Source organism: Vibrio agarivorans, from assembly GCF_030409635.1.
In the GTDB taxonomy this organism is placed as follows: domain Bacteria; phylum Pseudomonadota; class Gammaproteobacteria; order Enterobacterales; family Vibrionaceae; genus Vibrio; species Vibrio agarivorans.
Window position 1 is genome coordinate 1 of record NZ_JAUFQF010000002.1, and the last position, 57,671, is coordinate 57,671.

The 57,671-nt window shown below is 45.7% G+C and carries 53 protein-coding genes and 1 pseudogene (1 of these 54 running past the window's edge); 38 read left to right on the plus strand and 16 right to left on the minus strand.

The window, feature by feature from the left end:
- Positions 1-453: 453 nt before the first annotated feature.
- The 8 genes from gmtY (at position 454) to QWZ05_RS05565 (ending at position 8,758) form a co-directional block, all read left to right on the plus strand.
- On the plus strand, positions 454-1,560 hold the full coding sequence (gene gmtY / locus QWZ05_RS05530) for a gamma-mobile-trio recombinase GmtY (RefSeq protein ID WP_290297645.1): 1,107 nt from the start codon (positions 454-456) through the stop codon (positions 1,558-1,560).
- Positions 1,560-2,834, plus strand: coding sequence for an integrase family protein (locus QWZ05_RS05535; protein ID WP_290297143.1), 1,275 nt, complete (start codon positions 1,560-1,562; stop codon positions 2,832-2,834). The genes gmtY and QWZ05_RS05535 overlap by 1 nt, the downstream gene beginning before the upstream one ends.
- 41 nt (positions 2,835-2,875) lie before the next feature.
- A complete protein-coding gene (locus QWZ05_RS05540; protein ID WP_290297144.1) occupies positions 2,876-4,216 on the plus strand; it encodes a hypothetical protein in 1,341 nt (446 codons plus the stop codon).
- Positions 4,216-4,893 (plus strand): gamma-mobile-trio protein GmtX, encoded by a 678-nt coding sequence (gene gmtX, locus QWZ05_RS05545; protein WP_290295792.1) that lies wholly within the window; start codon positions 4,216-4,218, stop codon positions 4,891-4,893. Before QWZ05_RS05540 ends, gmtX begins: the two co-directional genes overlap by 1 nt.
- Positions 4,893-5,330 (plus strand): VPA1267 family protein, encoded by a 438-nt coding sequence (locus tag QWZ05_RS05550; RefSeq protein ID WP_290295794.1) that lies wholly within the window; start codon positions 4,893-4,895, stop codon positions 5,328-5,330. Before gmtX ends, QWZ05_RS05550 begins: the two co-directional genes overlap by 1 nt.
- The gene (locus QWZ05_RS05555; protein ID WP_290295796.1) at positions 5,327-7,495 is read left to right on the plus strand and encodes an AAA family ATPase; all 2,169 of its coding nucleotides are present in this window, start codon (positions 5,327-5,329) and stop codon (positions 7,493-7,495) included. Before QWZ05_RS05550 ends, QWZ05_RS05555 begins: the two co-directional genes overlap by 4 nt.
- 82 nt (positions 7,496-7,577) lie before the next feature.
- Positions 7,578-8,231, plus strand: a complete 654-nt coding sequence (locus QWZ05_RS05560; protein ID WP_290295798.1) for an AbiV family abortive infection protein — start codon at positions 7,578-7,580, stop codon at positions 8,229-8,231.
- On the plus strand, positions 8,213-8,758 hold the full coding sequence (locus QWZ05_RS05565) for a hypothetical protein (protein ID WP_290295800.1): 546 nt from the start codon (positions 8,213-8,215) through the stop codon (positions 8,756-8,758). The genes QWZ05_RS05560 and QWZ05_RS05565 overlap by 19 nt, the downstream gene beginning before the upstream one ends.
- 61 nt (positions 8,759-8,819) lie before the next feature.
- Here QWZ05_RS05565 and QWZ05_RS05570 read toward each other — a convergent pair whose 3' ends face one another.
- Genes QWZ05_RS05570 through QWZ05_RS05580 form a run of 3 tightly spaced genes read right to left on the minus strand, consistent with a single transcriptional unit; the run spans position 8,820 to position 10,464 of the window.
- Positions 8,820-9,407 carry a DUF6279 family lipoprotein gene (locus tag QWZ05_RS05570; protein ID WP_290297146.1) on the minus strand — a complete coding sequence of 196 codons (588 nt, stop codon included), beginning with the start codon at positions 9,405-9,407 and terminating at the stop codon, positions 8,820-8,822.
- Positions 9,408-9,453: 46 nt separating this feature from the next.
- On the minus strand, positions 9,454-9,939 hold the full coding sequence (locus QWZ05_RS05575) for a GNAT family N-acetyltransferase (RefSeq protein ID WP_290297149.1): 486 nt from the start codon (positions 9,937-9,939) through the stop codon (positions 9,454-9,456).
- A 6-nt stretch (positions 9,940-9,945) separates the two neighbouring features.
- Positions 9,946-10,464, minus strand: coding sequence for an NUDIX domain-containing protein (locus tag QWZ05_RS05580; protein WP_290297151.1), 519 nt, complete (start codon positions 10,462-10,464; stop codon positions 9,946-9,948).
- Between the two features lie 256 nt (positions 10,465-10,720).
- Between QWZ05_RS05580 and QWZ05_RS05585 the strand changes: the two genes are divergently transcribed.
- Positions 10,721-11,656: a transposase gene (locus QWZ05_RS05585; RefSeq protein WP_290297153.1), complete on the plus strand. Its 936-nt coding sequence runs from the start codon at positions 10,721-10,723 to the stop codon at positions 11,654-11,656.
- 447 nt (positions 11,657-12,103) lie between these two features.
- Here QWZ05_RS05585 and katE2 read toward each other — a convergent pair whose 3' ends face one another.
- The 5 genes from katE2 to QWZ05_RS05610 all read right to left on the minus strand — a co-directional run bounded on the left by katE2 (position 12,104) and on the right by QWZ05_RS05610 (position 17,818).
- The gene (katE2, locus tag QWZ05_RS05590; RefSeq protein WP_264875936.1) at positions 12,104-13,588 is read right to left on the minus strand and encodes a catalase KatE2; all 1,485 of its coding nucleotides are present in this window, start codon (positions 13,586-13,588) and stop codon (positions 12,104-12,106) included.
- Positions 13,589-13,755: 167 nt separating this feature from the next.
- Positions 13,756-14,607 (minus strand): patatin-like phospholipase family protein, encoded by an 852-nt coding sequence (locus tag QWZ05_RS05595; protein WP_290297155.1) that lies wholly within the window; start codon positions 14,605-14,607, stop codon positions 13,756-13,758.
- Between the two features lie 155 nt (positions 14,608-14,762).
- Positions 14,763-15,950: an anaerobic sulfatase maturase gene (locus QWZ05_RS05600; RefSeq protein WP_264875938.1), complete on the minus strand. Its 1,188-nt coding sequence runs from the start codon at positions 15,948-15,950 to the stop codon at positions 14,763-14,765.
- A gap of 105 nt (positions 15,951-16,055) precedes the next feature.
- A complete protein-coding gene (locus tag QWZ05_RS05605; RefSeq protein WP_264875939.1) occupies positions 16,056-16,649 on the minus strand; it encodes a response regulator in 594 nt (197 codons plus the stop codon).
- On the minus strand, positions 16,649-17,818 hold the full coding sequence (locus QWZ05_RS05610; protein ID WP_264875940.1) for a GAF domain-containing sensor histidine kinase: 1,170 nt from the start codon (positions 17,816-17,818) through the stop codon (positions 16,649-16,651). Before QWZ05_RS05610 ends, QWZ05_RS05605 begins: the two co-directional genes overlap by 1 nt.
- Positions 17,819-18,016: 198 nt before the next feature.
- Between QWZ05_RS05610 and QWZ05_RS05615 the strand changes: the two genes are divergently transcribed.
- The 7 genes from QWZ05_RS05615 (at position 18,017) to QWZ05_RS05645 (ending at position 25,976) form a co-directional block, all read left to right on the plus strand.
- Positions 18,017-19,543: an arylsulfatase gene (locus QWZ05_RS05615; protein ID WP_264875941.1), complete on the plus strand. Its 1,527-nt coding sequence runs from the start codon at positions 18,017-18,019 to the stop codon at positions 19,541-19,543.
- Positions 19,544-19,716: 173 nt separating this feature from the next.
- Positions 19,717-20,676: an AAA family ATPase gene (locus tag QWZ05_RS05620; RefSeq protein WP_290297160.1), complete on the plus strand. Its 960-nt coding sequence runs from the start codon at positions 19,717-19,719 to the stop codon at positions 20,674-20,676.
- A 12-nt stretch (positions 20,677-20,688) separates the two neighbouring features.
- Complete coding sequence (locus QWZ05_RS05625) at positions 20,689-21,612, plus strand: DUF58 domain-containing protein (protein ID WP_264875943.1); 924 nt, start codon at positions 20,689-20,691, stop codon at positions 21,610-21,612.
- 54 nt (positions 21,613-21,666) lie between these two features.
- The gene (locus QWZ05_RS05630; RefSeq protein WP_290297162.1) at positions 21,667-22,143 is read left to right on the plus strand and encodes a DUF4381 domain-containing protein; all 477 of its coding nucleotides are present in this window, start codon (positions 21,667-21,669) and stop codon (positions 22,141-22,143) included.
- Positions 22,137-23,120: a VWA domain-containing protein gene (locus QWZ05_RS05635; protein WP_264875945.1), complete on the plus strand. Its 984-nt coding sequence runs from the start codon at positions 22,137-22,139 to the stop codon at positions 23,118-23,120. Before QWZ05_RS05630 ends, QWZ05_RS05635 begins: the two co-directional genes overlap by 7 nt.
- On the plus strand, positions 23,113-24,696 hold the full coding sequence (locus QWZ05_RS05640; protein WP_264875946.1) for a VWA domain-containing protein: 1,584 nt from the start codon (positions 23,113-23,115) through the stop codon (positions 24,694-24,696). Before QWZ05_RS05635 ends, QWZ05_RS05640 begins: the two co-directional genes overlap by 8 nt.
- Positions 24,696-25,976, plus strand: a complete 1,281-nt coding sequence (locus QWZ05_RS05645) for a hypothetical protein (RefSeq protein WP_290297165.1) — start codon at positions 24,696-24,698, stop codon at positions 25,974-25,976. Before QWZ05_RS05640 ends, QWZ05_RS05645 begins: the two co-directional genes overlap by 1 nt.
- A 74-nt stretch (positions 25,977-26,050) precedes the next feature.
- On the opposite strand, the gene QWZ05_RS05650 is transcribed toward QWZ05_RS05645, so the two are convergent.
- Positions 26,051-27,607, minus strand: a complete 1,557-nt coding sequence (locus QWZ05_RS05650; RefSeq protein ID WP_264875948.1) for an arylsulfatase — start codon at positions 27,605-27,607, stop codon at positions 26,051-26,053.
- A gap of 348 nt (positions 27,608-27,955) precedes the next feature.
- Between QWZ05_RS05650 and QWZ05_RS05655 the strand changes: the two genes are divergently transcribed.
- The 7 genes from QWZ05_RS05655 to QWZ05_RS05685 all read left to right on the plus strand — a co-directional run bounded on the left by QWZ05_RS05655 (position 27,956) and on the right by QWZ05_RS05685 (position 35,396).
- A complete protein-coding gene (locus tag QWZ05_RS05655) occupies positions 27,956-28,948 on the plus strand; it encodes an AAA family ATPase (protein WP_290297168.1) in 993 nt (330 codons plus the stop codon).
- A gap of 11 nt (positions 28,949-28,959) precedes the next feature.
- Positions 28,960-29,928 (plus strand): DUF58 domain-containing protein, encoded by a 969-nt coding sequence (locus tag QWZ05_RS05660; protein WP_290297170.1) that lies wholly within the window; start codon positions 28,960-28,962, stop codon positions 29,926-29,928.
- Positions 29,925-30,413, plus strand: a complete 489-nt coding sequence (locus QWZ05_RS05665) for a DUF4381 domain-containing protein (protein WP_290297171.1) — start codon at positions 29,925-29,927, stop codon at positions 30,411-30,413. The genes QWZ05_RS05660 and QWZ05_RS05665 overlap by 4 nt, the downstream gene beginning before the upstream one ends.
- Positions 30,400-31,434, plus strand: coding sequence for a vWA domain-containing protein (locus tag QWZ05_RS05670; RefSeq protein WP_290297172.1), 1,035 nt, complete (start codon positions 30,400-30,402; stop codon positions 31,432-31,434). The genes QWZ05_RS05665 and QWZ05_RS05670 overlap by 14 nt, the downstream gene beginning before the upstream one ends.
- Positions 31,427-33,103, plus strand: a complete 1,677-nt coding sequence (locus tag QWZ05_RS05675; RefSeq protein ID WP_290297173.1) for a vWA domain-containing protein — start codon at positions 31,427-31,429, stop codon at positions 33,101-33,103. The genes QWZ05_RS05670 and QWZ05_RS05675 overlap by 8 nt, the downstream gene beginning before the upstream one ends.
- Entirely contained in the window at positions 33,100-34,389 is a 1,290-nt protein-coding gene (locus tag QWZ05_RS05680) for a hypothetical protein (RefSeq protein WP_290297174.1), read from the plus strand. The genes QWZ05_RS05675 and QWZ05_RS05680 overlap by 4 nt, the downstream gene beginning before the upstream one ends.
- Before the next feature lie 95 nt (positions 34,390-34,484).
- Positions 34,485-35,396 carry a LysR family transcriptional regulator gene (locus QWZ05_RS05685; protein ID WP_264875955.1) on the plus strand — a complete coding sequence of 304 codons (912 nt, stop codon included), beginning with the start codon at positions 34,485-34,487 and terminating at the stop codon, positions 35,394-35,396.
- Here the strand turns inward: QWZ05_RS05685 and QWZ05_RS05690 are convergent.
- Entirely contained in the window at positions 35,389-36,174 is a 786-nt protein-coding gene (locus QWZ05_RS05690; protein ID WP_264875956.1) for a formylglycine-generating enzyme family protein, read from the minus strand. The two genes, QWZ05_RS05685 and QWZ05_RS05690, sit on opposite strands and share 8 nt — an antisense overlap.
- A gap of 143 nt (positions 36,175-36,317) precedes the next feature.
- Here QWZ05_RS05690 and QWZ05_RS05695 point away from each other — a divergent pair, with 143 nt between their 5' ends.
- From QWZ05_RS05695 to QWZ05_RS05710, 4 genes are all read left to right on the plus strand, one after another.
- The gene (locus tag QWZ05_RS05695; protein WP_290297177.1) at positions 36,318-37,646 is read left to right on the plus strand and encodes an anaerobic sulfatase maturase; all 1,329 of its coding nucleotides are present in this window, start codon (positions 36,318-36,320) and stop codon (positions 37,644-37,646) included.
- Between the two features lie 11 nt (positions 37,647-37,657).
- Complete coding sequence (locus QWZ05_RS05700; protein ID WP_290297179.1) at positions 37,658-38,674, plus strand: tetratricopeptide repeat protein; 1,017 nt, start codon at positions 37,658-37,660, stop codon at positions 38,672-38,674.
- Between the two features lie 108 nt (positions 38,675-38,782).
- Positions 38,783-39,166: a hypothetical protein gene (locus QWZ05_RS05705; RefSeq protein WP_264875959.1), complete on the plus strand. Its 384-nt coding sequence runs from the start codon at positions 38,783-38,785 to the stop codon at positions 39,164-39,166.
- Between the two features lie 134 nt (positions 39,167-39,300).
- Complete coding sequence (locus tag QWZ05_RS05710) at positions 39,301-40,992, plus strand: alkaline phosphatase family protein (RefSeq protein WP_290297181.1); 1,692 nt, start codon at positions 39,301-39,303, stop codon at positions 40,990-40,992.
- Between the two features lie 411 nt (positions 40,993-41,403).
- Here QWZ05_RS05710 and QWZ05_RS05715 read toward each other — a convergent pair whose 3' ends face one another.
- On the minus strand, positions 41,404-42,075 hold the full coding sequence (locus QWZ05_RS05715) for a hypothetical protein (RefSeq protein ID WP_264875961.1): 672 nt from the start codon (positions 42,073-42,075) through the stop codon (positions 41,404-41,406).
- Between the two features lie 140 nt (positions 42,076-42,215).
- Complete coding sequence (locus tag QWZ05_RS05720) at positions 42,216-42,791, minus strand: class I SAM-dependent DNA methyltransferase (RefSeq protein WP_264875962.1); 576 nt, start codon at positions 42,789-42,791, stop codon at positions 42,216-42,218.
- A 189-nt stretch (positions 42,792-42,980) separates the two neighbouring features.
- On the opposite strand from QWZ05_RS05720, the gene QWZ05_RS05725 reads away from it, so the two are divergent.
- Both QWZ05_RS05725 and QWZ05_RS05730 read left to right on the plus strand, forming a co-directional pair.
- Positions 42,981-43,859: a LysR family transcriptional regulator gene (locus QWZ05_RS05725; RefSeq protein WP_264875963.1), complete on the plus strand. Its 879-nt coding sequence runs from the start codon at positions 42,981-42,983 to the stop codon at positions 43,857-43,859.
- A 184-nt stretch (positions 43,860-44,043) separates the two neighbouring features.
- On the plus strand, positions 44,044-44,937 hold the full coding sequence (locus QWZ05_RS05730; protein ID WP_290297183.1) for a cation diffusion facilitator family transporter: 894 nt from the start codon (positions 44,044-44,046) through the stop codon (positions 44,935-44,937).
- A gap of 221 nt (positions 44,938-45,158) precedes the next feature.
- On the opposite strand, the gene gcvT is transcribed toward QWZ05_RS05730, so the two are convergent.
- Together gcvT and QWZ05_RS05740 are read right to left on the minus strand one after the other, a co-directional pair.
- On the minus strand, positions 45,159-46,289 hold the full coding sequence (gcvT, locus tag QWZ05_RS05735; RefSeq protein WP_264875965.1) for a glycine cleavage system aminomethyltransferase GcvT: 1,131 nt from the start codon (positions 46,287-46,289) through the stop codon (positions 45,159-45,161).
- Between the two features lie 224 nt (positions 46,290-46,513).
- Positions 46,514-47,137 carry a helix-turn-helix domain-containing protein gene (locus tag QWZ05_RS05740; RefSeq protein WP_264875966.1) on the minus strand — a complete coding sequence of 208 codons (624 nt, stop codon included), beginning with the start codon at positions 47,135-47,137 and terminating at the stop codon, positions 46,514-46,516.
- A 215-nt stretch (positions 47,138-47,352) separates the two neighbouring features.
- Here QWZ05_RS05740 and gcvH point away from each other — a divergent pair, with 215 nt between their 5' ends.
- Together gcvH and gcvP are read left to right on the plus strand one after the other, a co-directional pair.
- Complete coding sequence (gcvH, locus tag QWZ05_RS05745) at positions 47,353-47,733, plus strand: glycine cleavage system protein GcvH (protein ID WP_264875967.1); 381 nt, start codon at positions 47,353-47,355, stop codon at positions 47,731-47,733.
- Positions 47,734-47,886: 153 nt separating this feature from the next.
- Entirely contained in the window at positions 47,887-50,751 is a 2,865-nt protein-coding gene (gene gcvP / locus QWZ05_RS05750; RefSeq protein WP_290297186.1) for an aminomethyl-transferring glycine dehydrogenase, read from the plus strand.
- Positions 50,752-50,974: 223 nt separating this feature from the next.
- Here the strand turns inward: gcvP and QWZ05_RS05755 are convergent, their stop codons facing one another.
- Together QWZ05_RS05755 and QWZ05_RS05760 are read right to left on the minus strand one after the other, a co-directional pair.
- Entirely contained in the window at positions 50,975-51,553 is a 579-nt protein-coding gene (locus tag QWZ05_RS05755) for a hypothetical protein (protein ID WP_290297188.1), read from the minus strand.
- Positions 51,553-52,563, minus strand: coding sequence for a helix-turn-helix transcriptional regulator (locus QWZ05_RS05760; protein WP_290297190.1), 1,011 nt, complete (start codon positions 52,561-52,563; stop codon positions 51,553-51,555). Before QWZ05_RS05760 ends, QWZ05_RS05755 begins: the two co-directional genes overlap by 1 nt.
- A gap of 157 nt (positions 52,564-52,720) precedes the next feature.
- On the opposite strand from QWZ05_RS05760, the gene QWZ05_RS05765 reads away from it, so the two are divergent.
- From QWZ05_RS05765 to QWZ05_RS05795, 7 genes and pseudogenes are all read left to right on the plus strand, one after another.
- Positions 52,721-53,395 carry a DUF4116 domain-containing protein gene (locus QWZ05_RS05765; protein WP_290297192.1) on the plus strand — a complete coding sequence of 225 codons (675 nt, stop codon included), beginning with the start codon at positions 52,721-52,723 and terminating at the stop codon, positions 53,393-53,395.
- Positions 53,396-53,520: 125 nt separating this feature from the next.
- Positions 53,521-54,225 (plus strand): SIR2 family NAD-dependent protein deacylase, encoded by a 705-nt coding sequence (locus tag QWZ05_RS05770; protein ID WP_290297194.1) that lies wholly within the window; start codon positions 53,521-53,523, stop codon positions 54,223-54,225.
- Positions 54,216-54,536, plus strand: a complete 321-nt coding sequence (locus QWZ05_RS05775) for a cyclic-phosphate processing receiver domain-containing protein (protein WP_290297196.1) — start codon at positions 54,216-54,218, stop codon at positions 54,534-54,536. Before QWZ05_RS05770 ends, QWZ05_RS05775 begins: the two co-directional genes overlap by 10 nt.
- A 45-nt stretch (positions 54,537-54,581) precedes the next feature.
- Positions 54,582-54,815, plus strand: coding sequence for a hypothetical protein (locus QWZ05_RS05780; protein WP_290297198.1), 234 nt, complete (start codon positions 54,582-54,584; stop codon positions 54,813-54,815).
- A 216-nt stretch (positions 54,816-55,031) separates the two neighbouring features.
- A pseudogene (locus QWZ05_RS05785) lies at positions 55,032-55,952 on the plus strand (IS5 family transposase).
- 331 nt (positions 55,953-56,283) lie between these two features.
- Entirely contained in the window at positions 56,284-57,009 is a 726-nt protein-coding gene (locus QWZ05_RS05790) for a Fic/DOC family protein (protein WP_290297200.1), read from the plus strand.
- A 470-nt stretch (positions 57,010-57,479) separates the two neighbouring features.
- Positions 57,480-57,671, plus strand: partial view of an SDR family NAD(P)-dependent oxidoreductase gene (locus QWZ05_RS05795; RefSeq protein WP_290297202.1) — the 5' portion only. It continues 741 nt past the right edge of the window; 192 of the gene's 933 nt are visible here — the first part of the coding sequence; its start codon is at positions 57,480-57,482; the stop codon falls past the right edge of the window.

The following is a 57,671-nucleotide window of genomic DNA, read 5'->3' on the forward strand; positions in this document are numbered from 1 at the left end:
TTAAGGCAGAGAAATCTGCCTTTTATTGCACAACTAATTATATGGGTATATAGTAATATTGTGACATGTGAGAAGGAAAGCCTAGCTTGTCATCAGTATAAGGCTCAGAGGCGACGATTGTAGAGGACAATCGGGCATCAAAAGCAACTGCCTATCTTGCTAACGGAGCAAGGCGAGGTTGAGCACGGGACAGATTACCACTCAAAATTAGAAGCTGACGGATGGTCGCGGGTGAGCAATTCAGTGATGAATGGCGTTCTTAAGCGGTATCTTTGTTGTTGGATGTATAGGCAAAGCAAATAGGAGGGTTGTTCGGACGATCCGAAGTTACTCTTCCAGACCTTCTTCTAAACGTTTATAACAGGAAACCAATGGTGAGGATGGGATTGACCCTCTGTATTTATATTGGGTGCCAAGTTTCAACCAGTAACGTGAATAAGGCATATTCATCGACTGACGGCATTTACCGACTGTGTTGGCAGAAAAGCAGGTACTGCGTCCATGAACCCCTTGCGTGATGCTACCCCGCATGAGCAGCGATTGAATTACGCTGCATGGTATCGCAAAAACCAAATGATTTCCTTGGTCATATCGAAGATAAGGACTGTGAACAAAACCATCCGTAAGGCGCGAACCATTAAAGGACGCACGCCGCTCACCAAAACCGAAGATGACGCCATCGCCTTTCCTGAAAAGCATTGGGAAGATTTTTATATAAATGGCATCGGTGGCGCGAGCGACCCACGAGTGGCACTCAGGGACAAGTTAATACTCCTTCTAATGCACGGTGGCGGGTTACGCGAAAGTGAAGCTTTAACGCTTTGGGTGACAGACGTGTTTGAAGATCCCTATGAGCCAGATAGTGCTATCGTTCGAATTTACAACGAAACAGATGGCAAAGCCCCTGATGGTTGGCGAAGTCGTTCTGGTACACCAAACAGAGAAGCATATCTAAAGGAGCAATATGCTCGCATCCCTCGTCAGCGCATGAAAGGCACAGCTCATCTTGGTTGGAAGAACCGTGTGGTTGACCACAAAGACAACTACATACAGGTTCAATGGTTTCCAACTGACTATGGCAAAGTGTTTATGTCACTTTGGAAAAACTACCAAAAGTACCGAGCCAGCATCGACTGTCATCACCCTTATGCGTTTATTTCGTTTCATCATAGCGCTATCGGCAACCCTTACACCATCAACGCCTTCCATGATAACTACGCCAACGGCTTGAAGCGCATTGGTTTAGAGCCGAGCAAGGCAGAAGGCTTAGATCCACATGGGCATCGACATAATTACGGCAGACGATTAGAACGTTCAGGATTGAACCCGTTGGTAATTCGACGCTGTATGCACCATAAGTCCCTAGACTCACAAATCCCCTACACAGGCAAAGGCCAGCAGGAAATCTCTGATGAACTGACCCAAGCGACGTTGCAACTGGCAAACCCTGAATCCAAAGTCAAAGCGCTCGACTGGAAAGCACTCGTTGAGCATGGGTTTGATGACGTCGACCCGCAGGGCTATTTCACAGGCAAGCATCCTAAATTGAGAGGTAAATAATGGCGAGAAAAAATGACGGACGTTCATCGGATTCATCCTTCTCTTGGATGCTCACCACACTTGGTGCTGAGTGGCAACAATGGCAGGAGTTGGCAGCCGAGTGGATGGCCGCACAAACCACATCGATTGACACTAAACAATTTGCTTTGGCTCGCTTCTTCGAATCCTATATTAGAGAGCGCGCAAGCTATGCGATAGGCGACATATCATTATTTTTTAAGGGACACCGAGGACACCAATGTTCTAGTGAAGAGCTGGAGACGTTGTTAAGAGAAACACAAAACTCTCCTAAAGTAATCCAATCAGGAGTAAACATCTCCTGTGACTTTATTGACTTTGTTGTCCAAAAGGTGTTTTCTGAAGAGGATGACAATGGCGAGTTAGTGTCATTGGTTGAAAACCCGCTGAGCAAAATCAAACGACAGGAATCACTAACAGAAACTGTACGTACCCCCCTGCCGTATCGCTACATTCATAATTTGCGCCAAATCCTCTGTCCGCTACCTGATAAAGACGAACTCACCGTCATTGAACAAAACCTCAAGCAAGGTGAAACCCTGCTTCCCACTTATCACTATCGTAATTTCAAACACTGGACATGGGCGCAACAGCAGACAGGTCAACGTCTATCAGGTAATGATGGCGATTGGTTTGAAGTTGAACCAGAACTGATTGATAAAACCGACCCCGACTGTGTATGGCGTACTATAAAAACAACTCGCAAAGGCAATAAAATCATCCTTCACCAAATCTGGTCACCCGTCAAAGCGATGGTGGTTTTCATGAAGCTCCATCTGCCACTGCGTACCTATCAGGTGCGGATGCTAGATAGCGGTGAAGCCGATACGTGGCGCTACGAAAACGCTCAATGGGTACTTAACACTAAAAATGACTTTGCACTTGGCAGTGAAAAGCGCCCATTTAGTAAAGGCATATTCCGCCGAATTCACGACACCATGACAGGGCTGTATTCAACAGGCTTGTATATCAATACCAATAAGACCGCCGACCAAAACAAGGACGAACTAGAGCGTGGTTACATCATTCCGTGGCAAAATAATGAAGTATTGTACTGGATAGAGAAATTACGCAATTGGCAAGAAAAGTACAACCCAATTGATAAACCAACCGACTGCACCACATTACTTACCAAGCACACTGATAAGAAAAAATCGAAAGCACAACTGGAAAGTATGGGGAAATTTCATTTCTATTTAGAGAGGCCTCGGCAAGGGGGGATGATAGAACTAAACCCATTAGGGACGATGCGCTAGACTCTTTCTGGTATCAACTCCTCTTCGCTCTAGAAAATCAATTGGCTGAACATGGTGATAGTCTCGATGGCGGGGGAAGATTGAGGTTAGTTTCCGAGTATCCAGAGGATATACCTAAGTCGCGACGTTACAAAACTAGCTTTCCATTGCACAGCTTGCGAGTCTCACTCATCACTGCCTATACGATGGACACCCAACTGCCATTACCTGTAATCTCTAAACTATTAGCAGGGCATACGCGTCTATTGATGACCATCTACTACAACAAGATTACCCCATCAGTAATGGCTGAAAAAATGGATGAAGCGCATGGAGAGCTAGACGCAAAATCCAAACAATCGGTGCGCAACTTCCTTAAAGATGCCTCATTGGAGCAAATTCAATGCAAGATGGTGTATCACAACGATGACAGCATTCAGGCGGCACTGGTTAATCGTAATCCGGTTGGCTGGGAAGAACGCTCGTGCGGTATGTGTCTGGTAGGCGGTAACACCGTGAAATCGGATGAAGTCAGTACCCTTGGTGGTTGCTGGAACGGTGGTAAGTTGATTAATGATGTAAAAGCTGCTACCCACCGCATTTACGGCAGTGTGCCTCACGGCCCTGAAAACTGTATTCGCTGCCGCTGGTTTATTACCGAAGCTCGATACCTGCCTGCGCTCAATGCCCACTTCAACCAACTGAGCTACAAAGCACATCAGGCTGCGAACCTATCTGTGGAAATTGAAGGTGAGCTGGAAGCCCTAAAAGACGAGCAGTTCTTTTGTGAAGAGCAAGGCAAACCGTTTACCAAGCACTATGAGCTGCAAGCCCTACAGCGCCGCTATGAAAAGCAGCAAGTTGAAGCCGATGAATACGCCAAAGACTGGATTGCGTGCTTTGAACTTATTCAGAAAATCATTCGTGTTGAAGAGACCAGAAATGAAGATGACAGCAAAGATAAACTGATTGCGGTTGGCTATGAGCAAGATGTCAGCCATGCCTTAAAGTTTATCGAAACCGACTCTGAGTTACTGCATCTATCACTGCTTTGTGATGATGCAGAATTCTTTCCTGATTTACAGGACGAACTGCGTAAAACCCCTGCTATTCAAAAGCGCTCGATGCAACTCAGTCGTGTGCTAATGAAAAAAGGCTTCGAGCCGATTTTCATGGAAATGGACGACAAACAACAACTCATAGCCGCCAATGCCATGCTGCGCCAAATGGCGAAAATTGCTGACCCTGACGATAAGCTCGAAGGCTACCGCAAGGTGGCGAACCACATCGAAGCGGAAGAATACCTGACCGATAACAAGCTGCTCTCTCAGGGTATTCATGCACTGACTAATAAAGCCATTAATCTAGATGGCATAGCACTACCGAACTTATTGGAGGACTAATGGAACTCGATATTGATGTTATTTTGGCTGACTTAAAAGAAGGCAAAGTGCCTCGCACGCAGCAAAACCTCGATAAGCTCAATGACACGCTGAAAGCCTATGCAGAATCAGGTCAGCGTGATTTCTCCATCACGCAAATTGGTCGGGTGTCTGCTGAAAATGGCGGATTGGCGTATGAAGCTTTGCGTGCTACCCGTAATAAGCACTACCGAACACTCATCGAAGCGTGGGCGGCAAAGTGCAATACCAGTACCAAAAAGCCGCTATCCAACACCTCACGGTCTAAATCCATCCCTGCGGATAATAAGCTGTTAGAGCGCATCCCAGACCCTGCGGTACGCGCCTTGTTTGGTCAAATCATTGCCGAGCGTAACCGCTACCGCAAAGAGGTCAATTTGCTCAAGCAACACGCCAATATCACTATCGACAAGCGCCCTGTGCGCCAGTTTGATACCACCGCAGAGCCAAGCGTCGAAGTGCTGCCATCCCTATCAGGCGTACTCACCGAATCAGAGAAAAAAGCCTTAGCGTATGTCATTTCTGATGAATGCATGGAAAAGAACGACTGGCAAACTACTCAGGCGGGTCAAGTAAAAGACATGGAATACAACAGCGAAGTATTCCCTAGAGGCTTTGTCACAGGGCTTCGCAAGCTATTGGGTGAGGTAGATGACTAATGGCAAGTGGGCAGCAAAAAGCACAGCAAAACCTTGAGGCATTTGAGGTCTGGAAAGCCACACAGACGGACGATGACTTTAAACAAATCGTGTTCAGAGGTCAGCTTAACCGTATTGAAGTGGCAAAGGGTATTGGTTGTGGCAAATCGGCGTTAAACCAAAATCCTGCCCTCAAGAAAGCACTCAAAGCCTTAGAAGATGAGCTGCGCAGTAAAGGTGTCCTGCCACCGTTGACCGCCGCTGCCAAGAAGAATGAGGGCAAACCTCAAGCCTACGACAACACAGCAAATCGAAAGCTGCTCGATTCAAAGCGGGTGTCATCATTAGAGGCTGAAAACATCGAGTTGAAAGCCAAGGTCAAGGAGCTTGAAAAGCGACTTGAGCGCTTTGGTGAGCTATCTGAAACCTTATCCGAAATGGGGTTGATGCCACGATGAATACCGCTTTGCATGAAGACCAAATGCGTGTCACCAGTATCCCTTATCACTCGACCAAGATGGTGATATTCAGCGGTGTACCGCTGGCGAAAGACTCTTACAAAACCAATAGTGGGAAGTATTACGTCACCATCAAAGCCGACCCCGATAGCATCCCTGTACTTCCAACGCTGGGTCAGCATTGGTCAGTCAGAGGTGCTCGACAGATAGAAAATATGGAGATGGGTGATTATGTAATGCAGCAGCACACGTATGAATCACCCAAGCATATTGAATGCACTTTACCCGAAACAGGTGAGCAACTGATACGATTTATCGCCAGAGAAAGTGACTTCAAGGGTATTGGCGAAAGCAAAGCTAGAGCGCTCTGGCAGCTCTTGGGTAAAGACTTCCATGCCACACTGAGAAATGACACCCCAGAGTCCAGAAAGCGTCTGACATCGATTTTGAGTGAAGATTCAGTGGAAGCGCTCTTTAAGGGGTACGCCAAATATAAAAATCTGGCTCATTGCAACTGGATGAGCGAGTACAACATCCCTGCCAGTGTGCAGCAACGACTACTCAAGCATCACGGTGAAGCCTCCATCGATGTTATCAAGGATAATCCTTATGCTTTAATGGGCTTTGGTCTTTCGTTCAGTGCCATTGAAGACATTATCAAGTTAACGGATTTTAAGAGCGATGTTGCGAAGGATGACCCAAGAAGGCTCAGCGCTGCTCTGGAAATGGCGATTCGCAAGGAGATTGAAAAAGGTCACACCTATACCACTCATGCCAATGTGCGCCCTTACCTCAACAAGCTATTAAGAGACAAAACACTGGTCACTCAGGCGTTCAAATCAGGTCATGATAAAGCTCAGTATGTTTTAAATCCCGACACAGGAGCCTACCATCCAACAGCGCAACTTCTGATGGAAAGTGTTGTTGCCAAGCGCTTAAAAACACTGATTAAGCGAAATAACTTGTTTGATGAAAACGCCAATGCTGCGTATTGCTCTGCGGCTGCGGAGCTTCCCTACGAATTAACCCCTAAACAAATCGAAGCCGTCACAACGTGTCTGGATAATTCGGTAAGCTGCATTACGGGTGGTGCAGGAACAGGCAAAACAACGGTACTCAGGACGGCTCTCAGGACATATCATCAACTTGGATTTGAAATACACGCCGTTGCGCTCAGCGGTCGTGCTGCAATGAGACTTCATGAGTCCATCGGTTTTGTTACCTCAACCATTGCCAAATTGCTGCGTGAAGAACCTATTGAACCCAGTGTCGAGAAAACAAATCATCTATTAGTGATTGATGAAGCGAGCATGATTGACCTGCCAACTATGTATCGCCTAGTAAATCACATTCACCCCTCTGTACGATTGATATTCAGTGGCGACCCTGACCAACTCCCACCAATAGGTTGTGGCAAGGTATTGGAAGACATCGTTGAAGCAAAAACGGTGGCGAATACGATGCTGGATATCGTCAAACGGCAAGAAGGTTCAACGGGTATCCCCGAATACTCAAAACTCATCAATCAAGGAGTGATGCCTGAACAATTAAGCTCAGGTGCAATACACTTTCACGAAACCAGTAAAACAGACATTGCCAAAGTCTGTTGCGAGCTTTATCAAGAGTTCCCTGATAGCAGTCGTGTCATGGCTCCAACCAAGGCACTCGTATCAGAAATCAATAAGCTCACCCAGCAAGCCGTTAACCCAGATAGCGCCAGCCTTGAGTTCGAAATCAATGGTAACAAGTTCTTTCTGCCACTTAGCCTCAATGATGCGGTGTTATTCACGCAGAATCATTACGATAAAGGCATTCAGAACGGCTCACTTGGCACACTAACCAGTACCAAACCTTCTGGTGACAGTTATGGTGAAGTGACGCTAGATACAGGTGAAAAGGTCGAGATAACACAATCCGTTCTCGACTGCATGGAGTTGGGTTACGCAATCACTCTACATAAAGCTCAAGGATCACAGTTTCCACGCATCATCATCGCTCTGCAAAACGGAAGAATAGTGGATAGAGCATGGTTCTATACGGCAATCACTAGAGCGGAAAGTGAAATCCATATCGTTGGTAGTAGTGATGACATGAAGCAGATCACCAAGGCACCTAGTCACTCTCATAAGCGGAATAGCTACCTGAAAGAACTATTACAATGCTGAAGTTTTATTGTGCAGACTTGCGTTTACTGCAATTCTGGTCTTGTACATAATGGCTTAATATTTAGGGGAACTAAAGTTATCAATGGAAAAATTAGACGGATTGAGCAAGTACAAGTTTGAGAAAATAGCGGTAGAGTCTTTACACAATGCTCTCAGACTCTTAAATGACTCAATATTACTATTCGAACATGGTTCATATCCATCCAGTTTTCAGTTAGCGGTACTTTCACTGGAAGAGTTTTCAAAAGCTAGTTGGGTTGAACACTATTATTACACAGCACTAACGAATGAAGGGTTCATGCCTGAAGACATTGAACAACAGTGGTTAAAGTTACTTTTCAATCACCCCAAAAAGCAAACTCATTTTATAAGTCGTGATTTATTTGAGTTTTCACCGAAGTTTGTAAAGAAGATTGAAGAGAAAGAGATTGAAGTAAAGAAGCAAAAGGCAACTTACGTTGGCTTAAGCAGGATTAAAGGTAAAGTCGATGTTGATAGCAGAGTGTCTATACCTATAAAAGTGACCTCTGAGAATGATGCAAAGCAATTTATTTCACTTATGGTTGGTGAGTTTAGGGATATAAATGAGAAAATTGCTCTAAATGACATGTATTGGGATATTCCTGATATGGATTTGATAACGCAAGGCCCCTTGTTCGATAGAGTTTTGGCATGGCCGTTTGAGAGTGGCTTGAAGGGTAAGCGTTGGTATGAGGAGTGGAAGAAGAAATTGTGATTGAGTCTCGTTACTGGAAGGAAGACTTAGCTGCTTATGCCAGAAGGTTTAAACCCGTTTCTAAACCGCTAAGATATACCGAGAAGCGGCAAGTCAACTTCGAAAAAGATGTAATTATATCGTTATTTATGGTTCGAAAGCTTACTGAAGCAAATAAGCTTTCCTCGCGCACAACGAGTAAACAATTTAATGTCTACGGTTCTAAATGTATCAAACCTGTCAATAGCTTGAACTTCTGGGACATTGATGAACTGTATGACCTATCTAAAGAAGATAAGCTTACAAAGACAGTCCAGTTTATTGCAAACCAATTAGTACATGGCAGTGCTTTGTATGCCTACAGAGATAAAGATCGCAACTGGGGAGGCGTCTATACTTGCTCTGATTTTGAGCGCCATAAATATGTATATAAAATCCCAGTTACTACCATTATCGAAATACTTGAAATTGCATCTGAAGATTACCCTACTGAGATTCATTATGATTACAACGAGGGGAAAGGTGACTATTCAGTCACCACAGATTAATAGAAAGTGTGAAATGTTATCGGCTCTTTAATCCTTGAGGGATTGAAGTGCGTACACACTATTATACATAGTGTGTACGTTTGTCACCTATGGGAAGAGCATTGTCAGTAATGGTCTTCCACTCACTCACTCGCAAATAGACACGATTTTTACTGTATACTCCGGGGGGCTCGAGGTTTTCCGCTATCCGCTCTGCATATCGTTGACGTATTTCCTCCTCATTCAGATCTTGGTATTTGTCTTGGTATTTACCATGGCGAACACGAAGATTCTTCATAAACTGATTGACTTGTTCATCGTTCAATTGAGACGCAAGACTAAGAATTTTCGGCTCAATTTCTGAAAGTAAGCGCTCACCATGTTGCTGAAACTGGCGCTTCTGACTAGCGAGGTCTTGGGAAGAGAAAGTAGCTAAATTTAAGGAGATAAGTTGATCAAGATGTTCAATATAATGAGGGAGCTCATGCCTGCGGTGCCACTCACTGAGAAGAGCCACTTTGTTTGACAGCCACTCCTCTTGACCGCGTTCAAGTTCTACATAGTCGTCCAGATACTCAATAACGAGCCAATCGACATTGTTGTATAAAAAGCGAATGCCGCAGCCACTTAAGAAGACGCATAGTAGAATCAATCCTAACCATTTACGCATGTTGCCCCCTCCTCGGTGGCTCCTTAGTCTTTGCTTGTCACTTGACTCAATTGTTGGTTAAGTCCTTAAGCATCCATATGTCGCACCCACCATGAATGGTTTCAGCATACGGTTCAACTAGATGGTTGAAATCCATTTTTTCATATAGGGCAATGGCCGATGTCATATTGGCTAAGGTGTCTAGATAGCATGACTCATAGCCTACTTCTTTGGCAAACGCTAAGCATTGTGTTACCAACTCATTGCCGATACCACGTCCTCTCGCATCTGCCAGCAAAAATAATTTACGCAGTTCACATACGCCATGATCATTAAACTGCGCAATACCCGCGCCGCCAACAATCTCACCATTCAACACAGCAACCCAGTACCGCGATTTTTCTGCGAATTTGTAATGTTCACTCATCATTGAGACTTCATCATCAGAAGGACCAAACCCTTCACCGATGGCGCCAAACTCTTTGCCTACTTGAGTAATGATCGCTGCGATCTTTGCGTTGTCTTGTGCAGTAATTTCTCTAATTTCTAACATATTGAGTTATAAGAGTTCTTTGGCAACTTGTCTAAGCAAGAAAGTTTCCCTTTCTATGCTCATTCCTTTTTTGGGGCTCTGGACGATGGTCTGTTCATTGTGCGCAATCGCTTCATGAATGTTAATCCAAACCGCTTTCATGCCATTTTTTATCTCGTAATCTTCATAACGAGTTTCCCCCAACTCACGGTCTATCTTGCAAGTATAACAATACGAAATCATGTGTATCACTTCTGCATCGTCTCTATGCCATGGACGAAACTCTTCGTAGATACCATAAGGTTTGATACCGTGAATATTCTGCGCACCCGTCTCCTCTTCAAGCTCACGAACTAAGCCTGCAATCTTATCCTCACCGTCATCAATGCCACCACCAGGTAAGGTGTAATCGTGATAACGCTCCGTATAGAGCAGCAATATGTCTTCACCACTCACCACAATCGCCCGCGCCGCATCGCGCTTTACAATAGAAACCTGATCCAGGTGCTCAATAGTCTCATGAACACTCGTATGCAAATGACGCATTAGTTCATCTCGCTAAATAGTAATTTCTACATAGTATCACGCCCCAAAAAACTGGGACAGGCATGGTTTGTGAGTGGCGAATACTACATGGGCCTTTATAAGGGACAGGCACCATTTCTGCCTATGGCACATAACTTGCAACCAAGCAAACATTCTTGTTTCAACAGCACTAGACTCGTGTCACGAACAGGCTGTCCACTCAATGAAGGTCTCGTTAATTCCCCATAAAATTCATTTGCCAAGGAAAGGAGATATAATGACCACCGCACGTAACCGACAGATTTGTTTAGAAGCAACTCGCTACTACCACATCGTTTCAAGATGTGTTCGACGTTCGTTTCTCTGTGGTATTGATGAACTAACACAGCAAAGCTACGAACATCGTCGTGCTTGGATTGAAAAGCGACTCTTATATTTAGCGCAATATTATTGCATTGATATCTGCGCTTACGCTGTAATGAGCAACCATTACCATATAGTGGTGCATGTCAACACAGATAAAGCTCAAAAACTAACAGATCGAGCGGTAATTACTCGCTGGGGTAAGTTACATCATCTACCACCACTAGCTCACAAATATCTTACAGGTAACCTATCATCCAAAGCTGAACATGAAGCTTTACAACGCTATATCACCTCTTGGCGCGAGCGACTGCAAAGTATTAGTTGGTTTATGCGTGAGCTCAATCTCTATATTGCCAACATGGCAAACCAAGAAGATGATTGCACCGGCCATTTTTGGGAAGGCCGTTATAAATGCCAAGCACTTCTTGATGACAAAGCACTCATCGCGGCAATGGCTTACACTGATTTAAACCCGGTAAGATCTGGAGTAAGCCATGCACCTGATCACTCAAATTACACATCGATTAAAGCACGTGTTCGAGGTTCAAAAAGGCTCTACCCGTTTAAGCAGCAACACCAGAATGCTAATAAAGGGGAACTTCCTATTTCGTTGCTTGAGTATATTGAAGTTATCGATTGGACTTCACGAGTCAGTTTTCAGGGGAAAAATAGCTTACCAACCCATTCTCCTCACATCCTTCAACGACTATCGTTTAGCGATAGTGATTGGTTACATGCCTGTACAAACATTGAAAATTGTCGTGCTGCTATTATTGGTTCTAAACAGAGCTTTGGTGCTGTTATGAAACTGATGCATCGAAAAAGAGAGCATGGACTCAAAATCTAGTTGGCCTGAATTATAATATCCCGTCAACTTGCTAATCTGTACACTATTCATCCTAAATACTGCTTCTGATCAGGTACTCTTGTAAGAGTATCTGCACCTCATTAATCAAATGACCGTATTACCTCGGGGTACTAAGCTATTTCAACAAAATTTGATTGTGTACTGTCCAATTTCGACCAGCTTAATTATGCCTGTCCTACTTTATTCATGTTCCACTTTGATTGTTTAACTTCAACCAATTAGAAAACTGTGCCTGTCCTTTTTAAAGCTAAGAGTTGCTGCAACTTGACCTCATAAAAGTGCCTGTCCTCTTAAAAGCTATCTAGCCTGTCCCAGTTATGGAAAAACCCAGCCTACTGTGTAAACTGGGTTTGTTTTATTTAGTAATAATGAGGTTGCACAACCTCTTGACCGCTAGCGTTCTCTTCGAAGCTAAAGAACAAGTGATCAAGCTGGAACAGCGTTTTCAGCCATTGCATCTTGAGCCTCTACTTCTGCCATATCGATATTTAGTGCTGCAGCAAGCCCTTCAGCGTAAGCGCGGTCAGCTTGCAGCGCGTGACGTAAGTGTCTTAGCTGAATTGGCTTGGACGCACCGCCAACAGAGCGTGCCGTGTTCTCGAACAGACGTTGTTGCTCTTCAGCGGTCATAATACGGAACAAGTTACCTGCTTGTGTGAAATAATCAGTATCTTCACGGTGGTCCCAGTTGTTTGCTGCGCCTTCAAGCTCAAGCGCAGGTTCTGCATGCTCAGACTGCTGTGCCCATTCACCGTACTGGTTTGGCTCGTAGCCTTTCGTCGAACCGAAGTTACCATCAACACGCATCGCACCATCGCGGTGGTAGCTATGTACTGGACAACGTGGCGCATTGACTGGAATCTGGTGGTGGTTAACGCCCAGACGGTAACGCTGTGCATCACCGTACGCAAATAGACGACCTTGCAGCATGCGATCAGGAGAGAAACCAATTCCCGGAACAATTGCTGCTGGGTTAAATGCTGATTGCTCAACTTCTGCAAAGAAGTTTTCTGGGTTGCGGTTAAGCTCGAATTCACCCACTTCAATCAATGGGAAACGAGCATGTGGCCACACTTTCGTTAGGTCAAATGGGTTAAATTCAACCTCATTCGCCTCCGCTTCAGTCATAACCTGAATCTGCATGGTCCATTTCGGCAGGTCGCCATTTTCGATGCTATCGTAAAGATCACGTTGATGGCTTTCACGATCTTTACCCACCAATGCCTCTGCTTCTTGATCGGTTAGGTTTTTGATACCTTGCTGTGTTTTAAAGTGGAATTTTACCCAAACACGCTCGTTATCGGCATTGATCATGCTAAACGTGTGGCTGCCATAGCCATTCATATGACGGTAAGTCGCAGGAAGGCCACGGTCACTCATAACGATTGTGACTTGGTGGAATGCTTCAGGAAGAGATGTCCAAAAATCCCAGTTGTTTTCAGCGCTACGCATGTTAGTGCGAGGGTCACGTTTTACTGCGTGGTTCAGGTCAGGGAATTTTAGTGGGTCGCGCAAGAAGAAAACCGGCGTGTTGTTACCAACCAAGTCCCAGTTACCTTCTTCTGTATAGAATTTAAGTGCAAAACCACGAATATCACGTTCAGCATCCGCTGCACCACGCTCACCAGCTACCGTAGTAAAGCGCGCAAACAACTCTGTTGTCTTACCGACTTCTGAGAACATTGCTGCTTTAGTGTATTTGGTAATGTCATGAGTAACAGTAAACTTACCGTAAGCACCAGAGCCTTTCGCATGCATACGGCGCTCTGGGATCACTTCACGATCAAAGTGAGCCAGCTTCTCTAAAAACCATACGTCCTGCAGCAACATTGGACCTCTCTTGCCAGCTGTCATTACATTTTGGTTGTGTGCGACAGGGCAACCTGCTGCGGTAGTAAGCTTCTTAGTCATAATTGGGGTGTCCTTTAAATAATTTGTTGAATCCACTTTTTTATTGCTGCTAGAACACATAATTCACAAAGTGAATTATCTCTTCAAACCAGCCTTTTTATCTAGTAACGCAAATACAAACGGTTTTCCTTTAGCTTTCGCTAGAGGTATTGTATGACAAGGAAATGTTAATAGGTTTTGATTTTAGTCAAAAACTCATTACCTTTTTTTAACCCTTGCTTGTACCCTTGTTCTAGTTTTCTTTTACTTCTTGTAAACCGCCCTACGTTAAAACTCCCATCTGGTGATATCACATTAATGGTCACACCTTCTGGTGGAGACTGAATAAACTCCAACGTTTTATTGTAGTGCTGATGTCTATTAATCAGTGCGTTAGCCACTTGCTCGTTGTTCGGTAACAACTTTCGCACTAGGTTAGGAAATTTAGTTTGCTCCATCTCGAAACCCAACGGCTTTGATAAGATAACCGTAATTTCCTTCGCACCCATTTCATAAGCTTTGATAACGGGAATGGAGTCCGCAATCCCTCCATCCATAAAGCAACCACTTTCTAAACAAGCACTGTCTCTATAGACCAAAGGCAGCGCTGTCGTTGCTTCAATTAATTTGTCGATATTGGATTCATCCAACTGATAACAATTAGAAAAACCATTACTAATATCCGTTACACTGACATAAAAAGGAATCGTGTTAACCACCTTTGATATATCCAGTGGCAACTTCTCATTACTGCATTCCCATAACCATTTAACATCAACAAGATGTCCGCCCTTAATAAATCGAACGGGATCAATAAAACGCTTATCTGTGGCGAACTCAGTAATTACCTTTTTGTTTCTGCCTAGTTTATTGGCTAAATAACCAGAAAGGTTCGCAGCACCGGCTGATACTCCGATAACGGCGTCAAAAGGTCGATAATTTGAGGAGAGGAAGGCATCCAATACACCGCTAGCGAAAATACCTCGCATAGCACCACCTTCAACAACTAAAACTCTATTCATTTTCTCAAGCACTCTCATTCTGATGCCGATACTATACAAACAGTTTTTGTCAATTAAAAATGGGAAGTATTGATTGTTTCGATAGGGAGAATCTATTGATTAGACTTCCATGTACTGTCATTGAGCACTTCCTGTCGCTCATTTGTGCCTCACCTTGTGAGGCACAATTAGATTTATTTAGTTACGCGTTGAACAAACATAGGATACACCGAGGCTGGATGTCCCTGTTTTATCGCTTCAAGCATGGCTGCAAAATAAGGCATTGAATGCATGAAGAACTTTTTATAACCCGAACACAAGTGATTTAGTCCAGGCTCCAAATCTGCTGTCATGGCCGTGCGCTCTTTTGGGCAACCGCCATTACACATTGGACGGAAATGGCACTCGCGACACTGCTTTGGTAACGACTTCCACTTGTTCATTCCAAAATCAATCTGTTTTTGAGATGAAGCCACCGCGCCCAAATCTACCACATCGATATCACCCACTTTGTAGTCGTCATAGCTGTAGTGATCGCATGAGTATAGGCTACCATCATGTTCAAGCATCATCTGCTGGCCACACGTTTCAGCATGGAAACACATCTGACTTGGCTGCCCAGCTAAAATACCGAGTGTATTTTCGAAAAACTGAACAAAAACTTTGCCCACATCTTCTTTACGCCACTCATCGAACACATCACACAAGAAATGTCCCCATTGATGCGGCGTCAACGACCAATCTTTTTCACCGCGGCGATCAAGCGGATGCTCTACACAAGGTTGGAACTGGATAACGCTTGAGCCTAACTCTTTTAATTTGAGGTAGGTCTGCTTACCCAAGTGTGCATTGTCGTTATGTACCACGGTCAAGGTATTAAACTGAACACCGTGCTTTTTCAACAACTTTAGACCACGTAACACGCGCGGGTAGCTATCATTACCTTTAATATCCGGACGACCATTGTTGTGATTAAGCTCATCACCATCAATACTCAAGCCAATCAAGAAATTGTTCTTTTTAAAGAAAGCAGCCCACTTCTCGTTGATCAAGGTTCCATTGCTTTGGAACGTATTGGTCACCGTCATACCTGGGCGAGCATATTTGTTCTGTAGCTCAACGGCTTTTTCGTAGAACTCGAGACCACGCAGTGCTGGCTCGCCACCCTGCCAACTGAAATCAACAAACTTGATATGTTCTGGTTGAGCGTCAATGTATTGTTTGACGTAAGTCTCAAGAAGCGCCTCAGACATCTGCATCGTTGCACCCGGTTGGTAACGCTCTTCTTTTCTCAAGTAGTAACAGTAGTGGCAATCTAGGTTACATTTTGAACCTACTGGCTTAACCAATAGATGAAAAGGGTGTGGTGATGATGTGCTCATGTCTGCGCTCCCATTGTATTTTTCACTATTATCTTAGGAAGCTCTCCTAGCAACTACTAGGAGATTTCCTAACAAAATTCGACTTAAGAAAAGAGCCAAAGTGGGTTAAACAAGTTTACGGCTGTGTGCCCACGCAATCAGCTCAGACGCACTATTAAGATCAAGCTGCTCAATCATTTTGTATTTATGATACTCAACCGTTTTTGACGAAATATTAAGCTCCAAGGCGACCTTTTTGGCCGAGAGCCCTTGAGCCAAATATTTTAAAATATCAAGTTGTCTCGCGCTCAAATCTGTCTTTTGCTCAATGATGCTCTTAAGTTCATCAGGAATATAACGTTCTCCTGCGAGCACTTTTTCAATGGTTTTCGCTAGCTCAAAACCCGCTTGATGTTTCAATACATAGCCATCAGCACCATATTCATAGGCGGCCTTTACAATCTCTGGCTCATCATGCATCGACAAGCACACTACTCGGCTCTCAGGAGAGCTACGTTTTAGTAGCGCTAAGGTGGTGTTGAGCTGCATGCCTGGCATCGAGATATCACTAATAATCAAGTCTGGTTGGTGCTTTTTCACCAATGCCAAAAGTTCGGTCGCATCTGCGCCAATACCCACCACTTGGTGAGAGAGATCTACTAACCTTGCGATACCCTCACTCACAATTTGATGGTCATCGGCTATTACCACTGTTGCCATTAATTATCTCCCATTTGCTGTATTGACAATTTAACGCTCAGCCCAGATTTTGGTGCATTCGATTTGAAAGAGACTTGCGCACCAATCAGCTCACCGCGTTCTACCATTGATTGTAGCCCTAACGAGGGTGAGTTCATGACCATACCTTGGTTGGCAATACCCACACCATCGTCACGAATAACTAAATCAACCCATTGGTTTTTATGCTTATGTAGCTTAATCCAAACCTGACTTGCATTAGCGTGCTTAACCACATTCGATAATGACTCTTGAATAATACGATAAATATGCAGCGCCGTTTCGTCATCAAACACCACATCGTGATCCAAATCCACTGTCATGATTAGGCCTGCGCGTTCCCCTATCTGTTTAGCGTGCGATTCGATGGCGGCATGCAAACCAACTCTTTCTATCACAACCGGGTGGAGGTGACGTGAGAGATGTTGAATATCGCGAGTAATATCCGCTAATCCATTCGCACATTGCATAATCACGGGTCGAGATGCCTCATCACAAAGGCTTGCAGCGAGGCCCATTTCTATTCCCAGCGAAGCTAATCGCTGACTGAAATCATCGTGTAAATCTCTTGCAATGTTGCGTCGCTCTCGCTCTCTTTCACCGATAATACGGCGATTGCGTGCAATTACCTCTTGTTGACTGCGCTTGAGTTCATCGTAGTGAGTGACTCGAGCAATACTCGACGCAATAATATTGCCTAGGATAGTTGCTGAATGGACAAAATCTTCATCGAACTGCTGAGAAGAAACAAAGTTCGCGCACGCCATCAAACCCCACGGTTTTCCCATAGCACGAATAGGAATGAGGACATGTCTTAATGGCTTTTCTGGCTGTAAGCTAGAGGCGAGTTCCAATAACTCAGGTGAAGTATCACTGCACACCACCTGCCCTTGCTCAATCAAACGGCGATACTCTAACACCACAGAAGCGGGAATCTGCTTTTGCACTGGAGGGATTCCCTCACCAATCGCTTCATAGTGAAACCAATTCTCGACAACGGCATTGTCCAAAGGAAGACAGGAAATTCGATCAACATTCAGGGCGGTTCGACATTCATCTAACACTTCTGTAATCGCTTTTTCCATATCGGCAGTGTGTGAATCTAATAGCTTACTAGAAATAGAGATCAAGACGTCTTTAATTCTTTCCATAAATCGATTTCCTTGCTGCCTAACATTATAAAAAGCAGTCTACTCGCTAATTCAAATAGTGAACAGAAATAGTTCGACAGCCTCCCTTCGTTGTCGATGAATAACACAACGGCATTTCCTAGTGCTTTAGGAAATATCCTAGTTCATTTCGTTAGCCGCAAAATGAATACTACTTGTGTCTTATCTCAGGAGCGACTTATGAATAACTTTTCTAAAAGCCTACTAAGTAAAGCGGTACTTGGTACTGCTGCAGTAGCAACGCTTGGCGCTGCACCAGCAATGGCAAAAAACACGTCAGAAAAACCAAACATTCTTGTGATCATGGCTGATGATGTGGGCTGGTCAAACACTTCAGCATACAACCTAGGTATGATGGGCTACAAAACGCCAAACATCGACCGTATCGCAAACGAAGGTATGCTATTTACTGACCACTATGGTCAACCAAGCTCAACAGCGGGTCGTGCTGCGTTTCTAACTGGTCAGCTACCTATTCGTACTGGTCTACTAAACGTTGGCCTACCTGGTTCTCCAGTTGGCCTTCAACCTGAAGACCCTACTCTAGCAGAAGTCCTCAAAGAACATGGCTACTTCAACGTGCAACTGGGTAAAAACCACCTAGGTGATCAAGAGCACATGATGCCACACCGTCGTGGTTTCGATTTCTTCTACGGTAACCTTTACCACCTAAACGCGGAAGAAGAGCCAGAAAATGAAGATTACCCACAAGACCCTGCGTTCTTCGAGCGTTTTGGTCCACGTGGTATCGTAACAGGTACGCCTGACGGTCCAACAGAATCTGCTGGTCCTCTAACTAAGAAGCGCATGGAAACGATTGACCGTGAGCTGACTGACATGGCGCTAGACTACCTAGACGACTTCGCTAAGACTGATGACCCATTCTTCATGTGGTTCAACCCTTCACGCATGCACGTTTGGACTCACCTAAGCGAAGAGTGGAAAGGCAAGACAGGTTACGGCCTATACGCAGACGGCATGGCAGAGCTTGATCACTACGTGGGTGAAATCCTAGACAAGCTTGAAGCTACTGGCCAACGTGAAAACACGGTCATTATCTTCACTACTGACAACGGTGCTGAGAAAGTTACATGGCCTGACGGCGGTAACACACCGTTTAAAGGTGAAAAAGGTCTGACAACTGAAGGTGGTGTACGTGTACCATTCATGGTTAGCTGGCCTGGTAACATCCCAGCAGGTTCTATCAACAACGGTATCCAGTCTCACGAAGACTTGTTCACAACACTAGCTTCTATCGCTGGTGAGAAAGATGTACAAGAGAACTTCAAGACTAAACACGATGTTTACATTGATGGTTACGATCACCGTGATGCTTGGTTCAAGAACGAAGATACACAACGTAACGAAATCTTCTACTTTGCTGAAACAGGTAACCTAGAAGCGGTTCGTGTTGGTAAGATTAAAGCTCAGTTTATCGAGCCATTGGAAGAAAGCTGGTTTGCTCCTCGTCTAACGACAACTTGGCCAGTACTTTACGATCTACGTACTGACCCATATGAAGAAGCACCAGAGCACTCGGGCATGTACATCAAGTGGATGGCAGAGCGTATGTTCAACTTCGTACCAGTACAGGTTGAAGTAGCTCAACTTCTGGCAACGTTTAACGAGTTCCCTCTACGCCAAGCTCCGACAGCATTTAACCTAGAACGTGTAATGCAAACACTTCCATACCGCGAAGCTAAGTAATTAACTTTACTACTTCGGGAATCATTCAAAAGGTGTGCTTTGGCACACCTTTTTCATTTTCCATTTAGGAAGAATCCTAGTTCAACACGCAAAGCTCCTTCGCTACTCTATTCAGCATAATTCTCCTTCGCCTCATCGTCTTCGATAGGTCTCCTGCAATACAGGTCGTCATTATGAGTGATTTAAAACAAAGCTTCTTCACACTGCAAGACGCGATCAATCAACGCGTTTTAGGCCAAGAAAAATCGGTTGAACAGCTGGTCATTGCGCTACTCGCAAATGGGCACGTTCTGCTGCAAGGTCTGCCTGGTCTTGCGAAAACTCGCAGTGTTAGTGTTATGGCACAACGACTAAGTTGTGAGCTAAACCGTATCCAGTTTACCCCTGACATGCTGCCAGCAGACATCACAGGTAGTGAGGTGTATGAAAGCCACTCGCAAACACTGAGCTTCAAAAAAGGCCCTGTCTTTACTCACCTGTTATTAGCGGATGAGATCAACCGTGCCCCTGCAAAAGTGCAATCTGCCCTGCTAGAAGCAATGGCCGAAAAGCAAGTATCCGTTGCAGGTGAAACTCACTCATTGCCTGAGCTCTTTATGGTTCTCGCGACGCAAAACCCGGTAGAACAAGAAGGCACCTACCCGCTTCCTGAAGCGCAAATGGACCGATTTTTAATGCAAATCCTTATCGATTACCCAGATAAGGATGCTGAAAAATCAATGCTTAAGCTTTTACGTCAAGAGAGCCAAAGCTCATCTAAAGCGGGTCAATTACTGAATATTGAACACGTACTCGAAGCACGCCGTCAAATTGATCAAATCCACGTTGCGGATCACGTCGATCAGTACATCGTCGATCTGATTGATGCCACTCGTCATCCACAAACCTGCGATGAGCAATTAGGGCAGTGGATTGAACTTGGCGCAAGCCCAAGGGCAACCATCGCACTCGACAAGTGTGCTCGAGCACACGCTTGGCTTAACGGGCAAGATCACGTTACTCCAGACAATGTACGAGCGATTGCTCACTCGGTTTTACGTCACCGACTTGTATTGACCTTTGCCTCTCAAAACCAAGGTATCACGAGCGAGACAGTGATCGATCAGCTCCTCGATTGTGTTGCTTTTGCTTAACAGAGGTGACGCATGAAAAAGGATGACCTTCGAGTTTACCCCTCACCACAACAACTGGGTGAAATGAGCTTGCGTGGCAGGAACCTCTCTTGGCAACCACCCTATCAAAAGCTCACTCCGTTAACAGGTAAACATCGTAGCAAACAACGTGGCAGAGGCCTCGATTTCGTCGAGCTTCGTCACTATTACGCTGGCGATGATGTGCGTTGTATTGATTGGAAAGTCACCCAGCGAACAGGTCAGCCTTATCTGCGTGTTTATGCCGAAGAAAACGACAAAAACATCGCCCTACTGATCGATTTGAGAACCACGATGTTTTTCGCTTCCGATGGGCAGATGAAGTCGGTTGTCGCGAGTGAAGCCGCCGCTATTGCAGCTGGAGCGGCAAACCACCATGGCGACCGTGTCGGGGCTGTGATTTTAACTGATGACGGCATCGTAACACTGCCTTTCAGACGTGGAGAAAAAGCGCTTTTCGCCTTACTAAGTGCGGTATCTGAACATGCCAATAAACTGCCAAACTGGGAAGCGCCTCAAAATGGTAAGCCCACGCTCGCGGACGGACTTCAACACCTAGTCGACTTGGGGTTAAAAGAGAGTCAGTGCCTTATCTTTAGTGACTTTAATGATTATGACAAACAAAAAGCCTCCTCGATGATCGATACCCTCGCTCACCGAAATAGCTTGATTGGTGTTTGCATTACAGACCCGTTGGAGGCGCAGTTTCCTCAACAGAATATCGTGCTAGGCAACAACGACTATCAAGTCGAACTGAAAAAAGACGACAAAGAAAGCCGTGCCCGTTTTGAACACTATATCCAGCAACAGAAACTCGATTTGCAGCAGCATTTTTTACGCCACCGATTAGCACTATTGAACCTAACCACCCATCAAAACGCATGGGAACAGCTGTGGAGTATGACTCGCCCGGCTTAATAGCGAGTAACGACTCACTATTTCACTCACCCTCGAATGCTCTATAGGTACTGAATGACAACTGCAAATCAAGGCCAAATTGTTGAGTTTGGCAGCCACTTAGTCAAACGTGCAGAGTGGATAGCTCCCCCATCCGCCGTCTCGTGGTTTCCACAAACCTTTGCTTGGCAAATGATCGCCCTAGCACTGATTGCAGGTGCTTTGGCATACGCAGTGTATCGCTATCATCGATATCTCAAGCGTACGTATCTTCGTGAGGCGCATGCCTACTACGTGAGTTACTCACAGCAGCACCAGTACGCAAAACTTGCACAGTTGATGAAACAGTTGGCTAACCAACACTGGCCACACGCGTCACTCGGTACGCTTGATAGCGCCGCTTTCGCTCACTTCATCGCAAGTCAAGAGGGAGCAAAGATAACCCCTGAACAAATCATTGAATTATTCAGGGCCAGTTACCAATCTACGCCAACTCTCACACCCGAAACGCAGCAGGCCATCCATCAATGGTTTGAGGAGATCACATGCTAAGTTTTAGTTACCCATGGTTAGGGCTACTTATCTTGCTGCCCGCGGTGATGTTTTTCAGCCCTAAGCACCTAACACGACAAATCGCTTTGCGCTTTAGCCACTTTGACAAACTGATTGAAGTAACAGGCACACAACCCAACAGTGGTGCCGTCGTGATCACGCCTTTGTGGTGGCAACGCATACTCATTTGCCTCACGTACCTAAGCCTGGTTATCGCAGCAACCAAACCCGTTTGGTTAGGTGAGCCCGTCGCTATCGAGAAGAGCGGCAGAGAAATGATGGTCGCGGTTGACCTATCAGGCTCAATGGAGGCAAGAGATTTTGTTGATCCCGAGGGGATTGCAGTGCGCCGGGTCGATGGTGTCAAACTGCTGCTCAATGACTTTCTTGCACAACGCGAAGGCGACCGAATTGGTTTAATCGCGTTTGGCGACGAAGCCTATTTACAAGCCCCTTTTACTGACGATTTCACCATTATTTCTCAGTTACTAAGTGAAATGGACGTACGGATGGCAGGTGCCGGAACGGCACTTGGCGATGCTATCGGGGTCGCCGTCAATCACTTTGAGCACTCACAGGCTAATAATAAGGTTCTGATTTTGATGACGGATGGTCGCGATACCACCAGCAAATATCCCCCTATCGATGCCGCACACTTCGCTGGGGAGCACGATATTACGATTTACCCTATCGCCATTGGTGATGCTACCAATGTAGGAGAAGAAGGTATCGATTTTGACATGTTAGAACGCATCGCCAACTACACGGGGGGGCAAGTATTTACGGCGTTAAATGGTGATGATCTGGTAGAGGTGTACACCACGCTTAATCAGTTAGAAGAGACTCTTTTCGATAGCTACACAATACGCCCAAAGTTTGAGCTTTATTATTGGCCACTGACTGTTGCGGTTATTCTCAATCTGATCATGCTGCTTATTGCGGCGCAAAAGCGACGCAAAGGAGGTTTACATGGCTGAGTTTCACTTTATTCGTCCTTGGCTATTGCTGCTATTTATCCCATTGGCCTTATTGTTCATGGTGATTAAGCAGACACAAAAAGAGCAAAAAAAGCTCCCAATAGCTGATCATCTACTCCCCTATCTGCACACGGGAGAGCATCAACAACGATGGTTTGCCCCAAGGCACATACTGCCATTTTGTCTCGCTCTGATGATCGTTACCATCGCAGGCCCAACTTGGCAGCCAGAACCAGACTCACATGCAAAAAATCAGTCGCCACTTATCTTCGTGATGGATCTCTCTCGAAGCATGGGAGAGTCTGACATTGCTCCGAGCCGGTTAGAGAACAGTAAACTCAAAATCGCTGAACTGCTCGAGGTGAAAACTGACGGTCTTATTGGTGCTCACGTTTATGCGGGAAGTGCTCACATGCTGATCCCACCAACCGAAGATCGTGAGGTATTTGAGCTCTATCTTTCTGCACTTTCCACCAACCTGGTACCACGCCAAGGAAAAAATCTCGAAGCTGTATTAACACAACTTGCGCAGCAACACAGTGAAAACACCGTTCCTGCGAGTATCGTTGTCGTCACTGACAGCTTAGACAACAGCGCGATTCAAGCACTGGATCATTTCAATGATCAATACAATCACCAGTTGCTGATTTGGAAATTTGGCTACAACGAGACCATGAGTCCACCTTCTGGGATTCGTATGCTGCAAAACACACCAGACAACAGTGATGTCACGACAATTATGCGTTGGATTAACAGCTTCAGTTACTTTGACCCTTTTGATGAAGATATTGAGTGGCAAGAAGCCGGTTTTTATCTTGTCATTCCGACACTGATACTCAGCTTATTATGGTTTCGCCGTGGTTGGAGCATCCAATGGGTGCCTTCGGTACTGATAGCCGTTGTCACAATGAGCGGCTTTCACTCGCCAGCTGCATACGCTAACACTCAAAGTTCAAATAACACCTGCGATTCGATGCTCATGCGCTGGTTTCTCACGCCTGATCAACAAGGCCAATGGTACTACCGCCAGGGAAATTACGCTTGTGCTGCTCAAAGCTTCACTGACCCTGAATGGAAGATTGAAGCTTTGATGCGTAACGAGCAGTGGGAGTGGGCACTAACCATGCTAAACAACCAACCCGACTCCGTCGACAAGCGCTTCAACGTGGCATTAAGTTACTTGCACATCGACCGCTTCCGCTCCTCTGAGCGGTGGTTTAAGCAAGTGTTAGACCTCGACCCAACACACCCTCAAGCCATCGCAAACCTCGCGCTTTTAGAGGAGATATTCCAACTCATGGCCGAGCGCGCTCAAGGGCAAGGGACCGCTGGTGAAGACATGACGGCAGACGTTATCTCAACGCTCGAAGAAGACATGGGTATTGAAGAGCCAGAAGACAAGATAGAGGTGATCAACAGTGCCGACTTAATGGCCGAGGAGCACCTAACAAAGATTTGGTTAGAACAGGTTAAATCCAGCCCTGAAGTTTTTCTGCGCAATAAATTTGCCATTCAACTGCAGCAGTCAAGTGAACCGAGCCTGCCGCCGGCATCCAGTAAACAGGAGACGCCATAATGCTCTTTAAGTTCACACTCGCCAATACGCTTCGCCACCTGCTCGTGTTACTTGTGTTATGCCTGCTACCCATGGCATCGCTTCAAGCGGCTTCAACACCATTAAATAACGTTGGCCTTAGCGCACGCTGGGCTCTCGGCTCAGAAACGTTGATAGAGAGGCAGCGTCATACGGTATTTCTTGAACTCATCAGCGACACACCAATCACTGATGTACTTAGTGTTGAATCGATCAGTGCCAGTGATCTTTTTTTCGAACAGACCACCACATTTTGGCAATACACTCGCCCAATAGAGAATGGACAGCGAGTAGAAAAAGCCGCACTGAAACTCGAACTGTATCCAGCAAAATCCGGCCAATTTACCCTACCGAGTGTCAATATTCAGTTGGGTCGCGGCGATAAAGCACAACAGATTCCAACCGCCCCGCTCAGTATCGATGTGCAAGCCCTACCTCAAGCTGCCCAAGGAAAAATCGCAGCACCGAGTATGAATGCTCGTCAGATCTTAAGTGACACCAATATCACCGAAGGCGGCGCTGTTACTAGAACGATCACTCTCAGTGTCACCGATTTGCCCGGCCACTATATTGCTGAGTTACCTTTTGTAGAGCAGATTGAAGGGGTTGAAATTCGCACCGGAAGCAGCCGCGCTACCACCGACAGTTTTCGTGCCGAAATGACAGGAACAAGGTCAACGGATGTTCACTATCGCTTCGCGACACAAGGGGAATACTCCTTACCGGCAATGACGTTGGAATGGTGGAATACCCAGACTCAACAAGTCGAAACGGCGACAGTCAATGCGATTAAAGTTCAAGTAAACCCTGCACCGCCTTTGCCATGGGATCAACAGCTAGAGATTTGGATTTCGGAAAGTAAGGAGTGGTTACTTGTGCAGCGCAGAAACCTGGGACTTTCACTGTTACTACTGGCTGCTGTTTGGCGATTTAAACCCATAATATCGAGGGTAGCCGAAAGAGCAAGGCGCAAACAGCGACACATCGCACAGCACCCGCTCAGTCAGCAAGTAACATTGATTGCCAAAGTCACGATGTCGTCACAACACAAGTTGCCAAAAGTCATCTACTCTTGGCTGGCTCAGCAAGCGATTTATGACATTCGACAACACCCTTTGACCCGCTCAACCATCCGCTTTGACAGCAATGGTCAATGGGCTGTTGATAAAACTCGCTTAGTCAGGGGGTTATTGCAGGAACTTAAACAGGGCTACATTCAGCGCTACCGATTACAGCCGTTAAACACCAAGAAGCCAACCTAACTTCTTCTGACAAGCAAACAAAAAAGCCCGTAGACATCGCTGCCTTCGGGCTTTATTTTGACCAATTAGATGAATTACTTAGCGACAGCGGCTTCTAAGCGCTGTAGACGGCCTTGTAGCATCATCACGTTCTGGTTAAACATACCAGGGTTAAGCACTTGGCTTGACTGGAATGGGTAATCAGGAACCGTTGCTAGGAACTCTTGGATTTGACCAGCAGCTGGTACGAATAGCCACATGTTATCTGCCATCCAACGAATGTACATACCAGATTCGTGCGGTGCTTTTTCGAATGGGTCAGCACGTAGGTGAACAATTGACGGCCAGTTAGTTTGGAAACGCACACCATCAGAGATGTTACCTTCCATGTGAGCAAACTGAACTTTGAAATCACCAGTACGGATTGCATCTAGCTCAGCGTTTGCTGAGAAGTAAAGAAGACCATTACGTGGACCTTCTTCTGCTTTACCTTCAAAGTAAGGTAAGAAGTTGTAACCATCTAGGTGTACACGCCACTGCTTACCGTTGTAACGAGCGCCTTTTTCAGACTTCAGTTTCTCAACGACTTTGTCGTCACCCGCTGCTGCAAGAAGCGTAGGGATCCAGTCTTTGTGAGACATCATGTCGTTGATCTTTGTACCTGGTTCGATAACGCCAGGCCAACGAACAAGCTGAGGTACACGGAAGCCACCTTCCCATGTTGTCCCTTTTTCACCGTGGAAGAAGGTTGCACCGCCATCAGGCCATGTTGCTGTTTCTGCACCGTTATCTGTTGAGTAGATAACGATAGTGTTGTCAGCAACACCTAGCTCGTCGAGCTTGTCTAGCAGCACACCAACATGGTCATCGTGCTCTAACATACCGTCAGCGTAAATAGAAACGCCTGAAGCACCTTGGTACTTCTCTTGTAGACGTGTCCAAACGTGCATACGGGTTGTGTTGTGCCAGATAAAGAATGGCTTGTCCGCCTTAACTGCGCGCTCCATGAAATCAAGTGACGACTCTAAGAACTCCTCGTCAGCCGTTTCCATACGCTTACGCGTCATTGGGCCAGTATCTTCGATCTTGCCATCAGCGGTTGACTTAATTACACCACGAGGGCCGAACTGCTTACGGAACTCTGGGTCTTTTGGATAGTAGTATGTTTCTGGCTCTTCTTCAGCATTCAAGTGGTAAAGATTACCGAAGAACTCGTCGAAACCGTGTGCAGTAGGAAGGTGCTTATCTTGGTCACCCATGTGGTTCTTACCAAATTGAGCGGTCATGTAGCCCTGCTCTTTCAGAAGATCCGCAATAGTTGGTGCCCAATCAGGAATACCGTGATCTGAGCCTGGCATACCAATCGTCAAAAGACCCGTACGGAACGGTTCTTGGCCCGTAAGGAACGCAGCACGACCCGCGGTACAAGATTGTTGACCATAATGATCCGTGAAAATTGCACCTTCATTTGCAATGCGATCAATGTTCGGTGTTTCGTATCCCATCATGCCGTGGTTGTATGCACCGATATTGAAGATACCAATATCATCACCCCAGATAGCGAGAATGTTAGGTTTATCAGCGGCAACCGCTGCACCAGCTGTAACTAGTGCACCGACGCTTACTGCGACCTTGCTCAGTACGTTTGCCATAGTGACTCCGAAAAGACGTTGTGAAAAGAGAAACAAAGTAATCCAAGCCGTTATCAACGATGTCCAGCAGGAGAACTCTGTGTTTACCTTTCTATTTAACCGCACTTAAAACAGGGACTCCGCTTATAAGAACTATAACCAAAAGTTATTATCCCACATGAGAGTGACGAACCTCTCACTACGGACGTAGCAACAGCCAGCAATTAACAATGTAAATCACTCCTACTCGTCGGTATTACCTCGAATGTCGACAATTTGGGGGAATATCTGTGATAAACGGTATAACCAATAGTTATTTTTATACTTGATACAATCTCATGCATACACAGGCTAGATTAGGAACCTTCTATGACCCTCTCGACTGATGCACACCCGGCTTTTATCTCCATCACTGAACAAGTCAAAAAACACGTTATTGGTCAGGAACATGTTGTCAAAGCACTCGCTTTAGGCTTATTGACCAAAGGACATATTTTGCTTGAAGGCTTACCCGGTACGGCCAAAACCCGAGCAGTAAAATCCTTAGCGGATGCACTCACTGTAAACTTCGGTCGAATTCAGTTTACACCTGATCTACTCCCGTCAGATATCACTGGGAGCGAAACCTATCAAGAGCACAATGGCAGGCCACAACTAAACTTCCAGCCCGGCCCTATCTTTAATCATTTAGTGTTAGCCGATGAAATCAACCGTGCTCCAGCCAAAGTGCAAGCGGCATTGCTAGAAGCCATGGCGGAATACACCATTACCGTAGGTGGAAAAACCCATCCACTGCCTGAACTGTTCATGGTGCTCGCAACGCAAAACCCTGTAGAGCAAGAAGGGACTTACCCGCTTCCTGAAGCGCAGATGGATCGCTTCATGCTCAAGGTCGATGTCAGCTACCCTAATGCTAAAGCTGAGAAAGCTATTATTCGCTTGGTTCGCGGTGAAGATCGCGCTGAAAACACAAACTCAACCTCATCAAACTCAGCGTCATTGTCTCCAGAAGTCGTTTTTGCGGCTCGTGCCCAAGTCGACCTTGTCGAAATATCCGAACTCTGTGAGGACTACCTCATTGACCTCATAATGGCAACGCGTGAGCCTCACGCTTACCCAGAATCGCGTCTTGCACAATGGATAGAGATTGGGGTGAGCCCTCGAGCTTCCATCGCGATGGATAAGTGTGCACGAGCTCACGCTTGGCTTGCTGGGCGTGATCATGTACTACCTGATGACATCAGAGCGATCGCTACGATGGTACTAGGTCATCGCATCACACTCTCTTACGATGCGCTGGCTGATGGCGTCACAAGCACGGATGTCATCAATGAGCTTCTTGACCATGTTATGATCGGCTAAATGGACGAAATATGATCAAGCCAACTCGCTCTCCAGCCCCCGTCCCACATGATGCTAGACTCTATACGGACTACGCACAGCTGGTACGAATACAAGCCTATGCCCATACGCTCAATCTGCTACCGAATAGCCGTATTGGCTCAAAGCTCGATGGACGTCATTCTTCGAAACTGCGTGGACGCGGGCTTAATTTCGAGGAGTTGCGTCACTATCAGATTGGTGATGATATTCGTAATATCGACTGGAAAGTGACTTTAAGAACCGGTCAGCCGCACGTTCGTGGCTACACAGAAGAAAAAGATCGTCACGTCATCGTCTGCATTGATCAACGCAGCTCGATGTTTTTTGCATCAACGAATGTTATGAAATCGGTAGTCGCGAGTGAGATCACCGCTCTAGTCGGCTGGCGAGCCCTGAAAGAAAGCGATCGCGTGTCGTTCCTATTAATGGATGATGCTCAATGTCGTGTGAACAAAGCTACCCGTAGCCAATCGACTCTTTTAGCTTTCTTCAAGACGCTTGCTCAAACCAATCAAGCGCTCAACGCGCAAGGTATCGCCCGAAGTCAGCAGTCATTTTCACACTTCATTGACCACTTAACTCGCAACAAGACTCATGGTTCAACAGTTTTTATCGTCAGTGATTGGCAAGATGCGTCACCTAAGGATGTTGATCGCCTCCATCAGTTGCAGCGCAGCAATGATGTAATTCCGGTCATCATAACCGACCCTTTGGAGCAACAGCTTCCAAAAAATCTTATTGAAAATACACTGCATGTCGGAGATGGTGAATACCAGTTTAGCCTCGCGCATGAAACGCAGCGACAAACCATCAATCATGCATTAAAACGCAATTTCGATGACACGTCACACCAACTGACTCGCCTAATCGCAACCAAAGGCCTTCCCGTTGTCGCTTTGTCTACACAAGGCGATCACATCAAGCTGTTTGGTCAGTATGTCGGGGGCTACAAAAAATGAACCATCAACCACCAAGCACATACATCCTTCGTTACTTCGTTGATGTGGAAGTTCTGCCTCAAGTGTCATGGATGCCGCAAACACTGGGTTGGAAAATACTCGCTGTGCTACTGCTGTGTCTGACCCTGATTTATGCCTATCAGCGCTTAAGTAGATGGTATCTAAATCGTTACCGTCGCGAAGCGATGCAGGCTATTGACAGCCTCTCTGGCGACAATCAGCACTACGGTCGCGAGCTTTTCTATATTATGAAAGTCGTGTTAAGCCACTTATCATCCAAAAACAACCATGTATTTGGTGACACATTCTTCACTGCTCTCGCACTCTATCACTCTGAGTCATTAGAAGAGCAGCTTCAAAATGCATGGACCCACACTCTCGTCAGCGATCAAGTGTCATTAACTGCTCCGCAAAAACAGCAACTAAAATCCTACTGCTGCTCATGGCTGCAACACCATAAGGCCTTTAGTCATGATGATATTTAATATTGAGTTTATCTACCCTTGGTGGCTGTTGCTATTACCTGCGCCTGTCTTAGTCACTTGGCTCGCCCCGGCTTACAAAACTCAGCAATCTGTGGTGAAAATTCCCTTTTTTCAACTGATCGTAAAGGCGCTTGGTGAGCCACCACAAAAAGGAGCGAGCCTACTCACCCCACAGTGGTGGCAACGCGGTACCTTAGTGTTAAGTTGGGTATTGATTGTCTTTGCCCTCACCCAGCCGACCATACTTGGTGAACCTGAAACACGTCAGCTTGAGGGGCGTGACATTATGGTGGTACTCGACCTTTCTGGCTCTATGGGTGAAACCGACTTTCAACAACAAGACGGAACAACTCTTCATCGTCTAGACGCAGCAAAGCAGGTGTTGCGCGATTTTGCGCAGCAGAGGAAGGGGGATCGCCTCGGTCTGATTCTGTTTGGTGATGCCGCATTTGTACAAACCCCATTTACCTCGGATCAGGACGCATGGTTAGCCTTGCTCGATCAAACGGATGTCGCAATGGCGGGGCCAAGTACTCACCTTGGCGATGCTATGGGATTAGCGATTAAGTCATTTGAAGATAATCAGGCCGAATCCGATAAGGTGACCATTATTCTCACCGATGGCAACGACACGGGTAGTTTTGTTGAGCCTACAGAGGCAGCCAAAGTAGCAGCAGCCAAGGACATTAAGATGTATGTCATCGCAATGGGCGACCCAACCACAGTCGGCGAACAAGCACTCGATATGGAGGTTATTCAGCAGATCGCCAACATCACTGATGGTCAAGCTTATGAGGCGCTCGACCGAGAATCGCTCGTTGACGCTTATGACGAAATTAACCAGCTAGAACCGCTTGTTTATGAAAGCCAAACCTATTGGCCAAAACAGAGTTTACACGCTTATCTTCTGGGTGTTGTTGTCGTGCTATATCTGTGTGCATTTACGCTAGCCACACTGCTGCGCTATGGGAAATCACGCCAAGCAAGCTACCGTGAAGCCCAAGGAGAAAAACATGTTTGATTGGCAAAACTGGTCACTATTTTTCTCACAATTTCACTTTATTCGACCACTATGGCTAATTGCGCTGTTCCCCGCTTTTGTCCTAATTGCGATTCGCTGGAAAAGTGACACCAAAGAGGAGTGGCATACCACACTGCCACCCCATCTGCGCCGAGCGTTGACTATCAAGCAAACAGGTTGGCAGCGTCAACTGCCTTTAAAGGTGCTAAGCGCGACAATCACTATTGCGATCATCACCTGTGCCGGCCCAACTTGGCAACGTGAAGTCTCCCCTTTTGGAGAGGATAAAGCAGAGGTAGTCTTCCTGCTCGATGTAAGCCATTCGATGATGCAGACAGATGTTCCACCGAGCCGTTTAGACCGAGCCAAACACAAAATCATGGATATGATTGAGTATCGATCCGGCGGAAGAAATGCACTCATCGCGTTTGCTGGAAGCGCACATGTCGCCATGCCAATGACCTACGACCAAAGCGTATTCGCTCCCTTCTTAACCGCGATTGAACCTACAATTATGCCGGTCTCAGGGAAGCGCGTTGAACAGAGCCTTTCTGCCTTGAACACCTTGCTGCCCGATGATACTGGTGCAACCATAGTGCTTGTTTCTGACGGGGTAAGCGCTTCTTCTATAGAGATGTTTGCTAAGTTTTTTCAACAGACGTCTCACTCCCTTGTTGTGCTCGCGATCGGCCAACCTAGTTCTACATCAAGCAATCCGACAGGGTATGCTGACCTTTCAAGACTGGTCAGTGAGGCAGGTGGAAACCTTGTTCATCTATCTGTCGACAATAAAGATATCGAACAAGTTACCCGACTCGTTGAGCGTAACATGCAATTAAATGGCGATAATAAAATGCCATGGAAAGATATGGGCTATGCCCTTCTGATACCAATTGCTCTGCTTTCGCTGCTTTGGTTCCGCAAGGGTTGGCTTGTTCAGTGGGCAGTCTTGATCGCCCTAGGACTGCCTAGTTACCTAGTTAGCCCTTCAGCCTATGCACAAACTACGGACGTCCCCAGCATAGAAGCCACAAAAGTCGCAACACCGACTCAGTGGCAGCAATGGTGGTGGGATTTGTGGATGACACGAGATCAGCAAGGTCAACGGTTGATGAACCGTGGTCAATATTTACAAGCGGCTCATCAATTCGAAAGCCTTATTTATCAAGGGGTGGCTTATTACTATGGTCGAGACTACCAACAAGCACATCATGCATTCATGGCCGCTGACTCTGATCTAGGCGACCTTTATGCTTCAATGGCACTGGCGCGCCAACGAGAATACCTTGCGTCTCGCAACTTACTGCAACAACTGAGTGAAAAACCAAACCTCGACTCAAACCTAAGGCTCAAGGTGGAGCAGAACCTATCCGCCGTCAAAGCGATAATCGAAGAGGTTGAACGTTATAGTGAAAGCCAAATGAACACGACCGATGGTGCCGAAGAGTCATTTGAAATTGGTGACAACCCACAAACCAGTGAAGGCGCAGAAGAGACGGTTACTGAAGAGTTATTGATGAAGGAATCACTCAATGCCAACGAGATTCTTGGTAGCGAAGCACTTGCACAGCGTTGGTTAGATCGCATTGAATCTGACCCTTCACTCTTTCTACAAAATAAGTTTTATCTGCAACTAGAGCAACAACCGACTGCAGGCGAATCCCAATGAACATAAATAAGTATCTTCTGGTTTTCATCACCCTTTTTGTTACCACGCTAGGCTGCAAAAATACCGCATCAGCGAACACGATCACGCCTTCTCAGCAACACCCAGAAATAGAGATTCGTGCATGGCTCAAGTCTGATGATGTTAATCAAGGGCCTCTTGTCGTTGCTCAAAAAGAGCAAGTCGTGATGGTCATTGAAGTTGCCACACCACGCTGGTTCACTGCTGGTACGCAAATTTCATTGCCAGAAATCAATCATGCCATCGTCATGCAACGCAATGCGTTTGCGATAAACCTCACGGAGCGTCGCTCAGGGCAAACATGGGCCAAGCAGCAATGGGAAATCACCCTATATCCACTGCAAAGTGGTCAGTTTACGGTTCCTCCAACCCGAGTAGAGGTCGCCTTCTCGTCGCGCACCGGTGGCAACAAGTACGCGACGCTGTATACCGCCCCTCTCTCTTTTGAGGCGCACCTACCGGATGCACAGCTCACGCAGTCGTCACAGTGGTTCACCGCTTCAAGTGTGAGCGGTGAACAGGAGTGGCAACTCGTCTTTCAAGATGAACAGAGCCAACAACTCTCCGTTGGTGACAGCGTCAGCCGAACCGTGACCTTAAAAGCAAGCGATTCACTCTCCATTTTGCTGCCCAGCATACTACCAAGCCACTCGACCCAAGCTTACCAAAGATACTCGTCCCCAAATCAACTGACTGATGACCAGGTGCGCGGACGCTACTTTTCAAGTCGTACCGAGCATCAAACTTATCTTCTGCAACAAGGGGGAGAGTTTGTCCTGCCTGACTATGAAGTGTTGTGGTGGAATCCTGAATCGAAACGCGTTGAGCACTTAAAAATAGAAGGAAAAATCCTGCAAGTGTCCCACACATGGTCTTCCTTCATGACTCAATATTGGCGTCAAATCATAGCTCTGACACTCTTCATTGTTGTGGCTAGCCTATCCGTTAGTTTGACTTATCGCTACTACAGCAGGCATCCACTGCCTGAGGCGCTGCAATTTGCACTCGCGATAAACAAAAAAGAGCTAGGGCAAGCCAGAAAACTCGCCTATCAACGAGCAAAGCGAAACCATCAGAGCGACACGCTTAATGACCTTTCTGATAACTCGCAATGGGTCAAACAAGCGAGTGACTTTCAGACTCAGGAAACAAATAAACACTGCGCACAACAGATATGGCGAAGGGTTTCAATAAATAGAAACCGCAGTGCACTGCGCCAGGGTTTTAGATTACCCAAAATGCTCAAAGGCCTGTCTCGGCATCACTAATTGATGGCGTGTTTTGCTAAGCCGCTATCTAATGGACTGTAATTTCGTTAACATTAACTAGATAGAGTGTGGTCACAATATAACGAGTTAATTTGATGAAAAACAATGAGCTGAACTTAATCCCTATATTTGTTGCCGTTTATGAAGAGCAAAGCCTGTCCAGAGCGGCAACACGTTTAGAGATTAGCCAGCCAGCCGTCAGTAAAGCACTATCGAGATTACGTGACGTCTACCAAGATCCTCTCTTTAACCGCTCAGCATCAGGTGTCGAACCGACGGGTTTCGCAGCGGATATCTACCCAGCTATGGCTGCTGCTCTACAAAACTACAAATCGACTCTTATCTCTTCCCGAGACTTTGCCGCGGAGCAATCGAATCGGGTCTTCTCTATCGCGTGTTTATCATCGATATCCTATCATTTGCTACCCGAAGTATTTGCTAACATCCACCAAGTGGCACCGAATATCTCATTAGATATCCACCCTTTATTTTCAGAAGATTATGAGTCAGATTTACGTCTAGGAAAGTATGATTTGGTGCTAGATTTAGAGCCTCAAGGGCGAACAACGTTAAAAACCGAAGTCGTTTTGGAGGGAACATATAAAGTGTGTTGCCGGGGAGGACACCCGAGAATTAAACCTGGAGAGTTAACCATCGAGCAATTCTACCAAGAAGAGCACATTGCTATGTCTCGTTGGCACAATCGCCGTCACATTCTTTCCGACCTAAAATTGAAACCAATAGAAGAACGAAAAATCAGTTACAGTGCTCCTGGCGTACTAGAGGCCATTCCTGTCGTCAAAATATCGAACTACCTCGCATTATTTCCAACCTCAACAGCCTTTGAATGTCAGAAGATCCACAATTTTCAAGTGCATGATTTACCATTTGATATCCCACCTCAAAAAGTCTGTTCAATCTGGCACCCTAGCCGCAATCATGATGCCGCGCATTTGTGGTTAAGAGATCAAATACGCAACACCGCCAAGCACCTCGACTTTAGTTAGCATCCTTTGCTAAGCGCAGTCCCATGTCTGACATAATGATGGATTGAGAAGCAAAGTCACGACGATAATTTTCAGAGAGTTCCGGCTCGTAAGCAAAGCTACCGCCTCGAACCGATTTGTGTGCAAGGTGGCTCGCCTCATCTCTGATATTCGCGGGATTGTCTACTGGGCCAAAGCGATAAAAAGTATCATCGAAAGAGTCCATCACAAACTCGCCCACATTGCCTGTCATATCATATAGCCCTAGCTCATTTGGCTGCTTTTGACCGACAGGGTGCGCGCGATTGTTTGAATTATCTGCATACCAAGCGACATCGCCGATATCGTTCGATCCCGAATAAGTGAAGCCTTGACTCAAATTGCCACCGTTTGCAGCAAACTCCCACTCTGCCTCTGTCGGCAGACGATAGTTTTCTCCTGTGAGCTCATTCAACTGCTCGACAAAATAGACCGCGTGTTGCCAACTTAAGTTATTGACTGGGACCTGAGGGTCATCTTGGAAAAAGCTCATTGATGAGCCCATAACACTATTAAACAGCTCTTGAGTCACCTCAAACTGCGCGATGTAAAAGCTATCAACACTCACCTCACGTGCTGGGCGCTCTGCATGGGATGCATCTTCAGAGTCGGAGCCTCGTACATAAGTCCCTCCTTCCACCAACACCATTTCACTATTAATCGCCGCAGCGATAGGGTGTTCGGGTTGAACAGCACACCCAGACAACACTAGTAATGCCGCCACTGCAGCAGGGAATAAGATTCTATGTTGGGTCAGCATAAATACGCCTCTTATCGAACAGTTATCAGATAGGCGTAGCTTATCAGTTATGGCTATGACGATTGGTTATATCTCGTATAACGGGTAACGGAGCGTGGTGCAATTTATCATGCAAAGGTCGAATCAAAGATTAAAGGTTTCTTATGCTGCTCTCTCAAGGTCCTCAATACAATGGTAAAGCGTCAAAACGACTGCACGTGATGGCAAAGCCTATTGGTGCGGTGTGCAATATTGACTGCACATATTGTTACTACCTGAGCAAACAAGATTTACTTGAGTATAAAAAAGGCTGCTCTCCTCAAATGGACGATGCGATGTTAGAAGCCTATATTCGCCAGTATATCGAAGCGCAAAATACCCCGGAGATCATTTTCTCTTGGCAGGGTGGAGAGCCTACAATGCTCGGATTGGAGTACTTTGAGCGCATTGTCGAGTTACAAAAGAAATACCAACCAGCAGGCGTTACCATCTCTAATGACTTGCAAACGAATGGCACCTTGCTCAATGACAAATGGTGCCAATTCTTATCGACCAACAATTTCTTAGTGGGCTTAAGTATTGATGGTCCTGAAATGCTGCATAACGCCTATCGAACCAATAAGGCGGGTAAAGGCACCTTCAAACAAGTCATGGCGGCCGTTGAGCTATTGCATAAATATAACGTCAACTTCGCGACTTTGACTTGCGTTAACAACCTTACCAGTCGTAACCCGCTTGAGATTTACCGCTTTTTACGTGATGAGGTACGTTCGCCGCAGGTGCAGTTTATTCCTATCGTAGAGCAAAAGTCATTTCGTACAACAGCACCACAAAACTGGCAAGCGGAAGAGCAACCTAAACAGGGTGACAAACGATTAATTCCGGGCAATTCAAACTCGGTTGTAGAACCATGGTGTGTCTCTGATCATGCTTGGGGTAACTTCCTGATTACCATTTTTGATGAATGGGTTCGCAATGACCTAGGTAAAGTCTTCGTTCAGTATTTTGAAGCGAGCTTAGAAGCTTGGATGGGCCGAAGAAACCCGCTTTGCACCTTAAGTGACCTATGCGGTAAAGGCTTAGCGATGGAGCCAAATGGCGATGTGTTTACCTGTGACCATTATGTTTACCCAGAATACAAAGTGGGCAACATCCACCACCAAAAACTCGATGATATTGCGTTCAGCGGCCAGCAACAAAAATTTGGCTTTGATAAATCACGCACACTCACTAAGCAGTGCCAAAGCTGTGACTATCAATTTGCCTGTCACGGAGAGTGCCCAAAGAACCGTTTCATCACCACCAAAGATGGTGAGCAAGGCCTTAATTACCTGTGCGCTGGCTGGCACAAGTTCTTTGCCCATGTGGATAAATCTATGGCGTATATCCTAAGAAAAACTGGTCACCCAGTGGCACATGGAAAATACAGCGATAGTGAGATGCGTAAATACTACTCATCATCAGCCGCCCCACACTACCAAACAAAGTTTTAAGTGAGATTGAAATGAAAAAGACCCTCGTATTTTGTGTCGCCACTTTGCTCACCTTTGCGAGCGCTGCTCAATCGACTGATTCAATACCGCAAAGTCTTGATAGAGCGCCCGAGCAACAGCAAGAGCCAATGGCGGATATGGCCCAGCTCTCTTATCAAGCACAAGATACAAGGCTGCCTGTTGACGAGCGAGCTCAAGCCCTGAGATCGTTAGGGCAATACCCTAGCCAAAATGGCCTGGTCGCGGTTGCGAGAGCACTCAAAGATGACAATGCACAATTGCGAGAAGCCGCAATCATCGGTGCTGCACCCTATCAGCTCCCTCACCGCTGGAAGATACTTGAGCCGCTACTGAGTGATGAAGTTAAATCTGTGCGCCTGTCGGCCGTGATGAGCCTGTTGCCAGACTATGCGCAACTCGACACGGCTCAACGTAATACCATCTCATCAGCGACTCAGGAACTGCTCTATTTTCTCCCCTCACAGAGAGACTTAGAGTCACAACTTATGCTTGCCGATACGCTGCGCTGGACAGGAGAGCACCAGAAAGCAGAACAGGCGTATGCCAAACTACTCGAAACCGCAGCCGAGCGTCCAGAGGTCTGGTTGAACTACTCTGACAACTATCGCGCCCAAAACAAAGACCAAGAAGCCATCGATATACTCGACCAAGCGATCTTAGCTCTACCTAAAAATGGTGATTTTCACTATGCGAAATCTTTAGCGCTCGTGCGCTTAGAAAAACGAACGGTGGCAGCCGAAGAGATGGAGAAAGCCACCACATTATCACCAGACAACAGTTACTATTGGTTCCTCAACGGTGTGCTTCAAGAGCCTATTGATATTAATCAGTCGATACGTTCATTTGAAACAGCATACATGCTATCAGGTTCGTCTGAGCACCTTTACTCTGTGTGTGATATTTACGTCAGACATGGACATACCAACAGTGAGGTCTGCTTAGAGGCGCTTGAACAGCACGCACCGGCTTATGTAATCGAGAAATTACGAGCACAAATGCCCAACTAACTACGGCTGTTCGCGTGTTTTTAACTAGGGATATTCCTAGTTAAATTACGCGGGAATAATCCGTATCGTAGCGAGAGATTAGTGATTTCTCTAAAAAGGCGATAATGAATGAAATACTCGACTTCTCTACTTGTACTTGCAGCTCTTACATCAAGCTATTCCCTAGCCGCTCCGAAGGCGCAAAGTGACGACAGTCAGAAGGAAGCCGTAAACCAACCTTTCGTGATCTCTGGAGATGACATTCAACCACTCTCAGACACTCACTGGCGCATCAAAGTCTCATACCAAGAAGCTGTGAAAGTGCGCTGTGTCGCCTTTACGGAAGATGAGGAAGCCGTTGCTATTGATTCGGTCGCGGTTATCCCACCATATGAAGTCTCAAATATGTACACGCGAGAAGATGACGGCGATATTGTAGAAGTTAAGTGCTGGATCACCAGCACTCGAGCTGAAGATCTTGGCAATGACTATATTCGCCATACTTTAGACTAAATATCACGTCTAATGCCTGATGAGACCCTATTTGCTCAAGTTTCATTCTATTATGAAATAATCCGACCGTTTAATCAGCAGGTTCAGCCTATGCCTGAACCCTCTAACAACGTTAACAATGGAATAATAACAACATGAAGCCACTTGCCCTAAGTTCACTTGCTCTCGGCATTATGCTTGCTCCACAAGCGGCAGTTGCCGAACAAGCCCAACCTAAACTTGTCCTTCAAATCACCGTCGATGCACTGCGTGGTGATCTGCCTGACCGCTTTAAGCACAATTTTGGAGAAGGCGGCTTTAACCTCCTTCTTGATGATGGCATCCACTACACCAATGCGCATTACCAACACTCGAACACTGAGACCATTGTGGGTCATGCCGCTCTTGCTACGGGCGCGCCACCCGCTGTTAATGGCATGGTAGGCAACCTGTGGTATGACCGTACACAAGAGCGTGTGGTTTACAATATCGAAGATGGAAATTACAACCTGCTTAGCTCAGGCGGTGGTGTTGACCAATCGACTGAGATCGACTCAACTCAGCGCGCAGCGCAAGGCGACGGACGCTCTCCTGCCAACATCCACACCTCGACCATTGGTGATGAAATTGTCAAAGCTTACCACGGCCAATCTCGAGCTTTTTCTGTGTCATTTAAAGACCGAGGCGCAGTCTCACTAGGTGGTGAGTTAGGCAAAGCATTTTGGTTCTCAAAGTCAGCAAACGCATTTGTCACCAGTAACTACTACTATGATGAGAATCCAAGCTGGGTCAACGAATGGAACGCCAAAGGCTTCACTCAGCAATACAGCGGTAAACGCTGGGAGCTGGCTCTACCTCAAGAGCAATACCTCTTCGCCGGAGATGGTGATGTGGAATATAAGGTCGATCTTGCCAACTTCAGCCGTAGCTTCCCTCACCCATATGGCCCAGCAGATTTCAAATACTTCACAACATTGCTTAGCTTGAGCCCAGCCGGTGATGAAATTGTCGCAGACTTTGCAAAATCAGTCATTGATGCCGAAAACCTTGGTCAAGGTGACTACCCTGATTATCTCTCGGTGAGCTTCTCAGCGACTGACTATGTGATTCATATGTACGGCCCATCGAGCATTGAAGCGGAAGACAATCTAATCCGTCTTGATCGCACGCTCGAAGATCTGTTTAAACATGTCGACAAAACGGTCGGCCTAGACAACACCTTGATTGTGCTTTCTGCAGACCATGGTGCTCCTGATGTTCCTGGTTATGTCAATGCATTAGGCGGCAGCAAAGCCGACTACTTCGGCATTGAAAAGATGAAGCAATCGGGCGTGTTTGAAGCAGTACAAAAACGCTTTGGCTTAGGTGAGGATGTCGTGCGTCAATACGCCGACCCATACCTCTACCTAAATCACGAGTTGATCGAGTCAAAAGGCCATAGTGTGGCTGACGTACAAAGTGTTATCGCTCGAGCTCTTGAAAACATTGATGGTATCGACCAAGCCATCACTGCCAATGACATCATGAAAGGCCAACTGGCTGACACTCGCATCAACCAACTCGTCACCAACAACCATCACCCAATTCGTTCAGGTGACATCTATGTGGTTTACGATCCGAACGTCTACATCAATGACTTCGATGGTCTAAAAGTCGCGTCAGTGCATGGTTCACCGTGGCGCTACGACACTTATGTCCCGGTTATTTTCGCCGGCATGGGAATGGAAGGTCAACGCGTTACGCGTGAGGTAACCCCTTATGATATTGCCCCGACAATCTCGCAGTATTTGAAGATTACTTTGCCAACGGGTTCGACTGGGGATGTGTTGGAAGAAGTCGTAGAGTAAATAATCGCAATGTAGCGCTCATCTCAAATAAGCGCTACATACCTTCCTACTAAATAGAGTTGCCTTCCTTGGCTGAGTATGTCGCCAACGACATTGTTATCTTATTTTGTGTTCTGCGCGCTTCGTCTTAAAAAAATGCCCTCGCTATCCTGCGAGGGCAAAACTCTAGACAATAAAAATATGGCATAACTGACTACGGTGATAATCAGTGAACAAACATGGAACTCACTCACACTTGCTCTGCCACTATTTCGAAAAATTGCGCTCATCAACATTTCGTTGTTACCAACGAAGAGGGATGATGTCGAAATACGCACATAATAACGTATTTAGTACGCATAGAAATACCCATTTAGGGCTGTATTCAAACCGAGTGTCACTCAGAACTTGGTGATACTTGTCTAGAGGCAATTAGGGATAGAAAATTTCCCCAGTTAAAACATCAAGATAAACCTTATCGGCAGGGCGAAGGCCGCCACAATAAACGAAGTAAACTTGACGGTCAGGGTAGTTAATCGAACGCATCCACCCATCGCTCTCTTCAAAATCGAGCAGGTCGCAGGTCTTTTGTTCAATCAATTGATCGGAGTATTTGGTGAGATCGTCTTTGTATTGTAGATAATCGTCTGAGCCTTGAATCGATAGAGCGATGGTCTCATAGCGCTCTTTTTTGGAGACTTCTGGTGGTTGTTCTTGAAGCTCATCAAGCTTCACCCACTCCGCGACTTCATCGCCACCTTCATGATAAACGAAGTAAGCGGAGATTCGTCCCCACCCTTCTAGCTCTTCTAGAACCACGACCTTCTCTGCTCGAAACAGCTCTCGCTCGGCAAACGCATCTTCGTTACGCGATTCTCGCACACCGATTCGCGGCTCAGAGACGTAATACTCTTTGATTCGCGGTGCCATCGATTCTAAGTCAAGAATAGGAGCCTCTTCTTCGACTTCTACTGCCGGCGTTTCTTCAACGACCTCAACGGGCTCCTCTATCACCTCATCTTGTTTATAAATAAACAAGTAATAGCCTCCGGCAGCACACGCTAAGCCGAGCAATAGCAATACGAACATCATTAGCTTTTTCATCGCTCTCGCTCCAGAGTTAAAGGTAGACAATTACTTATCGGCACAGCTCGCAGAAGCTGAACCTAATTTTCACCCAATTAAGACACAAAAAAACCACTTGGTGATAACAGCAAGTGGTTTCTCTAACGATGCAATAAGCGCTATTTTTTGGCAATGCCCATGATCACTTTTTGTGGGCCTTGTTCCGTTTGCAAGGTAAAGGCATCTTGCACTGTCACCTCTTTAAAGCCAACGCAAGAAAGCACTTGTTCTACGCGATCTTTGGTTAAGCCTTCTGTGTCGTCAGCCGCCTCCCAATCCCAATGAACAAACAGACCATCCTCTTCAAGAATCGAATAGATGATGTCACACACATCGGAGAAACTCGTGACAAAACCACAAACAGAAGAAGCGACAACTAAATCAAACTGACCACGAAAAGCGGGGTGTTGTGCCACTAAACCACGAGTCAGAATATCAACAACGGGCTCGACGTTAGATAAGTTCTTTTCATCTAATACTTCGATCATCGCCTCAGAGCTATCAAGAGCAACAATGCTCTTTGCCATAGGCGCTAACTGTTGGCTCAGCAATCCGGTGCCGCAACCAAAGTCTAGAATCGTTTTGTTGGAAATATGGGTCAGCTCGCTGAGCGATGCAAATACTTGGTCAGCGAAGGTTTGCACTGCTTCGTTATGTTCCCAAGTCTCCGCTACAGCATCCCAATCTAGTGCCATCTTACTCTCCCTAAGGCCCTAAAATAATTAGGCCATACAACATAATCTATTCGCCGCAACGGGTTAAATAGACCCTAACTTGCCATTATAATCAAGCGGCGCTTGCTAATTTCGTCGGTATTATCAAAGATAAAGCACTCACTTTTCACAGTTTGTATAACATTTGTTCGTTACAGGATGGCGACCCACATGAATTTATCGCAACTCGAAGCATTCTATACCGTCGCTTCAACCGGCTCAGTTTCTGAGGCTGCGAGACAGCTAGAATGTAATCGCACTAAGCTAAGCATGGCGATCAAAGCACTGGAAGCTGATTTAGATACCTTACTATTCGAGCGTGCGGGCAATCATCTTGAACTCTCAGAGGCGGGCAAGGCAATACTCAAAGACAGCGAAAACATGCTGGCTACGGCGGCACGCATCCGCCAAACCTGCGCACAAGCCAACGGAGAGTTCTCAGCTGAACTGTGGGTTGCCCGTGATGATGCGATTCCAGACGATATCTGGCAAGAGTGGGCACACACGCTCAATAATCAGTTCCCTGCCACATCCTTTAATTTTGTCTTAGCCTCAAGTGGAGACTTAGCCAGCCTAGTTGAATCACAACAAGTTGATTTTGCATTTGGAGTGGATTACGAGCGCAGCGATGATCCTAAGTTGGTCTTTCAGCCTTTAGGAAAAATTCGCATGATGTCGGTTTGCAGTAGCGATCACCCTCTGGCACAACTGCGTCGTGTGAGTGATGAGAAGCTGCGCCAATACATGCAAGCCCTCATGGTGTATCTCAATGAAAAGAAGAATCCGGCACTAGAGCCGTTTGCTCTAAAACACCTAGGCTTCACCAGCTTTGAGTTTATGCGCAACACCATTATTCAAGAAAACGCTTGGGGGGTACTGCCTGAGCCACTGATCCGAACCAAGTTGCGTGAACAGGAGCTCTCTGTCATTAAGCACACCTACGGGCTCACCCAAGAAGACTTCTGCATGTTCTTTCCTGCTGGAATGGCCGAAGAGCCGGGCATGTCGTGGCTAGCCGATCAAATCAGTGACTATCTATTTACTTTCTAAGTGTTATAACGCACACTCAGTGAGCGTCAACATTTATGACACCCAACCTCACCACTTAACCCACTGATTTTAATATTATTTTATTACAAACCGGTGGTTCTTGCTTTCTGTTTCTTATGGTTAAACATTGTCGTTACCAGGCTGAAACGCCACAATGACTGCAGATGTTAATCAGGAACCCATTATGTGTACCCAAACCCTACAAAACGAGAATAAACTCCTTAAATTTTCTGCCGTGCTGTCACTTAGCTTTGCAGTCATGGGGATTGTGCTCGGCTGGCTGATTGGGTCACTTGTCATTATTTTTGACGGTACTTACTCTTTAATGAGTTTGTTACTGACGCTAGTCTCATTAGGTGCATCAGCTTATATTGCTAAACCGTCAAAAAAGCACTTCCCGTTTGGTAAAGCAGTCTTAGAACCAATTGTGATTGCGTTCAAAGCGGTTGTCATTTTAGCGCTCGTCTCAACCTCTCTTTATTCTGCCATCACTAGCCTATTTAATGGTGGCAATGACGTCGACACAGGTATCGCGGTTCTATTTGGCTTTATTAACGTAGCAGGCTGTGGTTTTGGTTGGTGGTATATCGGCAAACAGAGTAGCAAGTTTTCGTCTGGTCTTATTGAAGCCGAAGCAACCCAATGGAAAATGGACACCTTGATCAGTGTTGCAGTCGCACTCGGTTTTATAATTGCGATTGTGCTGACACAAACACCGTTCGCGCACCTAGCAGGCTATGCAGACCCTATAATGATGCTACTGATGGGTGCATACTTTATCAAAGTGCCTGGTGAGATGCTGATTGGTGCGATGAAAGAGCTCCTAAAAATGTCGCCAACCCGAGAAGTGACACAAAAGGTAGAAAAAGAAGTGGATGCCCTTAACCAAGCTTTGAACTCTGACCTAGAAGTCGCTGCGGTATCTAAAGTCGGCAATGAGCTGCATGTTCAAGTGGATGTTCGCACCGATGAACATCAACTGGATACGCGTGAACTGTCCCACACTCGTAAACAGTTAACCAACAAGCTCTCATCACTATCTCTCGATGTGAACCTGACATTGAACGTTGCACTTTAGTCCCCTCCCCTTGTCAAGGGTAAGGTACTAGAGACGGTGCTATAGTAATGGATTGTCTTCGCTCCTCCCCCTTTTCAAGGGGGAGGCTGGGAGGGGGTTAAATGAACTACCGGCAATCGCAACGGCTAGCGTGTGTTGAAAAGCAGCTTTAACCCCACCCTAACCCTCCCCTTGAAAAGAGGAGGGGACTAGAGCAGTTAAAAACGTTAGAACCCGAGCCTTTAACCTCGGTAGTAACGCTGCGGTACAAACGGCATTTTCTCTACAGTCATTGGTAGTTTCTTACCTCGAACTTCAGCAAACACCTCTGTGCTAATCACGGCAAACGAGGTTTCAATATACCCCATTGAAACTGGTTTACCTGCATTAGGCCCCGCCGTGCCACTGGTCACAATACCAATCTTGTTACCTTCAGCATCAAACAACTCAGCGCCTTCTCGAACAGGTGCTTTAGTTTGTCCTACTAAACCAATACGCTTACGCGCAACGTCTTTGGTGACAATCTGGTCAAGAACAATATCCGCCCCGGGGAACCCGCCTTCACGTTCTCCCCCTTTGCGACGCACTGGTTGAATCGCCCACAGCAGGCTCGCTTCTACTGGCGTGGTGGTGGTATCAAGGTCGTGACCGTACAAACACAAACCACACTCGAGACGCAGTGAATCGCGCGCGCCCAAACCAATCCACTCTACTTCATCTTCTGCTGTTAACGCAGCCGCAAGCGCAGCGGCACTATCAGCCGGAACTGAGATTTCATAGCCATCTTCACCGGTGTAACCACTACGCGAGACAATGCACTCAACCCCTTCAAGCTCAACCTTTACAACGTCCATAAACACCATGTCAGCCACACTCGGGGCAAACCTAGCTAAGACTTGCGCCGCTTTGGGCCCTTGCAGCGCTAACAGAGCACGATCTTCAATTACTTCAAGCTCAACACCTTGTGGCAAATGACGCTCAATGTGGGCAATGTCTTGAGCTTTACAAGCCGCATTCACCACCACAAACAGTGCCTCACCGAGATTGGCGATCATCAGGTCATCTTCAATGCCCCCCTTCTCATTGGTAAAGAACGCATAACGCTGCTTACCAACCTCAAGGCCGAGCACATCGACTGGCACCAAGCTTTCCATAAAGGCTGCCGCCCCTTCACCACGCAGCAGCAATTGCCCCATATGAGAAACATCAAATAAACCCGCAGCATCGCGCGTGTGCAAGTGCTCTTTCTTTACACCGAGAGGATACTGTACTGGCATGTCATACCCAGCAAAAGGCACCATTTTAGCACCCGCATCAACGTGGGCTTGATATAGCGGGGTTCTCAATAACTCTTCATTGGTTGGCTGAACCATGACTCTCTCCTTGTTGAGTTTTCTTTTGTTGAGGACAGTGTTTCTCATAGTAAACACCTAGACGCTTTAAGTGCGTTAATCCCCTCATTATCTGTTCTTTTTTCGCTATTTATTAACAACTAACTGAGCAAGTTCTCATCAATTGTCACTAAGCTGTTACCTGGCGAAATTAAGCAAACGTTTGCCGACACTATAGGAAACAAACACCGAAAAGATGTGCCGAGCTATTTTGCTGTTACCCATAAAATCAGCGCATCCTCTTCACTGGTGGACGTCAACATATGCCCCATACTAGCGTCATAATAGACACTATCCCCTTCAGAAAGCGGCAGTGGTTCATAAAATTCCGAATAAAAATTAACGTCACCGGACAGGATCAATAAAAACTCTTCACCATCATGACGTACCCAATCTGGGTACTCAGAAATGTCTCGCGCACGCACCTGACTCTTAAACGGCATCATCTTCTTTCTAGACAACTGAGTCGCTAAAAGCTCGTGTTCATAAGTTGGGGTAGGATGGGGCTTTCCTTCACCTTTCAAGGTGATATCTCGGCGACCGGAAGCAAAGTTTTTACTTTGCGGTTCAAAGAGTTGCGGCATATCTATCTGCAAACCGTGGGCGAGTTTCTGCATCGCTTGAAAGGTCGGTGAGATTTGCTCGTTTTCTATTTTACTCAGGGTTGAGCGAGCCAAACCCGTTCGTTGGCTTGCCTCTTCTAGAGTCAGGCTCAATGAGCTGCGAATCGCCTTAATTCGAGCCCCTAAGCGCAACGGCTCAATGGCTTCATCTTCCGTCTGTTTCGCCAATGTCATCGATGGATATTCGTCAAATACATCCTCGGCCATATTTCGCTCCTTTCTGCATCTAGAGTGAAAGACCAGTCACGTTCTTGTCATTCATCTGACGCTAAAATCCGTTTAAATATTCAGCAAAGCTAGCACATGTTTGAGTTGAAGTCTCAATTTTGTTTCCTATAGGAAATTTTGTTTGAATGTTTTATGCTCAGCAAGTATGTTAGTGAGATGTTAGTCACAAATGACTTTATTGGAGACCAAGAAAAATGGATAAAACACTGAAGTTTACAGATAGCCACGAATGGGTACGCGACAACGGAGATGGCACGGTCACAATCGGTATTTCTGACCACGCGCAGCAAATGTTGGGTGATGTGGTATTCGTAGACTTACCTGAAGTTGAAGACGAGATTGAAGCGGGTGAGACATTCTCTCTGGTTGAATCGGTAAAAGCAGCCTCAGACATTTATGCACCAATCAGCGGTGAAATCGTAGAAATCAACGAAGAGCTAGAAGATAGCCCAGAACTGGTTAACGAAGAGCCGTACGACGGTGGTTGGATTGCTCGCGTTAAACTGAGTGACTCAGCAGAGCTCGGCGACCTGAAAGGCGCTGAAGAGTACTTAAACTCGATCGAAGACGAATAATTTTTTCACACTGTTTTAAATCAAGCTGCTACGACACATTCAGAGTCACTATCATATTAATTTGATGCAGACTCGCCGTGCAGGCAGCTTTTTTCACACTTGGCACACAACGACAAACAATAAGCCATGCCAAGCCCTCAGGAGGAGGTTTCAATGACTGACTTACTTAAAAGTCTCAGCACTCAGCATGAATTTGTAGCTCGCCACAACGGCCCAAATCTCGCTGACCAACAAACAATGCTCGCCGCTATCAATGCCAGCAGCCTTGATGCTCTTATTGATGAAACGGTTCCTAGCCAAATTCGCCTAGAACGCCCTCTCGAACTGGCTGTCGCAAAAAGTGAATCGGATATGCTGGTCGCGATGCGCGAGTTTGCTGACAAAAACCAAGTCAAACGCTCTTTCATTGGGCAAGGCTATTACAACACCTTTACGCCAAATGTCATTTTACGTAACGTGTTTGAAAACCCAGGCTGGTACACCGCTTACACGCCCTATCAACCTGAGATCTCCCAAGGCCGCCTAGAAGCACTGCTTAATTTCCAGCAGATGGTGATGGATCTGACAGGCATGGAGATTGCTAACGCCTCACTTCTCGATGAAGCCACGGCTGCAGCAGAAGCAATGACACTGTGTAAACGCGCAGGTAAAAGTAAGAGCAAAACCTTCTTCGTTGCAGATGACGTTCACCCACAAACTCTCGAAGTGGTGAAAACGCGCGCTGCTTACATTGGTTTTGAGGTTGTCGTTGGAACACTTGAGTCTCTACCAGAGCAAGACGTGTTTGGTGCGCTCGTACAGTACCCAGGCACAACCGGTGAAGTGCGCGATCTCACCGAGATCGTTGCGAGTGCTCAAAGCAACAAAACACTCGTCACTGTCGCGACTGATCTTCTTGCTTCAGCATTGCTAAAACCAGCGGGTGAAATGGGCGCCGATGTCGTCATCGGTTCAGCACAGCGCTTTGGTGTTCCTATGGGTTATGGCGGCCCGCATGCGGCCTTTATGGCGACACGCGACAAACACAAACGTACTATGCCAGGTCGTGTGATTGGCGTGTCTATCGACTCAAAAGGCAACCAAGCCCTGCGCATGGCAATGCAAACTCGCGAGCAACACATCCGCCGTGAGAAAGCGACTTCAAACATCTGTACCGCTCAAGCATTACTGGCCAATATGGCCGCATTTTATGCGGTTTATCACGGTGCAGAAGGTCTTCGTACTATCGCTCGTCGCACCCACCACATGACGGCGATTTTAGCCGCTGGCCTAACTAAAGCAGGCTACGAGCTATCACATAACAGCTTCTTTGATACCATTACGATTGAGTCTAAAGAGAACACTCAGGCGTTGTATGAAAAAGCGCTGCAGGCCGATCTCAACCTGCGTCTGCTGCCGAACAGACTCGGTATCAGCTGCGATGAGACCACGACCCTCGATGACATTAGTGCACTCTTTGGCGTTTTCGGCATCAAAGAGGATATCCAAGCGCTTTCAAATGAAATTTCAGGTAATGAATTTGCAGCAATCCCAGAAACGCTTCGCCGCACATCTTCATACCTAACGCACCCTGTGTTTAACACTCACCATAGTGAAACCCAGATGATGCGTTACCTAAAACAGCTTGAGAACAAAGACTTTTCACTGACTCACGGTATGATCCCACTAGGCAGTTGCACCATGAAACTCAACGCCGCTGCCGAGATGATCCCTGTCACTTGGCCAGAGTTTGGCGCAATTCACCCATTCGCACCAATCGAACAAGCCGCGGGCTACACTGCACTCGCTGAAGATCTCAAACAGAAGCTGTGTGAGATTACGGGGTATGACGCCTTCTCATTGCAGCCAAATTCAGGTGCTTCTGGCGAATATGCTGGTCTAATCGCAATCCAGCGTTATCACGAAAGCCGTGGTGAAGGGCATCGTAATGTGTGTCTAATCCCAAGCTCTGCACACGGTACTAACCCAGCGACTGCCTCGATGGTGTCGATGAAAGTTGTAGTAGTAAAATGTGATGACGACGGCAACATCGACACCGACGATCTGGCTGCGAAAATCGAAAAGCACGCAGAGAATCTCTCTAGCATCATGATCACCTACCCTTCAACGCATGGTGTGTATGAAGAACAAGTGAAACAGGTGTGCGAGATGGTGCATGCGGCTGGCGGTCAGGTTTACCTTGATGGCGCGAATATGAACGCGCAGGTGGGCCTAACCTCACCGGGCATTATTGGCTCTGATGTTTCACACCTTAACCTGCACAAAACCTTCTGTATTCCACACGGTGGTGGTGGCCCAGGTATGGGACCTATCGGCGTGAAATCACACCTAGCCCCATTCCTTCCAGGCCATATAGAAAATGGTGTTGAAGGCAAAGAGTGCGCAGTTTCTGCTGCTGATCTTGGCAGTGCGTCTATCCTACCTATCTCTTGGGCATACATTGCAATGATGGGTGAACAAGGCCTTACTGATGCAACAAAGGTGGCGATTCTCAACGCCAACTACGTCATGGAGCGTCTACGCCCACACTACCCTGTCCTTTACCGTGGTTCGAATGGCCGAGTTGCGCATGAGTGCATCATCGATATTCGTCCACTGAAAGAAGAGACAGGCATCAGCGAAGAAGACATTGCAAAGCGCCTTATGGATTACGGCTTCCATGCGCCAACCATGTCGTTCCCAGTGGCAGGCACGCTGATGGTAGAACCAACCGAGTCAGAAGACCTCGAAGAGCTCGACCGCTACTGTGAAGCGATGATTGCGATTCGCGAAGAGATGAACAAGGTAAAAGCAGGTGAATGGCCGCTAGACAACAACCCGCTAGTCAATGCCCCACACACTCAAGTGGATCTCGCCTCAGAAGAGTGGAACCGCCCATATTCAAGAGAAATCGGCTGCTTCCCAACGCCATCAACACACATTTGGAAATACTGGCCAACCGTTAACCGTGTCGACAATGTGTATGGGGATAGAAACTTGATCTGTTCTTGTCCTTCGATTGATAGTTATGAGGATTGATTAGGCTGATTTAGCTTTAAAGCGAACCTTACTAGGTTCGCTTTTGTTTTTTGGGTTAGATGTAGCTCGTTTCTGGACAAAACCTTGTTACGAATTTTTATAAATTAGAAGCTCATAAATTAGCTCAGATAGGGAAAGTCGCATAGTCATGTGTTCAGTATTGCTGGTCTATTAGTTCTCTGGCTCAATAAATCCGATCCGTAGTGAACTAGTAAGGAGAACCTCAACGAACTCGTTTCACGGCGTATAGCAAGTAGTGTTTTTTTCGATCGTCATCCATGACACAGGATGAGTTCTCCATACCTTCACCTTCGAGTATTTGAGAGAGATTCACCCAAGTGTTACTGCTGTTTGTGTAGTTTTTCTGACTGTGCAACCACCAATCTTCCCAGTCTTTTTTTTCTGTCACAGCTAATAACAAAGAGTAATGAGGCAGATGGTCATATTGATGGTCGTATTCAATGTTTGCAGATCTTTCAAAATCCGCAATTATCTGTTCACCTGATATGGCATTAAAAAATTTTTTCGCTTCAACAGTCAAAATAAATTTGTCTGTATCTATCACATGCAAATCAACTCTTTCTCGTGACTTGCTACTATTAGGATTAGTGAAATTGCTAGATTCAGGGTAAATCAACCACCCTTTGAGCAAGCATTGATGTGAAAAATGAAAAGTCAGATTCGCTTCTGGAATACCATTTGTATCTGAATTCATTACTGGAGTATTAACCTTTAAATGTCGCTCTAGCTCTTTTGCTGTCGCTTTGATGCTTTCGGTTACATCTCTTATCACAGAATCCATTAATTTTGACCTCTTCTATAGTGACCAACTGCGGCCATAAGTGTTTGTTCAATATGCTCTCGCAAGTAAAGTGGTTCAAGCACCGTGGCACGATTACACATCGATAATAACCATCCACGGAAACCAATCGTATCAGTGACTTGTGCCGTAACAATGTAACCTCCCGTATCGTTATCGAATTCTTGACATAAACTCAACGGCGTTTCTTCAAGCAATCTTTTTAAAACATCATCAATCCACAACTTAATCATTATCATTTCGTTGGATTGAGTTGCTTGCTCTTCCAATTGTCCAGAATCAATAAAGTCACTAAGATTAAAATCTGAAGGAATTTGTGAAGTGAGGTTACTAAGCACAGGGTTAGTAATACGCTGCGTTAATAGTTTGACGGTTTGTTGCCGACCATCAAAATGCCCGATGAGATACGTTCGTTCACCTCTAATAACTACACCATACGGATGGAAATCGTATCGCTTAGAATTACTTCTAGAGATGGATTGGTGATCCAGCCTCAAGCATTTTTCTTGTAATACAGCTTGATACAATACTTCTAAATCATCGCAGTTTCTATAGAGAGGTAGCAGTTGAAATCCGCTATTTATCGCCACTATTTTGTGGTTCCATAACCTTTCTTTTCGGAGGTTTTGCTCAACCAAAAATGCCTTGGACATCAAAATATAACTATCGAGCGAATGCTGCATTGACTTTGTGAGCATGGGATAAAGGTACTTTTCAACCATGATGAACGTAACAGCTGTCGTCAGATCCATCTTTGAAAATGGCAAGCCTTCTGGATTCTCGCAATACCAACCTTTTGGCTTGCTACCATCGTTGACTAGGCTGAATAGCTCAGAAAGTTCGATTAAATCACGTTGAATAGTTCGTAATGATGCGTTGATATTTTCTGTAGAAAGTTGCTCCATAAGCTCTGGCGCCGTTACGGGGTGGCGACTGAGTTTAGAGAGAATAGCCAGTTTTCTAACGCTACTCGGGTTAGAATTTGAATTCATCGTAAAATCCAGATTATCTGTGTTATCAGCAGTATATACTTAAATATCTTCTAGTTGAATATCAAGCGACATGATATGACGCTTGATCATTTCAGCATCTAGTCTTGTCTATAAATCGAATCAATAATGTCTTTAACGAAACAGGTAAGGACTAACAATGAATACAACAAAAGACAACTTTTTCATACAAGACCCAGACAACAAACACATGAGTGATTTAGCGATTATCTGCAATAAATTGGAAAGTCGGTATACAAAAATGGAGTATTTACAAAGTGAGGACTTTACTTTAGAAGTCGCATATAAAGCTGTAAGTATTCGTGGCGACTATCTGAAGTTCATCCCTGAACATTTAAAAACACGAGAACTCTGTTTAATGGCTGTTAGTCGTATGATTGACGCTATGCTTTACGTCCCTGGTGTCCATATCGATCAAGATTTTATTGACTTTGCATTTTCTTCAGATGACCAAGTTTTGTACTTCAGAGATGAGGAAGTGCTTTTGTACAATCAGTTTTACTCGGCCTTGCCCAAATCCTTGCTTAAATCTTGGCACTATAAAAAGCTTATAGAGTTTAATGGCATTTTTTTACAATGGTTGCCTGAAGAGTTCATCGACTATGACACATGTTTTAGAGCATTGTGTAGTGCGGGTGATGGCTATTTACTCAAGTATGTTCCGAGGGCATTAATCGATAGCGCTATATGCTATCAAGCACTTCAAAGTGATAGCGAGGCTCGTTCGTTTATTCCAGAGGCTCTTTGGGATGCACATTGTGAACGCATTATAAAAAATAATGATATGGGTAGATATCCTCGACGATTACTCTAATGGAAATTTTAATTTATTAATACAGCGCTCAGCTATCTAACCGTGAGGTGTGTGCACCTTTCCTAATGGATTGATCTTTAGCCTACTCACCTCCTGATGTGGCGACTAGTGATGGAAATTATTATATGAAGAAGACTATTGTTGTTTTTACAGGCGCAGGTATAAGTGCCGAAAGTGGTTTGCGCACTTTTCGAGATAGTGATGGTCTGTGGGAAAGTTATCCTATTCATGAACTAGCAACGAAAAATGCCTTTGAGCGTAACCCTAAGCTAGTGCTGAGCTTTTACAATCAACGTAAAGTTGCCGCCAAAAAAGCACAACCTAACAAAGCTCACATAGCACTAGCTGAGTTAGAGGATGTATATGACGTGGTCATCATTACTCAGAATGTAGATGACTTGCATGAAAGAGCGGGCAGTTCGAAAGTTATCCACCTACATGGGCAGTTAAACCGCGCCCAAAGTAGCGTTGAATCTTCAATTATTTATGACTGGGATAAGCGGATTGAGATTGGTCAACATTGTGAATTAAATAGCCAATTGAGGCCTAATATTGTTTGGTTTGGCGAACCAGTGATGTACTTAGAGGAGGCAAGGAAACATATTAAGTCTGCTTACAAAGTACTTGGAGTTGGAAGCTCTCTATCAGTTCAGCCAGCCGCTAGCTTACTCAATAAAGCGCCATTCAGGGCTGAGAAAATTCTTGTTTCCCTTGAAATAAAAGGGAAAGTTCCTTTTGGTTACAAGTTCATGAGAGGTAAGGCGGCAAGTATCGTTCCAGTTATATGCAAGAACTGGCGAGAATTGGGAGTCAGTGGTGGATGCAAATGAAGGTCTATTTAGATGATGAGAGACAGGCCCCCGAAGGTTGGTATAGAGTTTATTGGCCAGAAGAGGCGATCGCGCTTTTGAATAAAGGTGATGTCACTGAAATCAGTCTTGATCATGACTTAGGTGATGATGCGCACGGTACTGGTTATGATGTAGTGTTGTGGATCGAAGAAGCTGTTGCTTTACGAGGTTTCAAACCACCAATTATTCACGTTCACAGCGCCAACTCATCGGCGAGGTATAAGATGTCACTAGGTATAGCCAACATAGAGTTACTTTCATCTGCTCACATCCGGTTGAATGAATTTTAAGCTCAGATCTAATGTATGGTTAGTATTAAATATACGGGAAGCATTATGCGCGGAATTGAACTGTACCAAGCAATTCGTAAGTTACAACTTTCAGGGCTGGCCAGAGAGCAAGCGGCAGCTTGTGCTCATGAGCTTTATCTAGCGAAGTACTTCCCAAAAACGTATGACACAAGGAGAGCTTTTAAACGATTTCTTAGTGTCGGTTTTTCTGACTCTTTAGCCAATTGTTTAGTTGAAATGATATGGGAATTAAGGTGCGGTCAAATTCAAGAGAAATAGACGACAAAATAGTATAACTGGTTTCATAACGCATCGTTATTCAAGTAAAATGTGTGATTATTGTATTTTTGCCAAATCTACAAGAATGGCGAGTATTGAAGTTGCACTAGCTGAGATCAAACGTGGCGAAGAAGAACGGCTTTGTTGCTTAAATCGATGGAACTAAATCAAGAAGCTACGATCTGATCGGCTACACCCATTAATTGTCCTAGCCTCATGCCTAAACCTCGTTACAAAACAACTAACTGGACGCAGTACAACAAAGCCTTAATAAACCGTGGTTCTCTGACCTTTTGGATTGATGAGGAAGCGATAGCCGAGTGGAAGCAAAACAAACAAGGCAAGCGCGGCAGACCTCGCCAATTCAGCGACTTAGCCATTACTACTGCACTGATGGTGAAACGCATATTCTCTATGCCGTTGAGAGCACTGCAAGGATTTCTAGACTCTGTATTTAAGCTGGCTAACATCCCGCTAGTTTGTCCCCACTACACCTGTATAAGCCGTCGAGCTAAGGAAGTTGAGGTTTCATTTAAAACTAAAACCAGAGGTGCGATACAACACCTAGCCATTGATGCCACTGGCCTCAAGGTTTATGGCGAAGGTGAATGGAAGGTCATGAAGCATGGTACTGACGGCAAGCGTAGGGTTTGGCGTAAGCTGCATATCGCAGTAGATACTAGCACCCACGAAATAGTCGCAGCAGAGCTGAGCTTATCTAACGTAACCGATGCGGAAGTACTTCCTAACTTGCTTAAGCAGACACGTCGTAAAATCATTGAGATATCCGGCGATGGTGCTTATGACACAAGGAATTGCCATGATGCCATACGGATCAAGCGAGCTGTTCCGCTCATTCCGCCACGAGAAAGGGCTGCCTTCTGGGAACGAGGACATCCTCGCAACTTAGCAGTAGGTTGCCAGAAGCTCTACGGCTCTAACAAGAAGTAGAAAAAGCGGTATGATTATCATAAGCGCTCGCTCTCAGAGACAGCAATGTATCGGGTAAAACAGTTGTTAGGTGGGAAACTAAGCCTAAGGAATTACAACGCTCAGGTTGGTGAGACTTACGCTATGATCAAAGCGTTGAACAAGCTTACAGGGCTTGGTATGCCTGAAACTCAGTATGTTGTATAGGAATTACTCAATTCAGGCGGTTTGGTTTCCTGTCCGAATTACGCAACAAAGCCCAGCTCCTTGACAGTTCAGCCTGCTGCGGGGTTACTTAATGAAGCCAGTACCCACGCAGAGAAAGTCCTTATCTCACAAGAAGTAAAGACAAAACCATTAGGGTATACATTCATTAGTGGCAATGCTTCAACTTGTGTTCCCAGGCAGTGTTCTGATTGGCTATGAGAAGTCGTCGCTCAGTAACGACTAAAAGCTACGCGAAACTTTCAAATAGAGTCATGACATCAGCGTGCTTTAATATTCAAGCTCTTGATAAAAATAACAAGGTACCATCGATATGCCGTCTGTCGCCAGTTCTTCATCCCAGAAAAGAATATTCAAGCCACGTCTAGTCAACTACAAAACTAGTCTTAGTTACGAAGGTTTAGTCACTGAAGCTAACGGCCATTCTGCTGTTGTTTCAACAAAATCAAATTCCAATGTAAAAGTAAATGACGATATATATACCTATCAGGGTTCGGGGGTATTAAAAAACAGTTTAAATATACGAGATGCAGAAGAATTACAAAATATCGAGATATCGCTCACCACAGAACGGTATCTTTGCTACCAGAGTAAGGTCACAAAGCTTAACCAGCTAGATTTCTCCCACTTAAAAAATTTGCATTTTCATTTGTTTCGGGACGTTTACTCCTGGGCAGGAGAAGTTAGAGATATAAACATCGCCAAGCGCGATACTCTTTTTTGCCTCTTTGGTCGAATTGAGCCAGAAGCTGCGAAACTGTTTTCTAAAATCCCCGCATTAAGCAACCCCACTTCGACAGATGAATTAATAGAAAAGTTAGCAAGCCTCTTCTGTGAACTCAATTTACTTCACCCCTTCAGAGACGGTAACGGTCGTGCGTTGCGATTCTTTTTTGAAGAGCTTCTGTTCACGCTTGGGTATGAAATACACTGGCCAGCACTCAGTCAACATGATTGGATAGAGGCAAATATTGCAGGGGTGCATCAAGATCTCGAACCTTTAGCAAGTATCTTAAGCGAAGCCATGGGGTTGAAATGAGCTAGCAGCAATCTCACCAACTGGGAGGTAGGTAATTTTAAAAGAGATCAATTTAGCTAATACCTAATTGCTCAGTCAAAGCATGCCCCAGCGATAATTTAACTGAGGCAAATTTGTGCACTGACGATTTGTAGTGGATCATTAAATTTGGCCTCCTCTTTGAAGGCTTTGCCATTAGCTGTAATAGGGAAAATCGGCTCACTTCCGTTGGTGCATTACGCGGCCGTAACTCGTCTTGGGGCATAAATAAGTTTGCACTAGTAGCCACAAAGCACTCTTTACAGACCACTGACTGAACTAAACAAAATCACCAAACCTGATACAAATAGGCATATTTTAGAGAGAATATCGCCTATCTAATCTCAGTTCAAATGACTAAAGTAACCATATTGAATCACTTAAAACGTAATGCAAGGCTTGGGTGAACAGGCTCTTGTCATTCTTTTATCTCTCATTACTGGGGTTTTAATATGACTTACTCTTCAATTCTCATTACAGGCGCTAATTCAGGACTTGGATTTGAGGCCGCACGAAAGTTCGCTCTGCAGAAAGGCGTTTCCAAAGTCATTTTAGCGTGCCGTAACCAAGCTCGCGCAGAAGAGGCTCGTCAACGGTTGGAAGAGTTAACTGGCAAAAAGGTGTTCGAGATATTAATCGTTGAT

Excerpts from the sequence above, each read along its gene's own strand:
- QWZ05_RS05555 (WP_290295796.1), top strand. The coding sequence starts at position 5,327 with ATGAATACCGCTTTGCATGAAGACCAAATGCGTGTCACCAGTATCCCT.
- gcvP (WP_290297186.1), top strand. The coding sequence starts at position 47,887 with ATGACTGACTTACTTAAAAGTCTCAGCACTCAGCATGAATTTGTAGCT.
- QWZ05_RS05635 (WP_264875945.1), top strand. The coding sequence starts at position 22,137 with ATGCTAAGTTTTAGTTACCCATGGTTAGGGCTACTTATCTTGCTGCCC.
- QWZ05_RS05610 (WP_264875940.1), bottom strand. The coding sequence starts at position 17,818 with ATGGAAAGAATTAAAGACGTCTTGATCTCTATTTCTAGTAAGCTATTA.
- QWZ05_RS05670 (WP_290297172.1), top strand. The coding sequence starts at position 30,400 with ATGATGATATTTAATATTGAGTTTATCTACCCTTGGTGGCTGTTGCTA.
- QWZ05_RS05770 (WP_290297194.1), top strand. The coding sequence starts at position 53,521 with ATGAAGAAGACTATTGTTGTTTTTACAGGCGCAGGTATAAGTGCCGAA.
- gmtX (WP_290295792.1), top strand. The coding sequence starts at position 4,216 with ATGGAACTCGATATTGATGTTATTTTGGCTGACTTAAAAGAAGGCAAA.
- QWZ05_RS05705 (WP_264875959.1), top strand. The coding sequence starts at position 38,783 with ATGAAATACTCGACTTCTCTACTTGTACTTGCAGCTCTTACATCAAGC.
- QWZ05_RS05760 (WP_290297190.1), bottom strand. The coding sequence starts at position 52,563 with ATGAATTCAAATTCTAACCCGAGTAGCGTTAGAAAACTGGCTATTCTC.
- QWZ05_RS05780 (WP_290297198.1), top strand. The coding sequence starts at position 54,582 with ATGCGCGGAATTGAACTGTACCAAGCAATTCGTAAGTTACAACTTTCA.
- QWZ05_RS05550 (WP_290295794.1), top strand. The coding sequence starts at position 4,893 with ATGGCAAGTGGGCAGCAAAAAGCACAGCAAAACCTTGAGGCATTTGAG.
- QWZ05_RS05650 (WP_264875948.1), bottom strand. The coding sequence starts at position 27,607 with ATGGCAAACGTACTGAGCAAGGTCGCAGTAAGCGTCGGTGCACTAGTT.
- QWZ05_RS05690 (WP_264875956.1), bottom strand. The coding sequence starts at position 36,174 with ATGCTGACCCAACATAGAATCTTATTCCCTGCTGCAGTGGCGGCATTA.
- QWZ05_RS05535 (WP_290297143.1), top strand. The coding sequence starts at position 1,560 with ATGGCGAGAAAAAATGACGGACGTTCATCGGATTCATCCTTCTCTTGG.
- QWZ05_RS05700 (WP_290297179.1), top strand. The coding sequence starts at position 37,658 with ATGAAAAAGACCCTCGTATTTTGTGTCGCCACTTTGCTCACCTTTGCG.
- gcvT (WP_264875965.1), bottom strand. The coding sequence starts at position 46,289 with ATGGTTCAGCCAACCAATGAAGAGTTATTGAGAACCCCGCTATATCAA.
- QWZ05_RS05765 (WP_290297192.1), top strand. The coding sequence starts at position 52,721 with ATGAATACAACAAAAGACAACTTTTTCATACAAGACCCAGACAACAAA.
- QWZ05_RS05575 (WP_290297149.1), bottom strand. The coding sequence starts at position 9,939 with ATGTTAGAAATTAGAGAAATTACTGCACAAGACAACGCAAAGATCGCA.
- QWZ05_RS05695 (WP_290297177.1), top strand. The coding sequence starts at position 36,318 with ATGCTGCTCTCTCAAGGTCCTCAATACAATGGTAAAGCGTCAAAACGA.
- QWZ05_RS05645 (WP_290297165.1), top strand. The coding sequence starts at position 24,696 with ATGCTCTTTAAGTTCACACTCGCCAATACGCTTCGCCACCTGCTCGTG.
- QWZ05_RS05755 (WP_290297188.1), bottom strand. The coding sequence starts at position 51,553 with ATGGATTCTGTGATAAGAGATGTAACCGAAAGCATCAAAGCGACAGCA.
- QWZ05_RS05570 (WP_290297146.1), bottom strand. The coding sequence starts at position 9,407 with ATGCGTAAATGGTTAGGATTGATTCTACTATGCGTCTTCTTAAGTGGC.
- QWZ05_RS05680 (WP_290297174.1), top strand. The coding sequence starts at position 33,100 with ATGAACATAAATAAGTATCTTCTGGTTTTCATCACCCTTTTTGTTACC.
- gcvH (WP_264875967.1), top strand. The coding sequence starts at position 47,353 with ATGGATAAAACACTGAAGTTTACAGATAGCCACGAATGGGTACGCGAC.
- katE2 (WP_264875936.1), bottom strand. The coding sequence starts at position 13,588 with ATGACTAAGAAGCTTACTACCGCAGCAGGTTGCCCTGTCGCACACAAC.
- QWZ05_RS05685 (WP_264875955.1), top strand. The coding sequence starts at position 34,485 with ATGAAAAACAATGAGCTGAACTTAATCCCTATATTTGTTGCCGTTTAT.
- QWZ05_RS05560 (WP_290295798.1), top strand. The coding sequence starts at position 7,578 with ATGGAAAAATTAGACGGATTGAGCAAGTACAAGTTTGAGAAAATAGCG.
- QWZ05_RS05605 (WP_264875939.1), bottom strand. The coding sequence starts at position 16,649 with ATGGCAACAGTGGTAATAGCCGATGACCATCAAATTGTGAGTGAGGGT.
- QWZ05_RS05655 (WP_290297168.1), top strand. The coding sequence starts at position 27,956 with ATGACCCTCTCGACTGATGCACACCCGGCTTTTATCTCCATCACTGAA.
- QWZ05_RS05665 (WP_290297171.1), top strand. The coding sequence starts at position 29,925 with ATGAACCATCAACCACCAAGCACATACATCCTTCGTTACTTCGTTGAT.
- QWZ05_RS05640 (WP_264875946.1), top strand. The coding sequence starts at position 23,113 with ATGGCTGAGTTTCACTTTATTCGTCCTTGGCTATTGCTGCTATTTATC.
- QWZ05_RS05740 (WP_264875966.1), bottom strand. The coding sequence starts at position 47,137 with ATGGCCGAGGATGTATTTGACGAATATCCATCGATGACATTGGCGAAA.
- QWZ05_RS05630 (WP_290297162.1), top strand. The coding sequence starts at position 21,667 with ATGACAACTGCAAATCAAGGCCAAATTGTTGAGTTTGGCAGCCACTTA.
- QWZ05_RS05710 (WP_290297181.1), top strand. The coding sequence starts at position 39,301 with ATGAAGCCACTTGCCCTAAGTTCACTTGCTCTCGGCATTATGCTTGCT.
- QWZ05_RS05585 (WP_290297153.1), top strand. The coding sequence starts at position 10,721 with ATGACCACCGCACGTAACCGACAGATTTGTTTAGAAGCAACTCGCTAC.
- QWZ05_RS05660 (WP_290297170.1), top strand. The coding sequence starts at position 28,960 with ATGATCAAGCCAACTCGCTCTCCAGCCCCCGTCCCACATGATGCTAGA.
- QWZ05_RS05615 (WP_264875941.1), top strand. The coding sequence starts at position 18,017 with ATGAATAACTTTTCTAAAAGCCTACTAAGTAAAGCGGTACTTGGTACT.
- QWZ05_RS05580 (WP_290297151.1), bottom strand. The coding sequence starts at position 10,464 with ATGCGTCATTTGCATACGAGTGTTCATGAGACTATTGAGCACCTGGAT.
- QWZ05_RS05620 (WP_290297160.1), top strand. The coding sequence starts at position 19,717 with ATGAGTGATTTAAAACAAAGCTTCTTCACACTGCAAGACGCGATCAAT.
- QWZ05_RS05790 (WP_290297200.1), top strand. The coding sequence starts at position 56,284 with ATGCCGTCTGTCGCCAGTTCTTCATCCCAGAAAAGAATATTCAAGCCA.
- QWZ05_RS05675 (WP_290297173.1), top strand. The coding sequence starts at position 31,427 with ATGTTTGATTGGCAAAACTGGTCACTATTTTTCTCACAATTTCACTTT.
- QWZ05_RS05600 (WP_264875938.1), bottom strand. The coding sequence starts at position 15,950 with ATGAGCACATCATCACCACACCCTTTTCATCTATTGGTTAAGCCAGTA.
- QWZ05_RS05720 (WP_264875962.1), bottom strand. The coding sequence starts at position 42,791 with ATGGCACTAGATTGGGATGCTGTAGCGGAGACTTGGGAACATAACGAA.
- QWZ05_RS05775 (WP_290297196.1), top strand. The coding sequence starts at position 54,216 with ATGCAAATGAAGGTCTATTTAGATGATGAGAGACAGGCCCCCGAAGGT.
- QWZ05_RS05730 (WP_290297183.1), top strand. The coding sequence starts at position 44,044 with ATGTGTACCCAAACCCTACAAAACGAGAATAAACTCCTTAAATTTTCT.
- QWZ05_RS05625 (WP_264875943.1), top strand. The coding sequence starts at position 20,689 with ATGAAAAAGGATGACCTTCGAGTTTACCCCTCACCACAACAACTGGGT.
- QWZ05_RS05715 (WP_264875961.1), bottom strand. The coding sequence starts at position 42,075 with ATGAAAAAGCTAATGATGTTCGTATTGCTATTGCTCGGCTTAGCGTGT.
- QWZ05_RS05595 (WP_290297155.1), bottom strand. The coding sequence starts at position 14,607 with ATGAGAGTGCTTGAGAAAATGAATAGAGTTTTAGTTGTTGAAGGTGGT.
- QWZ05_RS05725 (WP_264875963.1), top strand. The coding sequence starts at position 42,981 with ATGAATTTATCGCAACTCGAAGCATTCTATACCGTCGCTTCAACCGGC.